The organism is Vibrio sonorensis, from assembly GCF_001854765.1.
GTDB lineage: Bacteria > Pseudomonadota > Gammaproteobacteria > Enterobacterales > Vibrionaceae > Vibrio > Vibrio sonorensis.
This window is the reverse complement of record NZ_LJJE01000008.1, coordinates 1-40878: the sequence shown is the minus strand read 5'-3', so window position 1 is coordinate 40878 and position 40878 is coordinate 1. Positions and strand designations below refer to the sequence as shown.

General features: G+C 45.5%; 31 protein-coding genes and 4 pseudogenes. 16 read left to right on the top strand and 19 right to left on the bottom strand.

The window, feature by feature from the left end; all coding sequences use genetic code 11:
• Nucleotides 1–126: 126 nt before the first annotated feature.
• The 6 genes from fre to trxA all read right to left on the bottom strand — a co-directional run bounded on the left by fre (nt 127) and on the right by trxA (nt 5957).
• Nucleotides 127–840 carry an NAD(P)H-flavin reductase gene (fre, locus tag BLO31_RS02185; RefSeq protein ID WP_070962681.1) on the bottom strand — a complete coding sequence of 238 codons (714 nt, stop codon included), beginning with the start codon at nt 838–840 and terminating at the stop codon, nt 127–129.
• 14 nt (nt 841–854) lie between these two features.
• Nucleotides 855–1124: a 2Fe-2S iron-sulfur cluster-binding protein gene (locus BLO31_RS02180; RefSeq protein WP_070962680.1), complete on the bottom strand. Its 270-nt coding sequence runs from the start codon at nt 1122–1124 to the stop codon at nt 855–857.
• Nucleotides 1121–2977 carry a 4-hydroxy-3-polyprenylbenzoate decarboxylase gene (ubiD, locus tag BLO31_RS02175; protein WP_070962679.1) on the bottom strand — a complete coding sequence of 619 codons (1857 nt, stop codon included), beginning with the start codon at nt 2975–2977 and terminating at the stop codon, nt 1121–1123. Before ubiD ends, BLO31_RS02180 begins: the two co-directional genes overlap by 4 nt.
• A gap of 95 nt (nt 2978–3072) precedes the next feature.
• Nucleotides 3073–4068, bottom strand: a complete 996-nt coding sequence (locus BLO31_RS02170; protein WP_070962678.1) for a hypothetical protein — start codon at nt 4066–4068, stop codon at nt 3073–3075.
• 100 nt (nt 4069–4168) lie between these two features.
• Nucleotides 4169–5428, bottom strand: a complete 1260-nt coding sequence (rho, locus tag BLO31_RS02165) for a transcription termination factor Rho (protein WP_070962677.1) — start codon at nt 5426–5428, stop codon at nt 4169–4171.
• Nucleotides 5429–5630: 202 nt separating this feature from the next.
• Nucleotides 5631–5957 carry a thioredoxin TrxA gene (gene trxA / locus BLO31_RS02160; RefSeq protein ID WP_070962676.1) on the bottom strand — a complete coding sequence of 109 codons (327 nt, stop codon included), beginning with the start codon at nt 5955–5957 and terminating at the stop codon, nt 5631–5633.
• 112 nt (nt 5958–6069) lie between these two features.
• Between trxA and rhlB the strand changes: the two genes are divergently transcribed.
• Both rhlB and gppA read left to right on the top strand, forming a co-directional pair.
• Nucleotides 6070–7359, top strand: a complete 1290-nt coding sequence (gene rhlB / locus BLO31_RS02155; RefSeq protein WP_070962675.1) for an ATP-dependent RNA helicase RhlB — start codon at nt 6070–6072, stop codon at nt 7357–7359.
• 7 nt (nt 7360–7366) lie between these two features.
• Complete coding sequence (gppA, locus tag BLO31_RS02150; RefSeq protein WP_070962674.1) at nt 7367–8854, top strand: guanosine-5'-triphosphate,3'-diphosphate diphosphatase; 1488 nt, start codon at nt 7367–7369, stop codon at nt 8852–8854.
• Between the two features lie 47 nt (nt 8855–8901).
• On the opposite strand, the gene BLO31_RS02145 is transcribed toward gppA, so the two are convergent.
• The 3 genes and pseudogenes from BLO31_RS02145 to recQ all read right to left on the bottom strand — a co-directional run bounded on the left by BLO31_RS02145 (nt 8902) and on the right by recQ (nt 11884).
• On the bottom strand, nt 8902–9570 hold the full coding sequence (locus BLO31_RS02145; RefSeq protein WP_070962673.1) for a 7-cyano-7-deazaguanine/7-aminomethyl-7-deazaguanine transporter: 669 nt from the start codon (nt 9568–9570) through the stop codon (nt 8902–8904).
• 178 nt (nt 9571–9748) lie between these two features.
• Nucleotides 9749–10057, bottom strand: a complete 309-nt coding sequence (locus tag BLO31_RS02140; protein ID WP_070962672.1) for a DUF3630 family protein — start codon at nt 10055–10057, stop codon at nt 9749–9751.
• A pseudogene (gene recQ / locus BLO31_RS02135) lies at nt 10050–11884 on the bottom strand (ATP-dependent DNA helicase RecQ). The gene BLO31_RS02140 and the pseudogene recQ overlap by 8 nt, the downstream one beginning before the upstream one ends.
• A gap of 213 nt (nt 11885–12097) precedes the next feature.
• Here recQ and rarD point away from each other — a divergent pair.
• The 5 genes and pseudogenes from rarD (at nt 12098) to ggt (ending at nt 16502) form a co-directional block, all read left to right on the top strand.
• Entirely contained in the window at nt 12098–13021 is a 924-nt protein-coding gene (gene rarD, locus BLO31_RS02130) for an EamA family transporter RarD (protein ID WP_070962683.1), read from the top strand.
• 68 nt (nt 13022–13089) lie between these two features.
• Nucleotides 13090–13899 carry a helix-turn-helix transcriptional regulator gene (locus BLO31_RS02125; RefSeq protein WP_070962671.1) on the top strand — a complete coding sequence of 270 codons (810 nt, stop codon included), beginning with the start codon at nt 13090–13092 and terminating at the stop codon, nt 13897–13899.
• 77 nt (nt 13900–13976) lie between these two features.
• Nucleotides 13977–14260: pseudogene (locus tag BLO31_RS25095) on the top strand (LysE family translocator); the annotation flags it as partial.
• Complete coding sequence (locus BLO31_RS25090) at nt 14261–14635, top strand: LysE family transporter (RefSeq protein WP_425425258.1); 375 nt, start codon at nt 14261–14263, stop codon at nt 14633–14635. It abuts the pseudogene before it with no gap.
• Nucleotides 14636–14753: 118 nt separating this feature from the next.
• Entirely contained in the window at nt 14754–16502 is a 1749-nt protein-coding gene (ggt, locus tag BLO31_RS02115) for a gamma-glutamyltransferase (RefSeq protein ID WP_070962670.1), read from the top strand.
• A gap of 755 nt (nt 16503–17257) precedes the next feature.
• Here ggt and uvrD read toward each other — a convergent pair.
• Nucleotides 17258–19431, bottom strand: a pseudogene (gene uvrD, locus BLO31_RS02110) (DNA helicase II).
• Nucleotides 19432–19685: 254 nt separating this feature from the next.
• Here uvrD and BLO31_RS02105 point away from each other — a divergent pair.
• The 4 genes from BLO31_RS02105 to BLO31_RS02090 all read left to right on the top strand — a co-directional run bounded on the left by BLO31_RS02105 (nt 19686) and on the right by BLO31_RS02090 (nt 22103).
• Entirely contained in the window at nt 19686–19946 is a 261-nt protein-coding gene (locus BLO31_RS02105; protein WP_070962669.1) for a BufA1 family periplasmic bufferin-type metallophore, read from the top strand.
• Nucleotides 19947–20022: 76 nt separating this feature from the next.
• Entirely contained in the window at nt 20023–20880 is an 858-nt protein-coding gene (gene bufB / locus BLO31_RS02100) for an MNIO family bufferin maturase (protein WP_070962668.1), read from the top strand.
• Nucleotides 20877–21647, top strand: a complete 771-nt coding sequence (locus tag BLO31_RS02095; protein WP_070962667.1) for an HvfC/BufC N-terminal domain-containing protein — start codon at nt 20877–20879, stop codon at nt 21645–21647. The genes bufB and BLO31_RS02095 overlap by 4 nt, the downstream gene beginning before the upstream one ends.
• 3 nt (nt 21648–21650) lie before the next feature.
• Nucleotides 21651–22103 (top strand): DoxX family protein, encoded by a 453-nt coding sequence (locus tag BLO31_RS02090; protein ID WP_070962666.1) that lies wholly within the window; start codon nt 21651–21653, stop codon nt 22101–22103.
• A gap of 46 nt (nt 22104–22149) precedes the next feature.
• Here BLO31_RS02090 and prlC read toward each other — a convergent pair whose 3' ends face one another.
• The gene (gene prlC, locus BLO31_RS02085; protein WP_070962665.1) at nt 22150–24192 is read right to left on the bottom strand and encodes an oligopeptidase A; all 2043 of its coding nucleotides are present in this window, start codon (nt 24190–24192) and stop codon (nt 22150–22152) included.
• 172 nt (nt 24193–24364) lie between these two features.
• Here prlC and BLO31_RS02080 point away from each other — a divergent pair, with 172 nt between their 5' ends.
• Together BLO31_RS02080 and gorA are read left to right on the top strand one after the other, a co-directional pair.
• A complete protein-coding gene (locus BLO31_RS02080) occupies nt 24365–25204 on the top strand; it encodes a 23S rRNA (adenine(2030)-N(6))-methyltransferase RlmJ (RefSeq protein WP_070962664.1) in 840 nt (279 codons plus the stop codon).
• Nucleotides 25205–25315: 111 nt separating this feature from the next.
• A complete protein-coding gene (gene gorA / locus BLO31_RS02075; RefSeq protein ID WP_070962663.1) occupies nt 25316–26671 on the top strand; it encodes a glutathione-disulfide reductase in 1356 nt (451 codons plus the stop codon).
• Nucleotides 26672–26730: 59 nt separating this feature from the next.
• Here gorA and BLO31_RS02070 read toward each other — a convergent pair whose 3' ends face one another.
• Nucleotides 26731–26994 carry a hypothetical protein gene (locus tag BLO31_RS02070; RefSeq protein ID WP_070962662.1) on the bottom strand — a complete coding sequence of 88 codons (264 nt, stop codon included), beginning with the start codon at nt 26992–26994 and terminating at the stop codon, nt 26731–26733.
• Between the two features lie 31 nt (nt 26995–27025).
• Here BLO31_RS02070 and BLO31_RS02065 point away from each other — a divergent pair, with 31 nt between their 5' ends.
• On the top strand, nt 27026–28042 hold the full coding sequence (locus BLO31_RS02065) for an MFS transporter (protein WP_070962661.1): 1017 nt from the start codon (nt 27026–27028) through the stop codon (nt 28040–28042).
• Between the two features lie 58 nt (nt 28043–28100).
• Here BLO31_RS02065 and lldD read toward each other — a convergent pair.
• Together lldD and BLO31_RS02055 are read right to left on the bottom strand one after the other, a co-directional pair.
• Nucleotides 28101–29242, bottom strand: a pseudogene (gene lldD / locus BLO31_RS02060) (FMN-dependent L-lactate dehydrogenase LldD).
• A 147-nt stretch (nt 29243–29389) separates the two neighbouring features.
• On the bottom strand, nt 29390–31081 hold the full coding sequence (locus BLO31_RS02055) for an L-lactate permease (RefSeq protein WP_070962660.1): 1692 nt from the start codon (nt 31079–31081) through the stop codon (nt 29390–29392).
• A 306-nt stretch (nt 31082–31387) separates the two neighbouring features.
• Here BLO31_RS02055 and BLO31_RS24800 point away from each other — a divergent pair, with 306 nt between their 5' ends.
• Both BLO31_RS24800 and BLO31_RS02050 read left to right on the top strand, forming a co-directional pair.
• Nucleotides 31388–31510 carry a hypothetical protein gene (locus BLO31_RS24800; protein ID WP_281182202.1) on the top strand — a complete coding sequence of 41 codons (123 nt, stop codon included), beginning with the start codon at nt 31388–31390 and terminating at the stop codon, nt 31508–31510.
• A 207-nt stretch (nt 31511–31717) separates the two neighbouring features.
• On the top strand, nt 31718–33403 hold the full coding sequence (locus BLO31_RS02050; protein ID WP_070962659.1) for a hypothetical protein: 1686 nt from the start codon (nt 31718–31720) through the stop codon (nt 33401–33403).
• Between the two features lie 50 nt (nt 33404–33453).
• Here the strand turns inward: BLO31_RS02050 and BLO31_RS02045 are convergent, their stop codons facing one another.
• The 5 genes from BLO31_RS02045 to BLO31_RS02025 form a co-directional block, all read right to left on the bottom strand.
• Entirely contained in the window at nt 33454–34389 is a 936-nt protein-coding gene (locus BLO31_RS02045) for an SPOR domain-containing protein (RefSeq protein WP_070962658.1), read from the bottom strand.
• A 150-nt stretch (nt 34390–34539) separates the two neighbouring features.
• Entirely contained in the window at nt 34540–35478 is a 939-nt protein-coding gene (locus BLO31_RS02040) for an ABC transporter permease (RefSeq protein ID WP_070962657.1), read from the bottom strand.
• 2 nt (nt 35479–35480) lie between these two features.
• Nucleotides 35481–36458, bottom strand: a complete 978-nt coding sequence (locus tag BLO31_RS02035) for an ABC transporter permease (protein WP_070962656.1) — start codon at nt 36456–36458, stop codon at nt 35481–35483.
• Nucleotides 36459–36616: 158 nt separating this feature from the next.
• The gene (locus BLO31_RS02030; RefSeq protein ID WP_425425257.1) at nt 36617–38236 is read right to left on the bottom strand and encodes an ABC transporter substrate-binding protein; all 1620 of its coding nucleotides are present in this window, start codon (nt 38234–38236) and stop codon (nt 36617–36619) included.
• Between the two features lie 93 nt (nt 38237–38329).
• Complete coding sequence (locus BLO31_RS02025; protein WP_070962655.1) at nt 38330–40045, bottom strand: dipeptide ABC transporter ATP-binding protein; 1716 nt, start codon at nt 40043–40045, stop codon at nt 38330–38332.
• Nucleotides 40046–40878 lie beyond the last annotated feature (833 nt).

Here is a 40878-nt window from a genome sequence, read left to right as displayed (position 1 = left end):
TGAGCTTAGATGGCAAGCCCTTTTTCAAAAAAATTTAAAAAAAACACATTATTGTTGAATATTGAAGCAAAACGATCAAAAAGGAGGCTTTCACCCCCTATATTCACTAGTGTTTATCGGTTTATTTTAAATAAATGCATACGCATCTGCGAACATGTGTTCTGTTTGCGCTTCTTTTTGCTGGGTAAACATTTCTCGCGCAGCTCCTGCCATTTCAAAACGACCTGCTATATAAACATCATAATCAGCCAAAGACTCGAAATCTTCTAAGACTGCCTGCAATACGTTACCGACTTTTCCAGTCCATTGTTGCTGAGCATCTTCTACCACTGGTATGTAGTGAACGTTAGAGTAGCTTTCGGCAATTTTACTCAACTCTTCACTCGCATATAACTGGCTTTGATCACGTGCACCCCAATAAAGATGGATCTCGTTGTTTTTGCTCTGTGCTATACAGTGGTCCAAAATCGAACGAACATAGCTAAAACCGGTTCCACCCGCGATAAGAAGTAATGGCCTTTCACTTTCTTCTCTTATCCACGCGTCACCGTGTGGCGCGTCGATCACAATGTTCCCACCGTCTTTCAATGCTTGCTGCATAGCTTCTACCACTTCTAAAGCATAAGCGTTATGCTCGGCCGCACCAATATGGAGCTCTAATTCACCTTCATGGCGACACGGACTACTCGCTATTGAAAAGGGGCGTTTATCTTTCTCACCCATCACAACCATTAGATATTGGCCTGCCTTAAAGCTAACTGGCGTTTCTGGATGCAATAAGATCTGATAAGTGTTGCTTGCCAATGGCTCTATGGACTTAACTTTACATTGAATTGTCATTTTCTTCCTCTCACTTACTCTTCTAAAGTAAGTAACAAATTACTTTCTGCGAAGGCCTGACAGGCAAACACCCATCCTTGCTCCTGCTCCTTCTCTGTAAGCATGGGTTCAAGGTGATAAGTTACCTTACCTTCAATTTTACGACACAGACAGGCTGCGCATGCTCCTATCTGACAGCGGTTCGGAAACGGTATATTATTGCTGAGCGCAGCTTCCAGAACCGTTTGCCCGCTCTCTACTTTAAAGGTTTTGTATTTTGGCAGCAGAGTAACGGTAAAACTCATTTTATTCCTAACTTGTCCCACATCTGGTCAACAGCAGCAACGACCTGTGGATCTTTTTTAATGGGTGTTCCCCACTCGCGTTGTACTTCACCTTCCAATTTGTTGGTTGCATCAAAACCGATTTTGGAACTTCTACCATTGACGGATGGAAGCTTAACAATATCTCTCGCCGGATCCATACGTGTAGTAATTGCCCAAATGATGTCATTCCAGTCATTAGCGACTACATCATCATCACAGAGAATGGCAAACTTCGCATCTGTATAGTGGGACAATAATGTCCAGATCGCATTTAGGACTGCTTTTGATTCTCCTGCATGAGACTTCTTCATGGTGACAACCACAAAGTCTTGTTGCTTTGCTGTTTCTGGGAACCAAACGTCAACCACTGCTGGATGAGCCAATTTAAAGTTTTCTATGATCTGCTCATCAATACGTTCTAATTGTGCTTTTTCCGTTGTTACAGAACTTTCTAACTCGGCTTCCCACTTAATCGTTGCATCTAAGCCCATCTTAGAACCCAGTCCTACCACAGGCGAAGCAAAGTCTAGTGAGTCTATTGGCGTGTTTTCAATGAGAAGCGTGTCTCGGATTGGGTCCATGTGGTTTGTCATTGCTTTTACGACTTCGCCCCAATCTCTTGCATTTACCGACTCGTCACAGACCACGACAAATTTGGTGTACATAAACTGGCGAAGGAACGACCAAACTCCCATCATTACGCGTTTTGCGTGTCCTGGGTACTGCTTCTTCATCGTCACTACAGCCATTCGATAAGAGCAACCTTCTGGTGGTAGGTAAAAATCAATTATCTCAGGGAACTGCTTCTGAAGTATTGGTACAAACACTTCATTGAGTGCAACTCCTAATACAGCTGGTTCATCTGGCGGACGTCCAGTGTAGGTGCTGTGGTAGATCGGTTCTTTACGCATAGTGATATGAGTAACGGTGAACACATGGTGTTTCTCTTTCTCATTGTAATAACCCGTATGATCTCCATAAGGGCCTTCATCAGCATACTCATTAGGATCTATATACCCTTCTAATACAATCTCTGCACTAGCTGGTACTTCTAGATTGTTGCTCACCGATTTAACCACTTCTGTTTTGCTACCACGCAATAAGCCTGCAAAAGCGTATTCTGAAAGCGTATCCGGTACCGGTGTAACTGCACCTAATATAGTGGCTGGGTCCGCACCAAATGCGACGGACACTGGAAACGGTTCGCCCGGGTTGGTTTCCATCCAGTCACGAAGGTCCAATGCCCCTCCTCGGTGTGCTAACCAGCGCATAATCACTTTGTTCTTGCCGATTTTTTGCTGGCGGTAAATCCCCAGATTCTGGCGCTTTTTGTTTGGTCCTTTGGTGACAGTGAGACCCCATGTTAGGAGGGGTGCAACATCATCTTGCCAACAGCTCATTACTGGTACTTTGTCTAAGTCGACATCTTCTCCCTGCCAAACCACTTCCTGACAGGCTGCTTTGCGAAGTCTCTTAGCTGGCATGTTTAGGACCTGCCTAAATACAGGTATTTTCTCTAGGGCATCTTTAAAACCCTTTGGCGGCTCTGGCTCTTTAAGGTAAGCCAGCAACTTTCCAACTTCACGGAGCTCTTGCACATCACTTCGTCCCATCCCCATCGCGACTCTTTCTGTTGTACCAAAAAGGTTAGTAAGGACGGGCATGTCATAACCAATAGGGTTTTCAAACAGTAGGGCTGGCCCCCCTGCTCGCAATGTGCGATCACTGATTTCTGTCATCTGATAGTGAGGGTCAACCGGATGAGAAATTCGCGTTAATTTTCCTTGTTGCTCTAAGTGAACAATAAAATCTCGTAAGTCCTTAAAACTCATTGGCCTTCTACTGGCTGGTTAAACTGCACGCAGTATACCAAAAAGAGGCATCCTACGATCCTCCTTTTTATTGTGGTTATTTCGCCATATTGTGTTTACGGTTTCATGGCTTGCTGAATGGCAGTAAGGTTTACACTTTGGTTATTTGAGGCCAGTTCACTTAGCCACCCAGAGTAACCTTGCTGAACAAGTGCTTTTGCAACAAATGACGCATCGTCGTTGTTCGACATTCTGGAAATCAAGTAAGTCTTAACCCTGTTCGACATCGGGTGGATTCTTACCAAGTTCACTATTGCATCATTTTTTAAACTGGGATTTTTCGTCGCTGCGATTAACTGTCTTTGAGCAAAATCATCGCCCTGTTTTGCCAGTCGATTCAGCTCTTCTTGGGTAAAGAAGTCCGCTTTCATTAGCCACAGTAGGTTATAGATTTTGTCACTTTCGCTCACTTGAGCAAGTCTCACCATAACTTGTGTCGATGGTAACCAACTCACCACTGGGCTATGAATAAACTGCTCCGTCAACTTAGTCACTGCTTCGGGCGATAAACTATCTAGTTCGCGTATCATTAACTTTTCACGCGCTTGAACTTGTGCTTCTTGACCTGATAACCACTCTTGCAGATCTAGATTGCCCTCTTCTGCTTTGAGGATAAAGTCGAGTGTAGATTGGTCTTGAGTCCATTTTTTGAGTAAACGACTGGCAGTCGCTGGATAATTAAAAGCGGGGACAGTGAACTCGTAACCATCGCCTCGTTCCGTCATTTGATAAGTAGGATGCATGGTTCGCTGAGACTCTACGAATCTCGCCATTTGCGGAGAAAGTATTAGGTCGTGCTGCTCTACTTTATCCAGTAGCAGATACCTCGCAACTTCTTGTTGCGGAAAAGCCAGTCGCTGAAGTGAGAATTGCAACTGATCAATATCTTGTTCTACAAATAGCTGAAGAAGCTCAGCCACTTTTAGTTGAACTTGGTCATCTTGCTTCCACTGCACCACTTCTTCGGATTGCATTTCCTTAGCAACTGCCGATGAAGTAAAAAACAGCAAGGAACAAGCGAGGAGTACTGAAGACAACATTCCTTGTTGCATTTTAACCTCCTGTTAACAATCTCTCTATTCTGAGCTTATCTCATCCATAAAGCAATAAAAAACGCCACCCTTAGGGTGGCGCTTTTTCTTAATCTTTGTTTTATTGTCTACGCATTGCGTCGAAAAACTCATCGTTGGTTTTGGTCATAGCCAACTTATCGATAAGGAATTCCATCGCATCGATTTCGCCCATTGGGTGAACTATCTTACGCAGTATCCACATCTTCTGAAGTTCTTCTGTTTTAGTCAAAAGCTCTTCGCGACGAGTACCAGAACGATTGAAGTCAATTGCTGGGAATACACGTTTTTCTGCGATCTTGCGGTTTAGGTGAATTTCCATGTTACCCGTACCTTTGAACTCTTCGTAGATAACTTCGTCCATCTTAGAACCAGTATCAACAAGAGCAGTAGCGAGAATGGTCAGACTGCCACCTTCTTCAACGTTACGCGCCGCACCAAAGAAACGCTTTGGACGATGCAGAGCATTCGCATCCACACCACCGGTCAGTACTTTACCCGAAGATGGTACTACCGTGTTGTAAGCACGAGCTAAACGAGTGATTGAATCCAATAGAATCACGACGTCTTTTTTGTGCTCGACTAAACGCTTAGCTTTTTCGATCACCATCTCAGCTACTTGAACGTGACGTGATGCTGGTTCGTCAAAGGTAGAAGCTACAACTTCACCTTTCACCAAGCGCTGCATCTCAGTTACTTCTTCTGGACGCTCATCGATAAGCAGAACCATCAACTCACACTCTGGGTGGTTGTACGCAATGCTTTGTGCAATGTTCTGTAGCAACATTGTCTTACCCGCTTTTGGCGGAGCGACAATCAGACCACGCTGGCCTTTACCGATCGGAGACGCTAAGTCTAATACACGTGCAGTGATGTCTTCTGTCGAACCGTTACCACGCTCCATTACCATACGCTCATTAGCGTGAAGCGGCGTTAAGTTTTCAAACAGGATCTTATTACGAGCATTATCTGGCTTGTCGTCGTTAACCGTGTTTACTTTTAACAGTGCAAAGTAACGCTCACCATCTTTTGGCGGACGGATTTTACCGGCAATAGAGTCACCAGTACGCAGGTTAAATCGACGAATTTGACTAGGTGATACGTAGATGTCATCAGGGCCAGCAAGGTAGGAGCTGTCAGCGCTTCGCAGGAAACCAAAGCCGTCTTGAAGAATCTCCAGTACCCCGTCGCCAAATATGTCTTCACCACTTTTAGCGTGTGCTTTGAGGATGGAGAAGATGATGTCTTGTTTTCTAAGGCGAGCCAGGTTTTCAAGTCCTAGGCTTTCACCAAGTTTAACAAGTTCAGACACAGGTCTGTTCTTCAGTTCTGTTAGATTCATTGTGGTGGATGCTTGTTTAGTCAAAATAGGATCTGTTGTTAAGTTAAGATGGATTTGGTCTCAGGATCGACCAAGAAGAGAACACTTGTTTAATTAACGTGCGATAAACTAGCACTAAATAGTAGCCTAGTCCATAAATTGTTGCTGTTCAAAAACAAAACCGTGCATTGGGTAAAAATGCACGGTCTCGTTAGTGTTTGGCTTAAAGGTTAGCGTCTAGAAACTCTTTTAATTGAGTCTTAGAAAGTGCGCCAACTTTCGTTGCTGCCACGTTACCGCCTTTAAACAGTAACAAGGTTGGAATACCGCGGATACCAAATTTAGGTGGAGTACCTGCATTCTGGTCGATATTCAATTTGCCGATAGTGACCTGGCCTGCGTATTCGTCAGCGATTTCATCAAGAATAGGTGCAATCATTTTGCATGGTCCACACCACTCTGCCCAAAAATCAACTAATACAGGGCCAGCAGCGTTAATAACGTCGTTCTCAAAACCGTCGTCCGTCAGCTGCAAAATCTTATCACTCATCTTACACTCCAATGTGTTTTTTCGGACCTGGTTAGATGATAACCAGTAAATAGATGCCCTATTGGAATGTATTTACTTCCGTATTGCAAGTGGAAGCTGATATTCTATAGCAATGAAAAAGACGCATATCACAGAGCAAAAGTTCGCCGATCTGGAGTTACACCCCCAGATTATCAAGGGATTGGAGCAAAAAGGGTTTGAATTTTGTACCCCTATCCAAGCCTTGGCGTTGCCGGTACTGCTCACCGGCCAAGACATAGCAGGCCAGGCCCAAACGGGTACTGGTAAAACCTTAGCGTTTCTTACTGCTACTTTTAATCACCTTTTAACGACGGAAGAACACGAAGGTCGCAAGGCAACTCAGCCTAGAGCCATCATTATGGCGCCGACTCGTGAACTGGCAATTCAGATCTATAACGATGCTGAACCGCTAATTGCAAGCACTGGAATTAAGGCTGCATTGGCTTATGGCGGCGAAAGTTATGAGAAGCAGCTCACAAAATTGGAACAAGGTGTCGATGTACTTATAGGTACAACTGGTCGAATTATCGATTTCTATAAGCAACGCGTATTCAACCTGAACAGCATTCAAGCTGTTGTCCTTGATGAAGCTGACCGTATGTTTGATCTTGGCTTTATCAAAGATATTCGCTTCTTGTTCCGTCGTATGCCAGAACCAAAAGATCGTTTGAATATGCTGTTCTCTGCAACGCTTTCTTATCGAGTTCAAGAACTTGCATTTGAACATATGCACAACCCAGAGCACGTTGTTGTTGAGCCAGAACAAAAAACTGGTCACCGTATCCAAGAAGAACTGTTCTACCCTTCTAACCAAGACAAAATGACTCTTCTGCAAACTCTAGTTGAAGAAGAATGGCCAGATCGCGCAATTGTGTTTGCCAATACTAAGCACAAATGTGAGTCGATATGGGGACACCTAGCGGCAGATGGCCACCGTGTTGGTCTCCTAACTGGTGACGTTCCTCAGAAAAAACGCGAGCGCATTCTTGAACAGTTCACTAGAGGTGAAGTAGATATTCTGGTGGCAACCGACGTTGCGGCTCGTGGTCTACACATCCCGCAGGTCACGCACGTGTTTAACTACGACTTACCTGACGACTGTGAAGATTACGTTCACCGTATCGGCCGTACTGGTCGCGCTGGTGCAAGCGGTCACTCAATTAGCTTTGCTTGTGAAGATTACGCGATCAACCTTCCCGCTATTGAAGAGTACATTGAGCATACGATCCCAGTATCAGACTACGACCCAACAGCCTTGATCGAAGATTTGCCAGCACCACTGCGTATGCGTTCTTCTCGTCAGCAACAACGTCGCACCAATACTGGTGGTTCTCGCAAACCACAGCGTCGTTCTCGCCCACGTCAGAGAAAGGAAGCGTAAACCTGTTATGAACCAAGCTGTCTCTCCGCTTTATGCTGCTATCGACCTCGGGTCGAACAGTTTTCACATGCTCGTTGTGCGTCACATTGATGGCAGCATACAGACAATGGCAAAAATAAAGCGAAAAGTGCGTTTAGCCGCAGGCTTAGATGAAAACAACGCATTGAGTTTAGAAGCGATGCAAAGGGGCTGGGATTGTCTGAGCCTTTTTGCTGAGCGCTTACAAGACATTCCTTCAGAAAACATTCGCATCGTTGGTACGGCTACACTCCGTACTGCCACTAACGCGAATCAGTTTTTGGAAAAAGCGAACCAAATTCTCGGCAAGGAAATCAATGTCATTTCTGGAGAAGAAGAGGCAGCAACCATCTATAAGGGTGTCGCACACACTTCAGGTGGTATCGGCCGCAGGTTGGTGGTCGATATCGGTGGTGCAAGTACAGAGCTAATTATTGGCGAAGGCTTTGACGCAAAGGCCTTGACCAGCCTAAAAATGGGCTGTGTCACGTGGCTAGAGCGCTATTTTAAAGATAGACAGCTTAACCATAATAACTTTGACCATGCAATACAGGCAGCCAAAGAGACACTTCAACCCATATTACAGCAGTACACCGACCTCGGTTGGGACGTGTGCGTTGGTGCTTCCGGAACCGTTCAGGCACTGCAAGAAATTATGCTGGCGCAGGGTATGGATGAAGTGATCACCCTCGCCAAGTTAAAGCGTTTGCAAAAGCAAGCAATGATGGCGGACCACCTTGAAGAGTTAGAAATTGAAGGACTCACCCTAGAGCGAGCATTAGTGTTCCCGAGCGGTCTTTCAATTTTGATCGCTATATTCGAACTGCTTGAAATTGAATCCATGACTTTGGCTGGTGGTGCACTTCGCGAAGGTATGGTTTACGAAATGGTACCAGAGCTTCGCCAAGATGATATTCGCGCACGTACACTGTGCAGTGTTCAAACTCGCTACCAGCTCGACTCCAGTTATGGCGCACAAGTTGCAGCGTTAGCAAACAAGCTACTTGAGCAGTGTGGTGGTGATACTTGGATAAAAGAGTGTCAGGGCGCTATGTTGCTAGAGAGCATTGCTCATCTGCACGAAATTGGCCTCACCATAGATTTCAAGAAAGGCGGCGAGCACAGTGCTTACCTTTTAAGCCACCTCGATTTACCCGGTTATACACGCGCTCAGAAACACTTTATGGCTGAAGTCGCTCGACGTTATCGAGACCAGCTGTCTTCGCTACCTGAGCAATACGCACTTTCTGCGCTCAGTGGTAAACGGGTACTAAGACTGTTAAGGCTGGCCGTACTTCTCACCCATCGCCGGAATCCAGACTTAGAGCCAAGTTTCACTCTTCATGCAGAGGATGACAAGTTAACACTTTGCATCGATAAAGCATGGTTAGTAGCGAACCCACTTACTGCGGCAGAACTGGAAATAGAAGCCCATCGCCAAAGTGATATGGGATGGCCGTTAAGCTTGGTTGAGTAAATCACCGTTCAATAGACGTAAAAAAGCCCGCTGTCGCGGGCTTTTCTTTATGCGGCACCCAAAGGTTTAAACTCTGGATTGACCGATGTGATTTTGCCAATCAAGTAGTTCAGCAAAACACCGTACATAGGGACAAACAGACCTAAGCTGATGAGCAATTTAAAGCCGTAATCCACCAGCGCGATTTCCGTCCAGTGCTCTGCCATAAATGGATCAGGACTTTGATAGAACGCAATAGCAAAGAAGGCGACGGTATCCAGCGCATTACCAATTAGAGTTGAACACGTTGGTGCAATCCACCACTGTTTCATCATTCTCAATCGGTTAAATACGTGAACATCCAAAATCTGTCCCAGCATATACGCCATAAAGCTCGCTACCGCGATACGAGCGACAAACAAGTTAAACTCACTTAAGTGGGCAAAACCTTGGAACTGCCCTTCAAAGAAGATTACCGACAGCAAGTAAGAGACGGCCAATGCCGGAAGCATCACCAAAAAGATGATTTTTCGGGCAAGTTTAGCCCCAAAGATTCGCACCGTAAGGTCGGTTGCCAAAAAGATAAATGGGAAAGTAAAAGCTCCCCAAGTCGTATGCATACCAAAAATGGTGAACGGCAACTGAACGAGGTAGTTACTTGAAGCGATAATAATAAGATGGAAAGAGACGAGCCACAAAAGGGCTTTGCGCATTTGCGCAGGGGTAAAGTTATTCATGCGATACCTTTTTAGTTTGTTTTGGGGGTGAGGGAACCCAAATTGCATCTACAAAACGCAGATACAGACCAACAATGTAAAAATGAAAATTGCTCACTAGAGCGGCGGGCGATTATACAGTAAACCATGCAAGGTGCAATAGATGGAATAATAGCAACCGTTTGCTAGGAAAAACTCTTTAAAATCCACGCTCAAATAGAGAGGCTAAGAAAGCGAGTTCTTCCTGCGAATCATTTTTTGTCAGTGCTTCGATCCAGACACTTTCGCTGTAGTGTTCCGCTTTCAACATTAGCTGCGCACCTTCAAAATCGATAAGCCACGAATAGAGATCCGCATCCCACTGTTTTTCTAACACTTTAGCTGACAGCAATTGAAGGAGTTCATCCGCCAAAGTAGGGAAGTCATCGAAGTTAAAGCTAGGAGTTCGAATCAGTACTCGCGCTTGTTCTTGGTCGTAACTTATCAAACCAAATCTCGTATCAGCCATGATGGGTAATGTGTTCCTGAATCAAATCTAAAAATGGATCGGCGTATTTTTCCAGTTTGCGCTGACCGACACCATTTACGGCAAGCATTTCCCCATATGATGTCGGCAAAATATCGGCCATATCGATCAAGGTGGCGTCACTGAAAACCACATAAGGTGGAATACCATCTTCATCCGCTATCGATTTACGCAGTTTTCGAAGCTTGGCAAAGAGTTTTTTGTCGTAATGCTTGTTAGAAAGTTTATCGGATTTCGCGGCTCTGGCGGCCGTATCCAACCTAGGTACCGCTAACTCCAACTCAACTTCCCCTCTTAGCAGAGGACGAGCTTCTTCTGTTAACTGTAATGTTGAATTTCGAGTGATATTTTGAGTCAGTAACCCTTTGTGAATCAATTGACGGAAAATACTCACCCAATAATCGTGGCTGTTTTCACGACCTAGCCCATAGGTCGAAAGCTTGTCGTGGCCGTGGTCGCGAATTCGAATGTTTTGCATCCCGCGTAAAACTTCCACCACGTAACCGATACCAAAACTTTGGTTCACTCGATAGACACATGAAAGCGCTTTTTGCGCTTGTTCTGTTGCATCAAACCGTTTTGGCGGATCTAAGCATATGTCGCAGTTGCCGCATGGTTCTGCTCGGTACTCACCAAAATAGTTAAGCAAAACCTGACGGCGACAGGTTTGCGCCTCCGCGAATGCCCCCATTGAGTTGAGCTTATGGGACTCCACCTGCTTTTGCGGTCCGTCTTCTTTTTCGTCCAAGATCTTGCGTAGCCATCCCATATCGGCCGGATCGTAAAGCATCATGCTTCTGCTGGCAAACCATCGCGCCCAGCTCTACCCGTCTCCTGATAGTAAGATTCAATATTTCTCGGAATATCAAAGTGAGCAACAAATCGAACGTTAGGTTTGTTAATCCCCATACCAAAAGCAACGGTCGCCACCACAATTTGAATATCGTCTCTTTGAAACGCTTCTTGTACATAGGCACGTTCATCCACCTCCATGCCGGCGTGGTAACCAGCGGCACGTATATGGTTATTGCACAGCTTTTCCGTCAGCATTTCGACTTTTTTGCGACTGCCGCAATAGATAATGCCGCACTGACCTTTGTACTCTTCTAGAAAACGGATAATTTGGGAAACAGGCTTGTGTTTTTCTACCAGGGTGTAGCGTATGTTCGGCCTGTCGAAACTACCCAAATAGACATGCGGTTCAGCAAGTTGGAGACGCTGGGTGATATCGCTACGGGTTGCTTCATCTGCCGTCGCCGTCAATGCCATAACGGGGACATGAGGGAACTGCTGTTTTAGTTGCCCTAACGCAGCGTATTCGGGGCGAAAGTCGTGCCCCCACTGTGAAATACAATGCGCTTCGTCCACGGCAATCATGGTCAAAGGGATATTAGATAGTCTCTCAATAAAGTCGCGCATCAAAACGCGTTCAGGGGAGACATACACTAAACTCAATCCTCCTGAATGCATTCGATTGTAGACGGAAACCAGCGCTTCACGACTCATTGTCGAGTTAACGCATTCGGCGGCTACTCCGTTTGCTTTTAGTTGGTCTACCTGATCTTTCATCAGGGAAATTAGAGGCGAAATGACCAGAGTTAAGCCCCCTCTCACTAAAGCGGGGATCTGGTAACAAAGCGATTTGCCTCCACCGGTCGGCATGATCACAAGAGAGTCTTGTCCTGCGACGGCAGCATCGATGACTTCCTGCTGACCTTCTCTGAATGACTGGTAGCCAAACACCTTTTCTAGTACATCTTGTGATGCGAGTGTTTCTTCTGGTGATTGAGCTAAAAGTGTGGAGGTCATTAATCGGTCTCGAACCGCACCAAAAGGTACGACGTAGTCAGTCAGGTTTATAGAGCGCACATTGTATACTCAACCCGCCTTTCGATGCTAGGTAGAAAGCAAGGCAGTCGCTGGGGTGGTATGCGGTTTATTTTTTGTTCCAAGATGTTTCAAAGTCTGCTCCGCACTCGTTATACTGCGCCTTTGCTCAACACAATATTAATCAGGTCGAACATGGCACCGGAAGAACAACAAAGAGCGCGTCAGGGGATTTTATTTGCCGTAGGCGCTTATAGTATGTGGGGGTTTGCCCCTATCTATTTTAAGGCGATCAACCAAGTCCCAGCTTTAGAAATACTCAGTCATCGCGTTGTTTGGTCTTTTGTGTTGCTGGCCGTTTTACTCTTCTTTGGTCGCTTATGGCGAAATGTTAGAGATGTAATAAAAAACAAAAAGAAGATACTCTATCTCATTGCAACGTCTCTTCTCGTCGGTGCCAATTGGTTGATTTTTATCTGGGCTGTCAATGCTAATCACATGTTAGACGCAAGCTTGGGTTACTACATCAACCCGTTAATCAATGTCATTTTAGGTATGGTTTTCCTAGGGGAAAGGCTGAGAAAAATGCAGTGGGTGGCCGTTGCACTTGCTGCAACTGGCGTGATTATTCAGCTTGTAGCGTTTGGCTCGGTGCCAATTGTCGCTATCGCACTGGCACTCAGTTTCGGTTTCTACGCCTTGTTGAGAAAAAAGGTCAGTTTAGATGCGCAAACAGGCCTGTTTATTGAGACTCTCATTATGCTGCCGGCCGCCGCTATTTACTTACTATGGATTGCTGACTCGCCAACGACGGATTTTGCAACCAACGGTTTCAACCTGAATCTACTTCTGATCGCAGCCGGCGTCATCACCACCTTACCACTGCTGTGTTTTACCGCCGCAGCCACCCGTTTAAAACTTTCCACACTGGGTTTCTTCCAATATATAGGGCCAAGCCTGATGTTTTTACTCGCAGTGCTGGTTTATGGTGAAGCATTTACCATTGATAAAGCCATTACCTTCGCCTTTATTTGGGGGGCCTTGCTGGTATTTAGCACCGATGGCATCAGATATAGCAGAACCCAAAAACTCAAAACCAAACAAGCGAGCAATCAGTGATCGTTTTTTACAAGACAAATCTCTTACAGCCCGTTAAGCTTGATTAAATAATAACCGCACGTACTGATATGGACTCTGTTAGTTATCATAAAACGCCGACTGACGCGATTAACCTAATTACCGCTGACTACACTAAGTTTGCGTTTCAACGTCATTACCACCTCGATTTTCACCTCGGGTTGATTACTGGTGGCCAACAGAAATTCCAATACCAAGGCACTCAGCACCACGTCGGTCACGGACAGATTGTCGTAATGCCTCCTGATGAACTTCACGACGGTCAGTCTTTGCTAGACTCTGGCTATCAAGTTAGAGTTTTCTCCGTTGATCCTCGTTGGTTTACTGATCTTGCCGATCTAAAACGATCCCAAGAGACAATTAACTTTAAAGAGTTAATCGTCACCGATAAGGCGATCTTTTCCGCGCTCCACTCTCTTCATCACGATTTGCAAAGAGACAATATTAGTCAGTTGGCTAAGGACTGTTTGCCGTTCGAAGGGTTTAATCATCTGTTTGAGCGTTTTGGCACAATGCAAAGAGCACAGCGCATCCCCTTGGGGAAACAGTCAATCGACACGCTAAAAGAGTTTCTTTTGTCTAACCTCGATCAGCCAGTTCGGCTTGAACAGCTTTCTAACTTGTGTGATTTAAGCCCCACGCAGTTCCAGCGCCATTTTAAAGCCAAAATGACCATTACCCCATACGCTTGGTTGAGTCGTTTGCGTTTGGAGCAGAGTATGAAATTGCTTAGGGCTGGTATAGGCGGAACAGAAGTCGCCCATCAGGTAGGCTTTTACGATCAATCACACTTTAGCAAAGCGTTTAAGCAATGCTACGGCGTTTCCCCATCGCAAATTAATGGTGCGAACTCATTTTAGTGTCAGTTTTTTACAATCAAATCTGACCTTGAAAGTACAGACTAAAGCCAATGTTAAATCCCTTAGTTTGAATCACCATGAATGAAATCACCATATTGCTTACCCTAGCTAGCGTTCACTTTGTCGCCTTAATGAGCCCCGGCCCTGACTTTGCTCTTGTAGTCCAAAATGCGACTCGCTATGGAAGACAAACGGGATTGTTTATTGCCCTTGGCTTATCTGTCAGTATTTTGCTGCACGCGATCTTCAGTATCACTGGGGTTAGCTTGCTGATCAAAACCCAACCATTGCTCTTTTCTCTGGTCCAGATCGCTGGTGGTAGCTACCTGTTGTATCTAGGGTCGGTGCGTTAAAAAGTGTCTTGACCACTTCGTCGTCCAGCTCATCCACTGCAGATAACTCATCGTTATTACTCAGCAGTCGAAAACAGGCATTTGCCAAAGGATTTGCGACTAACCTACTCAACCCCAAAGCATTGGTCTTCTTTGTCAGTTTGATGTCGACTTTGGTTCCCGCTTCTATGTCTTTCACCGGTAAAGGGGCAGCCTTGGCGATATTGTTTAGCTTGTCTCTTTTCTGGTTCTCTTTCCTCGCTTGGGTGCTTTCGGCACCAAAGCTGCAAAACAAACTGCAATCGATGGCCCACTATATCGATGGCTTATGCGGTGCGGTTTTTAGCTTGTTAGGCGGAACCATCTTGTTCCAATCGCTAAGTCAACTTATTACCCAACTTTGATTGAAGGTTCCATTTCTGAACTAAGTGTATAGACCGATTCGCATTCCACTGCCAATCTAAGCAATAGCCTTCATATACGCCTCACCAAGCTGAGGTAAAAACGATAAGGAAATTGACGATGAAGTGGAATGTGAAAGGGCTTCTCACTGCCCTCATTTTCGTATCAACAAATACGTTAGCTAATCAAGCCGCCGACTCAGTTGTACCCGAACAGAGTAGCGGCTTGAACACCAAACAACTGGTGACCTCCAAAGAGTGGATGGTGACTGCTGCGAACCCATTGGCCACTCAGGCTGGTGCAGATATTCTTGCCCGTGGTGGTAACGCTATTGATGCCATGGTAACAGTCCAGTTAATGCTTGGACTCGTTGAGCCTCAGTCATCCGGTATTGGTGGCGGCGCCTTTCTCGTTTATTGGGATGCTGATAAACGGGATCTCACCACTTTCGATGGTCGAGAAACAGCCCCTCTAGCGGCAACCCCTCGCCTTTTTCAAGATGAAAATGGACAACCACTTAAATTCTATGACGCAGTAGTAGGGGGGCGTTCTGTTGGAACTCCCGGCACAATAAAACTATTGTGGGATACCCATAAAAAATATGGCAAATTGCCTTGGAAGCAACTCTTTAGCCCAGTCATTAAAATTGCGGAGCAAGGGTTTAAAATCAGTCCTCGCCTTGCCACTTTAATTACAAACGATGCAGAACGCCTGAGTCGATTCCCCACCACTCGCTCTTACTTCTTTACTCAAGACGGCACCCCAAAATCAGAGGGCGTGTTACTAAAAAACCCCGAATATGCCAACACGCTTAAAGCCATCGCCCAACAGGGAGACAAAGGCTTTTATCAGGGAGACATAGCACGTGACATTATTGATACAGTGACCAATGCCGAAGGTAATGCAGGTGTCCTCTCCCAACGCGACTTTGACCTTTACCAAACTGTACAGCGCTCACCTATATGTATGCCTTATCAGCAATACGAAGTTTGCGGAATGGGACCTCCAAGTTCCGGCGCTTTGACCGTCAACCAAATACTGGCTATTACTGAACAGTTTGACCTTAAAACTTTGGGGGAAAACAACGCGAAATCGTGGCAAGTGATCGCCGATGCTTCTAGGTTGGCCTTCGCAGATCGCGGCCTTTATATGGCAGATGAAGACTTCGTACCCATGCCAACAAAAGGCTTGATCGATAAAGACTATTTAAAGCAACGAGCCAAACTGATTACGCTTGGACAATCAATCAATAGCGTATCAGCTGGCGAGCCTCCTTGGCATTATTCTCACCAGCAAGCGCAGGATGAATCAATTGAGCTGCCCTCCACCAGCCATTTTAATATTGTCGACCGTGCGGGTAATGTTGTCTCTATGACCACTACCATAGAGAACGCCTTTGGCTCTCGTTTAATGGTTCGAGGGTTCTTACTCAACAATGAGCTAACCGACTTTTCATTCCGCACTCACAAAGATGGTCGCCCTATTGCCAACAGACTAGAACCCGGAAAAAGACCTCGCTCTTCCATGGCCCCCACCATAGTGATGCAAAGTGGGAAGCCATACTTAGCCATTGGCTCTCCTGGAGGAAGCCGAATAATAGGTTATGTCGCGCGGGCACTTATTGCTCATACGCAGTGGGGCATGGATATCCAACAGGCAATCAACCAAGCGCATGTTCTCAGCCGCTTTGGTACTGTCGATGTCGAGCAGGGAACGCAGGCTGAGCAGTTCGCTCCACAGCTTGAAGAGATGGGATTTAAGGTCAATGTGCGCGACTTAAACTCTGGATTACAAGCGATAAGGATCACGGAACAGGGGCTAGAAGGTGCTGCTGATCCTAGAAGAGAGGGCTTAGCCATTGGTCAATAGCAAGGCGATTAACAGCATTTATCTTTAATAAAAACAATCTGTTAATGGTAAATCAACAAGGAGTAGACACCTGAAACAACAGATAATCAGGTATTTCTGATCGATTTGTGCGAGATCTCTTACAAGAGAGTGAGCTAATATAGATTCGTACTAACGATATATGCATAACGAGAAATATAAGCTATTGAAAAATAAGGGTTGGTTCGTTTTTTATGCACTTTTCTTGCTAGGAAATCGATTTCATTGCATTGCGGTAAGATCCAGAATCCGTAATATAACCCTTGTCGGAAGGATTCTGACACGGAACAGGAAATTACCACGGACTAGGTAATCTTCAGGAAGAAGATTCGGTTATTCAGGATGAATAGTCGGCACGGAAAGCAAACAGGACATTGAACGGACGCAATAGTAACCAGGATGGTTGCTACTAAGGATGGGAAATGGACTCCTCTGGACGAGGCAAGGACTGGACATCAGGATGATGTCATGGACACCGCTCAGGGAACAAGTGATGAGAGCTAACGTGGATTGTTAGCAGACCAGGATAAGGTCAAGGACACCGCTAGGATGGCGATGAAAGGACTACGCTGAAGGAACACAGCGCACTTATCAAGGATTCGATGCATGGAGCACTTTTAGTAGCCGGATTGCTGCGAGTAAGACTATAACCGACGGGCTTTGCCCTCGGGGTTTTTCTTTATCTAAAACCATAAAAAACCGGACAAGGCCCGGCTCTTTACCACTTATATCTTATCTTATAGCTGTTCCAACTTAGCGTAAGCTGTGACCAACCATTTTATTCCTTCGCCATTAAACGCGACCTGAACACGACTTTGCGGACCACTTCCTTCAAAGTTGATGATTGTCCCTTCACCAAACTTAGGATGCTTAACACGAGAGCCAAGGCTAAACCCTATCTCATTAAAGTTCTCTTTCACCACTTGTTGGCTGAACCTTCCACTACTTGCGGGGCGGCTTACTTGCGCTTTCATTCGCACTTCATCAAGACAGGACTCTGGCAGCTCGCGAATAAAGCGCGATGGCTTGTGATATTTGTCCTGACCATACAAGCGGCGCATCTCGCATAGGTGATATAGAGCTTTTTCATCGCACGTGTCATTCCGACATAGCAGAGACGACGCTCTTCTTCTAGACGACCCGCTTCTTCCGCAGACATCTGACTTGGGAACATGCCTTCTTCTACTCCCACCATAAACACTAATGGGAACTCCAAGCCTTTGGCACTGTGCAACGTCATTAATTGTACGGCATCGTCAAACTCATCTGCTTGACCTTCACCCGCTTCCAAAGCGGCATGGGTTAAGAATGCGGTCAGTAAAGTCATCTCCTCAGCTTCTTCGGGCTTTTCAAACTGACGAGTTGCCGTAACCAATTCTTCTAAGTTTTCTATTCGCGCTTTAGATTTCTCACCTTTCTCTTGCTCATACATAGCAAAAAGACCTGAGTACTTAATCACATGGTCAGTCTGTTGATGCAAAGCCATCTCATGGGTGTCATCTTCTAGCGCTGTAATCAGTTCCACAAAGCGACCAAGCGCCCCCGCTGCGCGGCCTGCCAGAACCTTCTCTTCCAACAGCGCGACACTCGCCGCCCACATAGTACAACCTCGGTCACGAGCGGCAAAGCGAATGGTTTCCAAGGTTTTGTCACCAAGACCTCGAGTCGGAGTGTTCACCACGCGCTCAAATGCCGCATCATCATTTCGGTTAGCCATTAGTCGCAGATAACTCAACGCATCTTTGATTTCCTGACGTTCGAAGAATCGCATCCCACCGTATATTCGATATGGAAGACCAGCCTGTATTAACGCTTCTTCTAATACACGGGATTGCGCGTTGTTTCGATAGAGCATAGCCGCATCCGTAAGCGCACCGCCCTCTTCTTGCCACGCTTTGATCTTGCTTACAGCAAATCTCGCTTCATCTAATTCGTTATATGCGGAATAGACTGAGATAAGCTCACCCTCTACACCGTCGGTCCACAGCTCTTTGCCCATTCGTTCGGTATTGTTTGCAATAAGGGTATTTGACGCCTGAAGAATGGTTTTGGTCGAGCGATAGTTTTGCTCCAAGCGAATGGTATTCACGCTTGGAAACTCTTGAGTGAATTTCTCAATGTTTTCAACTTTTGCCCCACGCCAGCCGTAGATTGACTGGTCGTCATCTCCAACAATCATAACGTGACAATCAGGACCGGCCATCATACGTAGCCAAGCATATTGAATATTGTTGGTGTCTTGAAACTCATCGACCAAAATGTGTTTAAATCTGGCTTGGTAGTGCTCTCGAATATGTTTTTTCTCACGCAGTAGTTCGTGAGCTCGCAACAAGATTTCCGCAAAATCAACCAAGCCCGCTCGGTCGCACGCTTCTTGGTAAGCAGAATACAGCTGGATATAGGTTTTTGTTACTGGATCGTGATAGGCATCGATATGACTTGGGCGCAAACCTTCGTCTTTTTTACCGTTAATCCACCAAGCGACTTGGCGTGGCGGCCATTGTTTTTCATCGAGATTTTGCGCTTTGATCAAGCGGCGTAACAGTCGTTGCTGATCATCCGAATCAATAATCTGAAAATCTTCTGGAAGGCGCGCATCCAGGTAGTGAGCGCGTAAAATCCGATGACAAATCCCGTGGAAAGTTCCGTTCCACATCCCCGATGCACTGCCCATCATCAGCTCTTCGATTCGGCCGCGCATCTCGGCTGCCGCTTTATTTGTGAAGGTGACTGACATCACTGAAAAAGGAGAGGCTTGCTCGACAGACATGAGCCAAGCAATGCGGTGTACCAAAACACGGGTTTTGCCGCTCCCCGCTCCTGCTAGCACCAATAAGTTTTCCAGTGGCGCTGCTACGGCTTCACGCTGTTTGTCATTGAGCCCGTCTAAGAGCAGAGAAGGATCGATCATCTTAATTCTACTGTTTATTTATACATAGATTAAGATTATACCCCAAACCTGAATGGGATTTCAGAGCAAAACGGTGAAAAAATCGCAATTTTTTTTCGTATATAAATCAGTCAAATAGATAAATATATTTTACATTTTTACAACATTTTCGAAATTGCATGAAAGTTTTTCGACTGAGTTTCTATCCTTTTAACTAAGCAAGTTGATGAATTAGCTTGCGAATTTAACTAAAGGAAAAGTCTAAGGAAGAAACTATGAAAAAGTCTAATCTTGCTGTCACTACCGCTATAACTGGTCTAATTGCTCTTGGTGGAACCATGCTTGCTGCAGCTCCTGCTGTCGCTGCGGAAAAAGAAAAATGCTATGGCGTAGCAAAAGCTGGTCAAAACGACTGCGCAACAAAAACTAGCTCTTGTGCGGGTACCGCAAAAGAAGATAACCAATCAGATGCTTTCGTAGTGGTTCCGAAAGGGCTTTGCGGCAAGCTATCAGGTGGCAGCACTCAGTCATCTTAAGCCAAAGCGGTTTAGGGGCTTACAGACGCTCAACCTGTTCGCCCCTCCTATTTCGCCCATTTTAAGGGAGAAGTCTGTGACTACACATCTCTATCATCAACAAGCTGGCATTGGCCTTCGAACACCACACCTCGATTATTTTGACCAATACCGTCCTAAGCTGGGATGGCTTGAGATCCACAGTGAAAACTATTTCCAACCGTACTCCCACGCGAGGAAAATTGTCTCAAGCTTAAGGGAGGACTATCCCATTAGTTGCCATGGTATAGGGTTGTCCCTTGGCAGCATCGAGCCCGTTAATCAGGCCCACATTAAACAACTTAAAACCTTGGTCGATGACATTGAGCCTTTTTTAATTTCTGACCACCTAAGTTGGAGTGAAAACGGCGGCTACTATTTTAATGACCTTTTACCCTTGCCCTATACCGAAGAAGCATTGGCAGTATTTTGTCGCAACGTGATGCAAGTGCAAGACGCCCTAAAGCGACCTTTGCTGATTGAAAACCCTTCTAGCTACGTCAAGTTCGAACATTCGACCATCAGCGAGTGGGATTTTCTTGTCGAAGTTCAAAAGCGTACCCAGTGCCGACTACTACTCGATTTAAACAACATTTACGTCTCTTCGTTTAATCACGGTTTTAGCTGCGATGAATACCTAGCGGCCATTCCAGCTGACAAGGTAGATGAGATTCACTTGGCAGGCTTCACGGTCAAGCAGCTAGACAAAGGTGAAATTTGGATAGATACGCACAGTCGTCCAGTAAGCGACGAGGTTTGGGCACTCTATTCAAACTGGCTTGCACAAGGCGGCCCAAAACACACCTTAATTGAATGGGATTTAGATATACCAGAGCCAAACGTTCTGTTAGAGGAAGCGGGAAAAGCCGCTCAACTGCTTATCAATCACCAGACAGAGCAAAAGGTCGCATCATGAGTTTGACCCTGAGACAGTTGCAAAACCAGTTTCGATCTGCACTTCACTACCAAGCCAGTGGCGAGACGTGCATGATCAGTAGTGATCAGTTTACTGCTGACCAACGAATCCAAATCTATCGCAATAACTTTGTGATGAGTTTAAGTGAGGTTCTTGAGGCGACATACCCAATGCTTCATGAGCTGTTAGGAGAAGAGTGTTTTTCACAAGTCACCAGACAATTTGTCCTGCAGCATCCCCTAACCAAAGGGGACGTCAGCCAGTACGGGGACGGGATGGCTCAATTTTTAGAAGCTTTCCCTATGATTTTGGACGCAGCGCCATACTCCCCCGAAGTCGCTCGGTTCGAGTGGAACTTAGACCTCGCACAGCAACAACACAATAAAGTCGCACCGTTAGATGCCGTAGAACCAATTGCACAGCTAAGTACAGTGCCACCTTCTCATCACGGTGAACTCTATTTTCACCTTCATCCAAGTGTCACCTGCTTCTCTTCTCACTACGCCGTTTTCAGCTTGCGAAAAGCCATCAGTGAACAAAACTTTGATGGCTTCGATATCAATAGCCGTGAGCAAGGCGTGATCGCTTGTGATAAGCAAGGAAGACCTTGGAGCCAATACTTATCGTCTCCGGTATATCAATTGATAGCCGCTATTCAATCTGGTCAGCAACTTGGTGATATCCAAGAAGAACTATTAGTTCACCTCAATCACGTCCTTGCTTTGGGTGTGATCGCCGGATTTACACTTTCTAAAGGGGAGGTATAACCCATGTCTAATGCCGTCAAAAATGGGCTGGCCCACTATGACCAACTCATTGCCAAGTTACAATGTGGGTTCGTTCCCCTACTTCTGCTATTTTGCCGACTATGGGTAGCTTGGGTGTTCTTTAACTCAGGCCTTACCAAGATAGCATCGTGGGACAGTACTCTATTCCTGTTTGAACTTGAGTATCAAGTTCCCATTCTACCTTGGGAACTGGCTGCCTATCTAGGTACAGGAGCAGAGCTTGTATTGCCCGTCTTTGTCGCCTTGGGTCTACTTGCTCGTCCTATGTCTGCAATATTGTTTGTATTCAACATCATTGCGGTAATTTCTTACCCAGTCCTTTGGGAGCAAGGTTTCTACGACCACCAGTTATGGGGCCTAATGATACTGAACGTCGTGGTTTGGGGACCGGGTGCTATCTCGGCAGATCACTGGCTGAGAAAACGGTTTTCTTGAGTCCTAAAAAAGCCCTCACGAGAGGGCTTTTTGTTAAGTGTTCTGGTTAAGCAGTAATGCCGGAGTGTCTCAGCAATGCATCGATTTCCGGTGCACGGCCACGGAAGCGCTTAAACAGCTCCATCGGCTCTTCACTTCCACCCATTTCTAGAATGTTGTTTAGGAAGCTCTTACCCGTATCCGTGTTAAAGATGCCTTCTTCTTCAAAACGCGAGAATGCATCAGAAGAGAGGACTTCTGCCCATAGGTAGCTGTAATACCCCGCGCAGTAACCACCAGCGAAGATATGACTAAAGCTATGTGAGAATCGAGTCCACTCTAGCCCCGGTAGCACAGCCACTTTTGCTTTTACCTCAGCCAATGTTTCTAACACGCGAGGCCCTGTTTCTGGGTCGTATTCGGTGTGAAGAGTAAAGTCGAACAACCCAAACTCCAACTGACGCAAAATAAACATAGCCGATTGGAAGTTCTTAGCGGCGAGCATCTTCTCTAACATGCTCTTTGGTAGTGCTTCACCCGTTTCGTAGTGACCAGAAATAAAGGCCAAGGCTTGTTCTTCCCAACACCAGTTCTCTAGGAACTGACTTGGCAGCTCTACCGCATCCCAAGGCACACCGTTAATTCCAGATACTGAACCTGTTTCAACTTGCGTCAACATGTGGTGAATACCATGCCCAAATTCGTGAAATAGCGTGACCACTTCGTCGTGAGTAAACAGTGCCGGTTTATCGCCAACGGGTTTATTAAAGTTACAGGTTAGATAAGCCACTGGCGTTTGCAGCTCGCCAGACACATTAATTCGGCGTACTCGACACTCATCCATCCACGCACCGCCGCGTTTGTGTTCACGAGCATATAGGTCTAGATAAAAACTGCCGCGGAGGGTCTTCTCACTATCAAAAATATCAAAGAAGCGCACTGATTCATGCCAAGTGTTGACGCCCTCGCGTTCTTTCACTGTCATACCAAATACGCGATTTAGCACTTCAAACAGGCCACTGACGGCTTTCTCTTCGGGGAAATATGGACGCAACTCTTCGTCTGAGATCTCAAACAAGTGCTGCTTCTGCTTTTCGCTGTAGTAAGGAATGTCCCAAAGGTTTAGCTCTTCTACACCAAACTCAGCTTTTGCAAACTGACGTAGGTCTTCCACTTCGCACTTACCCTGACTTCTCACTTTTTCTGCGAGATCATTGAGGAAACCAAGTACCTGAGAAGGGTTTTCAGCCATCTTGGTGGCAAGTGATTTTTCACTGAACGAGTTAAAACCAAGCATACGAGCGATTTCATAACGAAGTTTGAGTTGCTCGTTAATGATCTCGGTATTGTCCCACTTACCCGCATTCGGGCCGCGGTCAGATGCGCGAGTCACATAGGCTTCATACAGCTCTTTGCGCAGTTCTTGATTGTCGCAATAGGTCATCACTGGTAGATAAGAAGGGATATCTAGTGTCAACAAATAGCCTTCAAGTTCTTTCGCTTCTGCCGCCGCTTTTGCTGCAGCCAACGCAGATTCAGGCATTCCCGCCAACTCTTTTTCGTCAGCAATGTGTTTGCTCCAACCCATAGTGGCGTCTAACACATTGTTTGAGAACTTAGAGCTTAGCTCTGACATGCGTTTACTGATTTCGCCATAGCGATGCTGTTCGTCGGCTGGCAATGCGATACCAGACAATTCAAAATCGCGTAGAGAGTCCGTGATTGTTTTCTTTTGTGCCTGAGTAAGCGCTTTGTACTCCGAGCTTTCTTTGATTCCTTTGTAGGCTTCAAACAAGCCCTTGTGTTGCCCAACCCAAGTACCGTACTCCGAAAGCGTTGGTAAGCAGCTCTCATACGCTTCGCGCAGTTCATCGCTATTGACGACCGAATTCATATGACTAACCGGCGACCATAGACGACTTAACCGATCATCCACTTCTTCAATTGGCGCAATCACCGATTCCCAAGTTGGACTCACGTTTTCTTTTAATACCTGTTCGATTTTTTCGCGGCATGCGGAGATGGCCTGCTCGACAGCGGGCTTAACATGTTCTGGTTTAATCTCAGAAAACGGTGGTAAATCAGTAAAAGTAAGAAGTGGATTGGACATATAACATTCCTTTTGTTTGATAAAGCAAACTGACGTTCAGTCGTCTTTGTTCTTATGCACTTGAGTATTATAAATATAGGTAGGTTCAGCAATTTTCAATAGTGGCGTATAATCAGGCTTATTACCGTCTGTAAATTACTATGGTCAGCGAGACCGTTTCGAGAGTGACATTTTGTTAAGTTATCGCCACAGCTTTCACGCTGGCAATCATGCCGACGTCGTGAAACACATCGTTCAAAGCCTTATCCTTGATTCTTTGAAGCAGAAGGACAAGCCGTTTGTCTACCACGATACACACTCTGGTGTGGGTCGCTACGATCTGACTCACGAGTGGTCTGAAAAAACGGGCGAATACAAACATGGCATAGCGCGAATTTGGGAGCAAGTAGACGTCCCTCAAGAGATACAAAGTTACCTCGAAGCAGTAAAAGTGCTAAACAATGGTGACAAACTTCGCTATTACCCCGGTTCTCCGCGCGTCGCTCGCGCACAGATCCGTCCCCAAGATCGCATGGTGTTGACCGAACTGCATCCAAGTGACTACCCTTTGCTGGAACAGGAATTTCACCGCGATCGACAGGTGAATATTTATAGAGAAGATGGATTTAAACGCCTAAAAGCGAGCCTTCCACCACAAGAGCGACGAGGCTTAGTGCTTATCGATCCCCCTTACGAACTCGCTCGTGAATACCGAGATGTGGTTCAAGCGATTTGGCAAAGCCACAAACGCTGGGCAACCGGTATTTATGCCATTTGGTATCCCGTGGTCAACCGATGTGATATCGAGGATATGATCGAAGGTCTGCAAGGCTTGGGGATTCGCAAAATATTACAAATTGAACTTGGCGTGGCGCCCGATACCAATGAACATGGTATGACCGCTTCTGGCATGATAGTCATTAACCCACCTTGGAAACTGGAAAGCCAAATGCAAGCTGTTTTACCTTTTCTCAAGGAAGCGATTGCGCCAGCAACAGGTCACTTTAAAGTGGAGTGGATTGTTCCCGAATAATTGAATAATGCGGATTGAGATTGCTCAGTTCGTCACCATATATCCTATAAGTAATAAATAATTAGGGAGTGGAAAACTGTTCCTCCCCTTAACCAATAATTGGAGAAAGTAATGGCAACTCATTTTGATTATATCTGTATCGGTGGTGGTAGCGGTGGTATCGCTTCTGCAAACCGCGCTGCCATGTACGGTGCCAAAGTTGCGCTGATCGAGGCTCAAGATCTTGGCGGTACTTGTGTGAATGTTGGTTGTGTACCTAAGAAAGTTATGTGGCACGGCGCTCAAATTGCGGAAGCCATGAATCTTTACGCTCCAGACTACGGTTTTGACGTATCCGTAAATGGGTTTGACTGGTCTAAATTAGTAGAAAGTCGCCAAGCTTACATCGGTCGTATTCATCAGTCTTACGATCGCGTGCTAGGTAACAACAAAGTCAATGTAATTAAAGGCTTTGCTAAGTTTGTTGATGAAAACACCGTGGAAGTTAACGGTGAACACTACACGGCAGACCACATCCTTATCGCCGTTGGTGGACGCCCTACTATCCCTAATATCCCCGGCGCTGAATACGGTATTGATTCCAATGGTTTCTTCGACTTAGAAGAGCAACCAAAACGCGTAGCTGTGGTTGGCGCAGGCTATATTGCCGTAGAGATCGCCGGTGTTCTTAGCGCACTTGGTACAGACACGCACCTATTCTGCCGCAAAGAATCACCACTGCGCAGCTTTGACCCAATGATTATTGAAACTTTGGTTGAAGTGATGGAAGCCGAAGGTCCAACTCTGCACACTCACTCTGTTCCAAAAGAAGTGATTAAAGAAGCTGATGGCAGTCTTACGCTTCACCTAGAAAATGGTGAGAGTCAAAACGTGGACTCCCTCATCTGGGCAATCGGTCGTCATCCAGCTACCGATGCAATTAACCTCAATGTCACTGGTGTGGAAACCAACGACCGTGGCTACATTAAGGTCGATGAGTACCAGCAAACCAATGTAAAGGGCATCTACTGTGTGGGTGACATTATGGAAGGTGGTATCGAGTTAACCCCTGTTGCTGTAAAAGCTGGTCGTCAGTTGTCTGAGCGTCTGTTTAACAACAAACCAGAAGCGAAGATGGATTACGAGCTTGTACCAACCGTAGTATTTAGTCATCCTCCAATTGGCACTATCGGCCTAACTCAACCCGAAGCGGAAGAGAAATACGGCAAAGAGAATGTCAAAGTATACACCTCCGGCTTTACGGCGATGTACACCGCCGTTACTCAGCACCGTCAGCCTTGTAAGATGAAGCTAGTATGTGCTGGCGACGATGAAAAAGTTGTCGGTTTACACGGCATTGGATTCACTGTTGACGAGATGATTCAGGGCTTCGGGGTTGCGATGAAAATGGGCGCAACAAAGGCAGACTTCGACTCAGTTGTTGCCATCCACCCAACAGGCTCAGAAGAGTTTGTTACTATGCGCTAAGCCACGTCGTATATGTGAACTTTTAGAAAGCCAAGCAATTGCTTGGCTTTCTTTTTTGCTTAGAGCTTTAAGCCATTTAATATCAGATCTATCTCTTTTTTCGCCTCATCTAGAGTTGATTCACGATCACTGCTTCTCGCAATCCAAAGTGCCATATCCATCAGGCCACCGTTGATAAACTGCGCCTGTAGATGGCGATTAACAGGTCGAATTACTCTCTCGTCTTCAAGCTTTCCTAAAAGTGTAGAGATTGATTCAATACACGCCATGCGCATTGAATAAAGCACATCCGCATCGAGGACCGATGGCGCATCGCGCAGCATTGCTGCTTCTTTTCTTGTAAGTACCGCGATCTTGGCTCCTCAGGTATCGCGTGCTGTCGATAAAATGGGACAGAGCCGTGTTTTACCATGGGCCACACTGTTTAGTACCACCTCAATCCTACTCTTGTTGGCGAGCACTTACTTAGACCTTCCTTACTGGACACTATATCTATTCGCTTTTGGTGGTGGGTGCATGCCAAACATGTCCGCCTTAGTTCGTTCTCGATGGACCTCAATCTATCGAGGTAGCCCAAAACTCCATACCGCCTATTCGTTTGAATCCGTTGTCGACGAAATCTGTTTTATTATCGGCCCCCCGATTTCAGTAGGGCTTAGCGTTGCCTTACTCCCTCAAGCTGGACTCTTATTGGCAATTGTCTTTCTGGTTCTCGGTGTTTCACTGTTTATTTTGCAGAAAGAGACCGAACCTAAAGTCAGTATTGAAAACGTCACATCCTCTGGTTCCGCACTGCAATCTTTCCCTGTACGAGTTCTTGTCTTTAGCCTAATTGCTCTAGGTACCATAGTAGGAGCCGTAGATATCATTAGCGTCGCGTTCGCACAACAAGCTGGCACTCCGGCAGCGGCAAGTATTGTATTGTCCGTCTATGCGATCGGATCCTGCTTAGCTGGGCTAATTTTTGGTACATTAGAGCTTAGGATGACCCTGCAAAAACAGTTTGTATTGGCCTCTTTCTTTACGGCCATCACTACGATTCCATTCTTGTTTGTGGAAAGTATTTTTGCCCTATCCGTCTGTGTCTTTTTTGCCGGACTTTTCTTTGCGCCAACCATGATCCTCGCCATGGGGTTGGTTGAAAAGAACGTACCCGAATCTCAACTGACGGAAGGACTGACTTGGATGAGTACGGGATTGGGAATTGGTGCTGGCCTCGGAGCGGCTCTCGCCGGATGGTTAGTCAACGACTACGCTATCAGTATTAGCTTTTATGTCGCCTTAATCGCTGGGTTTATGGTTTGGTTGCTATCTCTATTGCTCTCTCGCGTAATCAACATGGTGGTTGACCAGAAAAAAGTAACTTGCTAACCCGCCTTAATAATAAAAGGGCGAACTATTTGCCGCCCTTTGCTCAACTGTAACTATTCTAGAGATTTGCTTTTACTAATAGATCAGAAGAGATTTCAGAAATGTTTTTTGCACCGGTGAGTGTCATAGCCACTTTCATCTCTTTCTCGTATAAATCGAGTAGATTCTCTACACCCGACTGCCCTTGAGCCGCTAACGCATAGACAAATGAACGACCTAGCATAGTGCAATCAGCACCTAGTGCCAGCATTCTCACGACATCCAAGCCAGTACGGATACCTGAATCCACCATTATTTTCAAATCCCCTTTCACCGCATCAGCGATACTTGGTAGCGCTCTTGCGCTTGAAAGTACACCATCGAGTTGCCGCCCTCCGTGGTTTGAAACGACGATACCATCAGCGCCGAACCTAACGGCATCACGTGCATCTTCTTCGTCTAGGATCCCCTTGATGACCATTGGACCATCCCAGAAATCACGAATCCACTCTAGATCTTTCCAGCTAATAGATGGATCGAAGTTCGCTCCAAGCCAGCCGATGTAGTCTTCTAGCTTAGTTGGCTCACCGCGGTAAGTGGAGATGTTACCCAAATCGTGTGGTTTACCCAACAAGCCGACATCAACGGCCCAACTAGGGTGACGCATTGCTTGAAACACGCGACGCATGGCGCATTCGGACCACTCATACCAGAGTGCATGTCCCGATAACGAGCACCTGGTACTGGCATATCAACCGTGAATACCAAAGTGGTCACGCCTGCCGCTTTTGCGCGTTCAAGTACGTTCTTCATAAACCCGCGATCTTTCAGTACATACAGCTGAAACCACATCGGTCGCTCAATCGCCGGTACCACTTCTTCAATTGGACACACCGAAACCGTCGACATAGTAAAAGGAATACCTTTATTCTCTGCTGCTTTAGCAGCTTGTACTTCACCTCGACGGGCATACATACCAGTAAGGCCAACCGGAGCAAGCGCAATAGGCATGGCTAGCTTTTCACCAAACAGCTCTGTCTCCAGACTCAAATCCGACATATTTTTAAGAACGCGCTGTCGCAGCTCAATATCAGAAAGGTCACTGGTGTTGCGCTTTAACGTATGCTCGTTATAAGAACCACCATCAATATAGTGAAATAGGAATGGCGGCAGTTTTGCTTTGGCCGCTGCGCGGTAATCAGTCGAAGCAGAGATAATCATAATTTCAGTCCTGATGGTTGTATATGCTCAATAGGAGCGTAGAAAGATCAACAAAGTAAGGAGTGGCAGGCGTCATGCGCCTGCTCTTTTATTGCCTCAGTTGAAGGGGGAACCAAACAAGCTGAGGTTTTCTTGGGCTTTTGCTTTTTAATTCATTAATGCGTCGGTCATTTGCATTCCGTAAACCACGACGAGACCTATCACACCTGTCGCGATTAAATAGTAAATTGTTGGGATGACCGTTTTGCGCAAGGTGGCACCTTCTCGACCCAATAGGCCAACTGTCGCCGATGCTGCAACTACGTTGTGAATTGCAATCATATTACCTGCTGCTGCCCCAACGGCTTGAAGTGCAACCACGACAACACTGGAAATAGACAGTGTTTGGGCGACCTCAAACTGGAACTGGCTAAACATCATGTTAGAAACGGTATTAGAACCCGCAATAAAGGCACCGAGCGCACCAATTGTGGCACTCAACGCTGGATAAGCTCCGCCAACCAGTTCAGAGGCAAAGTTGGCTGTCGTGACTGGCATACTTGCCAGATCGGCACCATTGATACCAGAGTTGATAAAGATACGAACCATTGGAATGGTAAACACAAGCACAAAACCTGCACCGATCAGCGTCTTACTCGACTCACCAAATGCCTTCGCCAGTGGTTTTGCGCTTTGCGATTGAATCAACACCGCTAACAGAGCTACAAAGACTAAGATGCCACCCGGCAAGTAAAGCGGTTGAATAGCCGTACTGATACCAGTTTCTCCAAGAATATTGCCAAAAGACAGGCTCACGCTCTTGAGCATCGCTTTAAATTCGCCACTAACGCGGCTGGCTACAAGAATGATCGCAAGTAGCACATAAGGCAGCCATGCTTTTGCTAAGCTCATTGGCTTCTTGCCTTCATCGTTGAGTTCGATCTTTAGAGAACCTAACCACTCGGCCTGCCATTTGTCTTCTTTTTCGAAATCCCAGTTTGTTTTAGGGATCAAGAAACCATTTTTCGCCGCAGTCACCACAATAGCTAGACCGACAAGTCCACCGATCAGAGATGGGAATTCGGCGCCAAGGAATACACCAGTAAGCGCGTACGGGACGGTAAATGAAATACCGGCAAACAGTGCAAAAGGCAGAATATCTAACCCTTCTGTCCAACTGCGATTTTTGCCGAAGAAACGAGTTAACATCATCGCCATAAGGACTGGCATTAAGGTACCAACACAAGCGTGGATCAGAGCAACACTCGACGTGATCTGCTGAACATAAACTTCCCAACTAGAGCCATTCGCCACAAGCGCTTCACTAATGTTGTGTGTATCAAGGCCTTTGTTTACTCCAACGATAATTGGTGTGCCCACCGCGCCGAACGATACTGGTGTAGATTGAATCATCATCCCCATCAATACCGCAGCTAGTGCAGGGAATCCAATAGCAACCATCAATGGAGCAGCAATAGCCGCCGGGGTACCAAAACCCGAAGCCCCTTCGATAAATGAACCAAAACACCAAGCGATAATAATCGCCTGAACGCGTCTATCAGGTGAGATATCGGTAAAGCCATTTCGTATGCTGGCGATCGCTCCGGTGTGCTTAAGTGTATTGAGCAAGAATATCGCACCAAACACGATCCAAAGAACCGAAACCGTGATGCCTAATCCTTGGAAAATGGAGGCTATCACTCGGTTTGCTGACATATCCCAAAATAGCAGGGCGATGATGACGGTAAGGCCAAATGCCACTGGCATGGCTTTTTTCGCTGGCCAGTTTAGGCCAACCAGTAGAATCGCTGCCACCACTATGGGCGAGAAGGCGATTAAGGCTAAAATTGTTTCACTCATGGGGTACAACCTTGTTTCGGACTTTACTTTCTAATAATTCACAGCGTTCAGTGTTTTTATTGTGCATGTGTTACTTATGTTAATTTGGCGTGAATTTACTCCTTTTATTTTTCTTGATATAGGGAATTAATGAAAATAATTAGTTCCAAAAACAACATAATAACCTCTAGATGCTTTCTTGATGACAAACAAAAACGCAACGGATGAAACGCCACCGTCAATAAAGGAAGGAATTAAATTATATAAAATACAGAAAGATAGAGAAAAACTAGTCGGCGTCGTACTTAAAAAGTCAGGAGGAGTATTATGTTGATGTTAGCAAGAATGGCTCTTTATCAAGCTGTTAACATCAGTACAGTTAAAGTGGATATTGTGAACTTGGTCAATGAGCGTTTTTCAATCTCTCGCCTACGCCAGCGAGAATACTAGGTATAAAAGCAAGCAAAGCATAGTATTGTGCAACAAATCTCGCATAAATAGTCAATATATCCATAAAATCACAAAATAATTCGTATATATCGCGCAACAGTTCATCATACTGGAATGCGACGTATTGAATAATCAGTCAGTATCACTAAAATTCCATTCACTTCATTTTTATGAATAAAATTTCTGTTGTTAAAGGAAGTGAATATTGTGAAAAAATTGAGCCTATTGGCTGCAACTATTGCAGTTGCATTATCTGGTTGTAATGGCGGTAGTGGGTCCACGCCTGCTGCACAACCATCCACCCCAGCTACACAACCATCTACCCCTGCTGGTAAACCCCAAACAAACCGGTTTATCGATGCTGCGGTTGAAGGTATCTACTACTCCACTAGCTCTGGTTTAAGTGGCACTACCAACTCTCTCGGTGAGTTTTCTGCTCATCAAGATGATACGGTGACCTTTTACTTAGGCGGAGCAAAAGGGTTAAAAATTGGCGCTGCTTCTAACCGAGATGTGCTTACCCCTTTTGAAGCTGCCGGCAAATACGCCCGTGCGCTGAACCTCGCGATTCTTCTTCAATCGCTTGATAACAAGTACGGTTCAAGCAGCGACGAAGTGCTAACCATCCCGACAAAGCTACAGTCACTTGATGACCCAGCGATTGCTGCGCTAATTAAAGATATTGACTTAAATGATCGTGCCAGCGTAAACACATTCTTAAATCACTCTCTCATTAACAGCACACCCGTCACTGAGGAAGCGGCACTTAACCATATGGTAAACGCTTTTGGTGCTATGACTCGCGGTGCGGATAGCGCTAACCCATTTGCAAAGCGCGACGGACAAAAAGTTCGCTATATTGATGTCACCCAGTACCAAACGAAGGATAACTATACCTACGTACACGCCGATAAAATGCTACCAACTGATCTATTTAATCAGACTCGTGGCATGGTGTTTTTCGACTATCAGTTAAATAGCGACGCGCTAAAGGTATTACGTGGTTCCAACGACGGCAACTTGTCTGAAACTTTGGCAGAAAGCTACCTCAACTGTATTGTTGCAGGCGGCTCACACAGTGGTGGTTGCACCGTTACACCAAACGTTCACTACACGTTGTCCTACGGCTTTAAATATATGCTTCTCAACCCAGAGACGGTTCAAACTACAGATAAAACCTTTAGTTGGGACGCTGAAGGAAAAATGCTTCCTTTCTCTGCAACGAATGTCCAACAGCTTAACCACTACACTAAAGCAAAACTGAGAAAAGATGGCGACGGTTCAAATCCTTGGGTTAAAGAGACCAAGTCTGGCTCATACGACCCGGTTACTGGTATTTACACTGAAATCGTAGAAAAAGAGCAATTAGTCGGCAATGATTGTAACGACACCAGCAATACATGCTCAGTCAACCGCACAACAGAGCGCGTTGGATTCTTCTACCCACTTGAAGAGGGTCAAAGTGACCGTTACGTCGATTTCACTGGTAACTGGCAACAGACTCAGATCTGTAACGATGGTCAAACAGCGACAATGAACTTTGCTTTTGACCAGTCGGGGCTTACAACTACAGGCCAGGAGTGTCAATCTGGTGTCGCGACCGATATTACTAAGGAAACACATAGTTACGCTGATTTAGCAAATATCGACTACTGGTGGTTTAACCAAGCTGGGCGTGAATCGAAAGCAACACTAACCGAACTTAATAGCCTAGTTCGCTTCTGTGATATGGACGGCTACCGACCAGGCAATATTTGTGGCAATCAGTTTTACGTTAAATGGGAATACCAACCTGCAGGTAAAAACTGGGATGAAGGTTTGCTGATCCGCGTTAAGATGAACCCTGACGGCTCAACTGACGGTCAACCATCAATACTGCAAAAAGTGAAATAACAAAAAAAGGCCGAGCTTTGCGCTCGGCCTTCGTATCTGCGATCTACCCCTTATTGAACACACATAATGTTCAGCAGAGACGTTCCTTTAAGTTGGTTAACCTTACCGCTGGTAAACAACCCCACTTTATTAAGCCCCCAATAGGGCAAGTGCATCGGCCATTTTTCTTTGGTCATTGCATCAGACTCTAATAGTTGTTGCCACTCTGCAGAACTCGGCAAGCGCTTTCCCATTGCCTTACAAGTAAGGTTTGCTTCATTGTAATCCATGCGATTCCATGGCAAACCATGCTCCATATAGAACTGTTCTTTGCCGTGCATAAAATAGGGTATTGAGTAGCTTACTCCAGCAATTTCAGTACTCCGACGAATACTAACATCAAAATCAGCAATCGCTCCCTTCAACGCTGTGCTATTCGTTTGTGGCGGTGTAATAACCGTCGTTTTTTGCGGTTTAGGCACAACTGGTGCTTTTGCAGATGCTACTTTTTTCGCTGCTGGTTTGGCCGGTTTAGAAACGGGTTTTGCGGCCGATTTAGGCGCGGATTTACCTTGTTTTGACTCTTTACCAACAACCTGACGAATAAAGGCTTTTTCATACCCCGCAACAGTGTTGACGCCTTTCAGATCTTTTCTTGCCATCTCAACCGAATCATAAGGTCCAATTAGACAGCGATAACCTTTCTTCTCGGGCTTCGCCCACACATCAGTTTTGATCTGTTTGTAAAGTGGCTTTGCTTTATCAAGTGGCAGGGGTTTCGAAAACATACCACATTGGATCCAAAACGTTTTTACATTTGCCGCAGGCGCTTGTTTGCCCCACAGTCCTTTACCAATTGGACATGAGGCATCAAGTATTGGTAACTCACTTGAAGATGCTTGTGTCGCATCACACAAAAAATCATCGGCTGTCGCTGGCATAGATACAGAAGCGATAGCTGATATCGCAAGCAATGCCAAAAAAGGTTTTCGTGGCCATACTGCCATAGTGACATCCATTCGTTTAATTCAAACCTTGACATGTTAGTGACGGTTTTTCGACCTTCACACCAGATCTTATTTTAATGCAAAAAAAGAGCCGTAATACGTACGGCTCTTAGTTTAAATAGAAATTGTTTTTAAAATCTTGGGGTTAGATCACCCTTTATAGATTTTTGGATTAAATACATCCCTTAGCCAGTCACCTAGTAAGTTGATAACAAGAACCAAAGTTACTAGTACAATGCCAGGGAAAGCCGTAATCCACCACGCTCCTGAGAAGATATAGTTAAATCCAATACTAATCAGAGCGCCAAGTGATGGCTGATCCACCGGTAATCCCAAGCCAAGGAACGAAAGTGCCGCTTCTGACATAATAGCATTTGCTACCTGAACTGTAGAAATAACTAGAATTGGCGACAGGCAGTTAGGGAGTATATGACGGAACATGATTCTAGGAGCCTTAAAGCCCATCACTCTCGCTGCTTCGACATACTCTTTCTTCTTCTCTGCGAGTACCGATGCGCGAATGGTACGCGCATACTGAGGCCATTCCGCGACACCAATGATCACGACCAACATGACTACCGCATACTGGCTGTAAAAATCACTACCAAAACTGGCTTTAAAGATTGCCGATACAATGATCGCCACCATCATGGTCGAGAAAGATAGCTGCACATCAGCAAAGCGCATTAAGAAGCTATCGATGCGGCCACCAAAGTAACCCGCTGATAGTCCAATCACGATACCCAGGATAAGCTGCAAGCCTACTGCTAGGAAACCGATAGTTAGTGATAAACGTGAACCGTAAAGAATCGTCGATAGAATATCGCGCCCTTGTTCATCGGTTCCCAGTGCAAAATTCTCGTTGCCCCCATCCATCCACGACGGAGGAAGCTCTGCATCCATAATATCGATGGACGATAAATCGTATGGATCACTAGGAGCGATAAGCGGCGCTGATAGTGCCAACACCAAGAACATCATAAACACGGCAAAACTGGTCATCGCCACTTTGTCGCGCAAGAAGTAGTACATAAAATCTGATTGTTTAAAGCGCTCCCAACGAGATGGAGCTGTATTTGTCTGACTCATGATTACGCTCCTTTTCCAGTTAGGTTAACCGTTGGGTTAATAATGCCATATAGCAGATCGACAATGGTGTTTGTCACCACAAAGATAAGTCCTACAAAAATGACATACGCAGTGATCAGCGGTGTATCAACACGGTTAATCGCTTCTAGGAAGAGGAAACCAGTTCCCGGCCATTGGAAAACCGTCTCGGTCAAAATGGTGTAAGCCACCATGGTACCAATTTGCACACCACCCACCGTTAGGACTGGCAACATGGTATTTTTTAGCGCGTGTTGGTAATAAATTTTGTTCAGCGCTAAGCCTTTTGCTTTACCGAATTTAATGTATTCAGAGCTGAGTACTTCTAACATCTCAGAGCGTACTAGTCGGATAAACAGTGGCAACATGATAGAAGCCAGTGCAATACAAGGTAGAACAAGGTGAGACAAACCATCTAGGGTGAAGAAGCCAGACTCCCAACCCAATAAATTAACCGTATCCCCTCGCCCGTAAGATGGCAGCCAATTTAACTCGATTGAGAAAACGTACATCAACATAATGGCCGTCAAAAAGACCGGAATCGAGATACCGATACTACTCATCGCCATCACCACTTTAGTAAAAAAGCTTTTTGGATGAATAGCGGAATACACCCCAAGTGGGATGGATAAACAAATAATGATCAACGTGGCACCAAACACCAGCTCTAATGTGGCTACCAACTTGTCGAGAATAACTTCTACTGCTGGTCGTTTGAAGAAATAAGACGTGCCTAAATCGCCTTGTAGCGCGTTGCCTACAAAGCGCGTGTATTTTGTAATGAAGGGATCATTCAGGCCCAACTCGTCACGGAGCGCTTGGCGCTCGGCTTCGGATACCGACTGACCGACAAGCTCACGTAATGGGTCACCCAGGTTATCCTGAATGGCAAACGCCACTAAACTGATCACAAACATCACTATCAGTGCCTGAAACAGGCGCTTGACCAGAAACGAAAACATTCCTTGCCCCTTAACTTTCCATAGATTTCAGTCTGCCAAACTGGCAACTTTTTATAGTTTTTCAGTCTTAAAAATGGCACCTAACCCGACTGAAACAAGGCTAAGCACCAAAAAGTCATAGCTAGCATCCCCAAAGGGATGCCAGCTAAGTAGTGTGATTATTTCACTACTAGGTCACCGAAGTACGGGAAGTTCATACCGTTTACGATTGGACCGATTTCTACGTTGCTCTTCGCTGCCCAAGAAGGATCTTGCCAGTGTAGAGGAACAAACGCTGCTTCTTCGTATAGTGTTGCTTCAACTTGCTTCAGAGAAGCACTACGTTTTGCAAGGTCAGTCTCAGAGTTAGACTCCATGATCGCCTTATCAATAGCGGCATTTGAGTAGTGACCACAGTTGTACTGACCTTTACCAGTGTCAGCATTACGCGTCATCGCTAGGAACTCAGTGAAGTTCGCTGAATCTTCAGTATCTGGGTGCCAACCGATCATTAGCATGTCTGCCGCACACTTATCGAACTCAGGCCAGTATTGCGCTTTAGGCATCGTCTTAAGATCAACTTTGATATCAATCTTAGAAAGCATTGCTGCTGCAGCTTGTGCAATCTTGTCATCGTTAACGTAACGGTTGTTTGGCGCCATCATAGAAAGTGAGAAACCATTCTCGTAGCCCGCTTCTTTCATCAGCTGTTTCGCTTTTTCAAGGTCGAAACGCGGCTTAAGGTTTTCGTTGTAACCAGCATAGCCTACTGGGCTTTGCTGAGCCGCCGCTGTAGCAGCACCTTGCATGATTTTCTCAACAATACCTTCGTTATTGATCGCGTGAACGATTGCTTGGCGAACGCGTACGTCTTTTAGCGCTGGGTTGCTGTTTTGGTTAAGCTGGAACGTGATTACACGAGTACCAGGCATAGTGAACAGATCCACTTTGTCTGCACTCTTGATACGCTTGTAGTCGTTAGGAGCAACAGGAGCAATCATGTCTACGTCGCCAGACAGTAGCGCAGCAACACGAGTTGCGTCTTCTTTGATTGGAACAAGCGTTAGCTTGTCTACGTTACCTGGAGATTGCTTATCCCAGTAATCGTCAAAGCGCTCAAACTCAACCTTGATGCCTTGCTCACGAGACTTAACAACGAATGGACCAGTACCAGATACATTCGTAGAAGCAAAAGAGTTACCGTGCTTCACTAGCTCTGCTTTGTCTTTACCATCTTCTGTTGTACCAGTGTAGAACTTGCTGTCCATTGGGAAGATGTAAGTCGCTACGTTTTCTACCAGTGGGTATGTACCATCGGTTTTAATTTCAACAGTGTAGTTGTCCACTTTAGTTAGAGAAACAAGTGGCGCGAAGATACCTTTGAAGTCTGGAGATTTTTTCAGACGGTCAAACGTCCAAACCACATCGTCAGCAGTCAACTCATTACCAGAGTGGAACTTAACGCCTTCACGTAGTTTGAAACGCATAGTTTCGTTATCAACACGTTCCCAAGATTCAGCAAGACGTGGCTCAAATTCCATCTTTTGCGTAAAGCGAACAAGTGGATCAAATACCATGTGCGAAAGCTGCATAGTACCGCCAGAAAGCTGTTCTTGCGGGTCAAGGGAAACAGGGTCTGCATCGTAAGCAACTTTAATCGCTACTTCTTGAGCAGCTTCTTGAACAACTTTTGCTGCTTCTGGTGCAACTTCTGTTTCTTTCTTTGATTGAGAAGAAAGATAAATACCACCAACAGCCACTACTGCTACCGCGACTGCAATCTTGGTTTTCATACTCATCTGCATAACTCCTTATGCGGGAATTTCATCCCTAATTGTTGTGTTTGCGTCTGTTTATATACCCGGACAACACGTCCAGAATTGGTTGGCGAATTACGCCGTTTTTAAGTCTTCTCTTAAGCCAGTAAATTCAGGCATAAGGGAAATTAACTGTTTACTGTATTCATGCTGAGGTGTGTTAAACAGTTGCTCTGTCGGTGCAACTTCTAACAAAGTACCCATTTGCATCACGCCCACTCGGTCACACATTTGACGAATAACAGGCAGGTCATGGCTGATAAACAGCATAGTGAGATTGAGCTCGTCCTGCAGGTCTTTAAGAAGATTGAGGATCTGAGCTTGAACCGATACATCCAAAGCGGATGTAGGTTCATCACAAATCAGTAAACGAGGACGAGTGGCCAACGCACGAGCGATAGAAATACGCTGACGCTGACCGCCAGAGAACTCATGTGGATACTTCACACCCGCCATCTTTCCTAAGCCGACGTGATCAAGAAGGTCATGAACAATCTGACGCGTTTCAGACTCGTTCTTAGTCAACTTATGGAAACGAATAGGCTCTGCGATGATGTCGAAAATTTTCATTCGAGGGTTCATCGAAGTGTAAGGGTTCTGGAACACCATCTGCATTTGGCGGCGCAGTGGGCGACGCTCTTTTTCAGATTTTAAAGAAGTCAGGTCGATACCTTCAAATGTCACTTTTCCAGAATTTGGTTGGTATAAACCAGCGATCACTCGGGCAATGGTTGATTTGCCCGAACCAGATTCACCTACGAGGCCAAAGGTTTCACCTTCAAAAACTTCAAAACTCACATTGTTGGATGCCTGTACATATTCGCGACGGCTCTCAAACAATGAGTCTTTGGTAACAAACTTCAAGTTGACGTTTTCTACATTCAACAATGAGCCCGTGTATTCACGGTGGTCTTGGCTTTGTCCTAACCAGTGGTTCTTAACGTCAAGAGGCTCCATTTCGTGGGCTTCTTCGATATAACTCACCAATGGGAAACGATCGAGCTTCCTATCCGAACGAGGCACCGCAGAAATCAAGCTGCGAGTATAGGCGTGGTCTGGGTCACCCAGAACTTTCGCCGTTGGTCCAAACTCAACCAAATCACCTCGATACATCACCGCCACTCGGTCAGTCACATTAGAAACGACACCCATATCGTGTGTCACTAACATGCAACCTACGTTGTTCTTTACACACAACTCGCGAATTAGATTAAGGATCTGGTCCTGAATCGATACATCCAACGCGGTAGTAGGCTCATCGGCGATGATAAGATCAGGCTCACCAGCAAGAGCAATAGCAATAACCACACGTTGACGCATGCCGCCAGAGAACTGGTGAGGATACTGTTTTAGTCGGTTTTCAGGTTGTGGAATACCCACTTGATTCATCAGAGAGAGTGCTCTCTCATAGGCTTGTTGATCTGAAACGTCCATATTGGCATGGATAGTTTCTTTAAGCTGCTGTTCAACAGTAAATAGTGGGTTAAGTGAAGTCATCGGGTCTTGGAAGATAAAGCCGATTTTTGAACCTCGTACTTTTCTCATATCTTCTGGAGAGAGACCTGATACTTTCTCACCATCTAGGAAGACATCACCACTAGCGATACGTCCTGGAGGACTGAGAAGATCGATAACAGCATTACCAACGGTGGATTTACCCGCGCCGGACTCGCCAACAACACCCACAATCTCTCCTCGCTCTATATTAAAAGAGAGCGATTTAACTGCGGCATGTACCCCGTGGCGTGATGGGTACTCGATACGAAGATTTTTAACTTCTAAAAGTGACATTACCAGACCTCTACTGCTTTGGCAGCTTTCTGCCCTGTCTGAAAATTGAATCCATTCATGCCAGTCTATTTTCCTGACAAATTGCGAAGCGCTCAATTTGGCAAATATTTCACAGAAAAGCAACAAACAGAGTATAAAAAGTCGAATTAGCGCAGATTTAAAGCAGTTTAACAAAATAAATATGCAATAAAGTTGCATTTAGTATTGATTAAAACTTTACCAACAAAAAAACGTCACTTTTCAGGGCAATACAGACAAGGGGAAAAGCCACGCCACAAGGATAAATAGACATTCATCACACAAAATATTTACCCAAAACATTAATCTTGTAATATTTAACAATAATAAAACAACAAACCAAATAAACAACACAAATGCAGACTAAATCCCCACTCAGAAACAATAAAGCAGGATATATAACCACCAACGATCGAATAGATTTTCACCTAAAAACTATTAGGGAGAGCTTTTAGAATGTGTATTAATTAATCATGTCTATCGACTAAACCCGGCGATTTAAATTCAATAGCCAAATGGAAGCTCACTCAAACCCATCTTTAATTACAATGAACCGCGAAGAAATATTATTCAAATAGTATGAATTTATTTTCTCAACAACTTAATCGATAGTTTCTTCATTATTATTTAAACTTCCATCCCCAGAGCTACCAGCATTCAATAATTTCGGCTTTTTCTCTTCAAGATTTCGAATTCTATAAAAAAACATGCCGAAATATAAACGGCATACCCTATAAGACTGGATAGATATTCATGCAATCAAACCAACTTAGCTCGTAGGCTAAGGTTTCTAATGGTGGTCGGTAAAGAGGGAA

What these genes read in the sequence shown, in the direction of transcription:
- gppA (WP_070962674.1), top strand. Translation starts at nt 7,367, where the DNA reads ATGAACCAAGCTGTCTCTCCGCTTTATGCTGCTATCGACCTCGGGTCG.
- rho (WP_070962677.1), bottom strand. Translation starts at nt 5,428, where the DNA reads ATGAATCTAACAGAACTGAAGAACAGACCTGTGTCTGAACTTGTTAAA.
- BLO31_RS02170 (WP_070962678.1), bottom strand. Translation starts at nt 4,068, where the DNA reads ATGCAACAAGGAATGTTGTCTTCAGTACTCCTCGCTTGTTCCTTGCTG.
- gorA (WP_070962663.1), top strand. Translation starts at nt 25,316, where the DNA reads ATGGCAACTCATTTTGATTATATCTGTATCGGTGGTGGTAGCGGTGGT.
- BLO31_RS02140 (WP_070962672.1), bottom strand. Translation starts at nt 10,057, where the DNA reads ATGGCTGATACGAGATTTGGTTTGATAAGTTACGACCAAGAACAAGCG.
- ggt (WP_070962670.1), top strand. Translation starts at nt 14,754, where the DNA reads ATGAAGTGGAATGTGAAAGGGCTTCTCACTGCCCTCATTTTCGTATCA.
- BLO31_RS02045 (WP_070962658.1), bottom strand. Translation starts at nt 34,389, where the DNA reads ATGGCAGTATGGCCACGAAAACCTTTTTTGGCATTGCTTGCGATATCA.
- BLO31_RS02030 (WP_425425257.1), bottom strand. Translation starts at nt 38,236, where the DNA reads ATGAGTATGAAAACCAAGATTGCAGTCGCGGTAGCAGTAGTGGCTGTT.
- BLO31_RS02070 (WP_070962662.1), bottom strand. Translation starts at nt 26,994, where the DNA reads ATGCTGCGCGATGCGCCATCGGTCCTCGATGCGGATGTGCTTTATTCA.
- rarD (WP_070962683.1), top strand. Translation starts at nt 12,098, where the DNA reads ATGGCACCGGAAGAACAACAAAGAGCGCGTCAGGGGATTTTATTTGCC.
- prlC (WP_070962665.1), bottom strand. Translation starts at nt 24,192, where the DNA reads ATGTCCAATCCACTTCTTACTTTTACTGATTTACCACCGTTTTCTGAG.
- BLO31_RS02105 (WP_070962669.1), top strand. Translation starts at nt 19,686, where the DNA reads ATGAAAAAGTCTAATCTTGCTGTCACTACCGCTATAACTGGTCTAATT.
- ubiD (WP_070962679.1), bottom strand. Translation starts at nt 2,977, where the DNA reads ATGAGTTTTAAGGACTTACGAGATTTTATTGTTCACTTAGAGCAACAA.
- BLO31_RS02180 (WP_070962680.1), bottom strand. Translation starts at nt 1,124, where the DNA reads ATGAGTTTTACCGTTACTCTGCTGCCAAAATACAAAACCTTTAAAGTA.
- BLO31_RS02040 (WP_070962657.1), bottom strand. Translation starts at nt 35,478, where the DNA reads ATGAGTCAGACAAATACAGCTCCATCTCGTTGGGAGCGCTTTAAACAA.
- BLO31_RS02145 (WP_070962673.1), bottom strand. Translation starts at nt 9,570, where the DNA reads ATGAATAACTTTACCCCTGCGCAAATGCGCAAAGCCCTTTTGTGGCTC.
- BLO31_RS02095 (WP_070962667.1), top strand. Translation starts at nt 20,877, where the DNA reads ATGAGTTTGACCCTGAGACAGTTGCAAAACCAGTTTCGATCTGCACTT.
- BLO31_RS02090 (WP_070962666.1), top strand. Translation starts at nt 21,651, where the DNA reads ATGTCTAATGCCGTCAAAAATGGGCTGGCCCACTATGACCAACTCATT.
- BLO31_RS02055 (WP_070962660.1), bottom strand. Translation starts at nt 31,081, where the DNA reads ATGAGTGAAACAATTTTAGCCTTAATCGCCTTCTCGCCCATAGTGGTG.
- BLO31_RS02035 (WP_070962656.1), bottom strand. Translation starts at nt 36,458, where the DNA reads ATGTTTTCGTTTCTGGTCAAGCGCCTGTTTCAGGCACTGATAGTGATG.
- fre (WP_070962681.1), bottom strand. Translation starts at nt 840, where the DNA reads ATGACAATTCAATGTAAAGTTAAGTCCATAGAGCCATTGGCAAGCAAC.
- BLO31_RS02025 (WP_070962655.1), bottom strand. Translation starts at nt 40,045, where the DNA reads ATGTCACTTTTAGAAGTTAAAAATCTTCGTATCGAGTACCCATCACGC.
- BLO31_RS24800 (WP_281182202.1), top strand. Translation starts at nt 31,388, where the DNA reads ATGTTGATGTTAGCAAGAATGGCTCTTTATCAAGCTGTTAACATCAGT.
- rhlB (WP_070962675.1), top strand. Translation starts at nt 6,070, where the DNA reads ATGAAAAAGACGCATATCACAGAGCAAAAGTTCGCCGATCTGGAGTTA.
- trxA (WP_070962676.1), bottom strand. Translation starts at nt 5,957, where the DNA reads ATGAGTGATAAGATTTTGCAGCTGACGGACGACGGTTTTGAGAACGAC.
- BLO31_RS02125 (WP_070962671.1), top strand. Translation starts at nt 13,090, where the DNA reads ATGGACTCTGTTAGTTATCATAAAACGCCGACTGACGCGATTAACCTA.